Annotated in this window: 55 protein-coding genes and 1 tRNA gene (1 of these 56 cut by a window edge); 20 read left to right on the top strand and 36 right to left on the bottom strand. The window is 62.5% G+C overall.

Annotated elements, in window-relative coordinates:
• Positions 1-42: the 3' portion of a hypothetical protein gene (locus tag ACH196_RS25295; protein ID WP_396649694.1), read on the top strand. It extends 309 nt beyond the left edge of the window; the window shows 42 of its 351 coding nt (coding positions 310-351); the start codon falls outside the window, past its left edge; its stop codon occupies positions 40-42.
• An 80-nt stretch (positions 43-122) separates the two neighbouring features.
• Here the strand turns inward: ACH196_RS25295 and ACH196_RS25290 are convergent, their stop codons facing one another.
• The 8 genes from ACH196_RS25290 to ACH196_RS25255 form a co-directional block, all read right to left on the bottom strand.
• Complete coding sequence (locus ACH196_RS25290; RefSeq protein ID WP_396649693.1) at positions 123-3,467, bottom strand: metallophosphoesterase; 3,345 nt, start codon at positions 3,465-3,467, stop codon at positions 123-125.
• Positions 3,468-3,713: 246 nt separating this feature from the next.
• Positions 3,714-4,052 carry a hypothetical protein gene (locus tag ACH196_RS25285; protein ID WP_396649692.1) on the bottom strand — a complete coding sequence of 113 codons (339 nt, stop codon included), beginning with the start codon at positions 4,050-4,052 and terminating at the stop codon, positions 3,714-3,716.
• Positions 4,053-4,255: 203 nt separating this feature from the next.
• A complete protein-coding gene (locus ACH196_RS25280; RefSeq protein ID WP_396649691.1) occupies positions 4,256-4,480 on the bottom strand; it encodes a hypothetical protein in 225 nt (74 codons plus the stop codon).
• Positions 4,455-4,628, bottom strand: a complete 174-nt coding sequence (locus ACH196_RS25275) for a hypothetical protein (protein WP_396649690.1) — start codon at positions 4,626-4,628, stop codon at positions 4,455-4,457. Before ACH196_RS25275 ends, ACH196_RS25280 begins: the two co-directional genes overlap by 26 nt.
• Complete coding sequence (locus ACH196_RS25270) at positions 4,625-4,813, bottom strand: hypothetical protein (RefSeq protein ID WP_396649689.1); 189 nt, start codon at positions 4,811-4,813, stop codon at positions 4,625-4,627. The genes ACH196_RS25275 and ACH196_RS25270 overlap by 4 nt, the downstream gene beginning before the upstream one ends.
• Positions 4,810-5,850 carry a phage major capsid protein gene (locus ACH196_RS25265; RefSeq protein ID WP_396649688.1) on the bottom strand — a complete coding sequence of 347 codons (1,041 nt, stop codon included), beginning with the start codon at positions 5,848-5,850 and terminating at the stop codon, positions 4,810-4,812. The genes ACH196_RS25270 and ACH196_RS25265 overlap by 4 nt, the downstream gene beginning before the upstream one ends.
• A 158-nt stretch (positions 5,851-6,008) precedes the next feature.
• A complete protein-coding gene (locus tag ACH196_RS25260; protein ID WP_396649687.1) occupies positions 6,009-6,503 on the bottom strand; it encodes a hypothetical protein in 495 nt (164 codons plus the stop codon).
• A gap of 197 nt (positions 6,504-6,700) precedes the next feature.
• Positions 6,701-6,777: transfer RNA gene (locus tag ACH196_RS25255), tRNA-Met, on the bottom strand.
• A 499-nt stretch (positions 6,778-7,276) separates the two neighbouring features.
• On the opposite strand from ACH196_RS25255, the gene ACH196_RS25250 reads away from it, so the two are divergent.
• The gene (locus tag ACH196_RS25250) at positions 7,277-8,230 is read left to right on the top strand and encodes a Gfo/Idh/MocA family protein (protein WP_396649686.1); all 954 of its coding nucleotides are present in this window, start codon (positions 7,277-7,279) and stop codon (positions 8,228-8,230) included.
• Between the two features lie 47 nt (positions 8,231-8,277).
• On the opposite strand, the gene mnmA is transcribed toward ACH196_RS25250, so the two are convergent.
• The gene (mnmA, locus tag ACH196_RS25245) at positions 8,278-9,465 is read right to left on the bottom strand and encodes a tRNA 2-thiouridine(34) synthase MnmA (RefSeq protein WP_396649685.1); all 1,188 of its coding nucleotides are present in this window, start codon (positions 9,463-9,465) and stop codon (positions 8,278-8,280) included.
• Positions 9,466-10,060: 595 nt separating this feature from the next.
• On the opposite strand from mnmA, the gene ACH196_RS25240 reads away from it, so the two are divergent.
• The gene (locus ACH196_RS25240; protein WP_396649684.1) at positions 10,061-10,483 is read left to right on the top strand and encodes a hypothetical protein; all 423 of its coding nucleotides are present in this window, start codon (positions 10,061-10,063) and stop codon (positions 10,481-10,483) included.
• Between the two features lie 271 nt (positions 10,484-10,754).
• Positions 10,755-11,030 (top strand): DUF1153 domain-containing protein, encoded by a 276-nt coding sequence (locus ACH196_RS25235; RefSeq protein WP_026227425.1) that lies wholly within the window; start codon positions 10,755-10,757, stop codon positions 11,028-11,030.
• Positions 11,031-11,059: 29 nt separating this feature from the next.
• Here ACH196_RS25235 and epmA read toward each other — a convergent pair whose 3' ends face one another.
• A complete protein-coding gene (gene epmA, locus ACH196_RS25230) occupies positions 11,060-12,103 on the bottom strand; it encodes an EF-P lysine aminoacylase EpmA (RefSeq protein WP_396649683.1) in 1,044 nt (347 codons plus the stop codon).
• A gap of 116 nt (positions 12,104-12,219) precedes the next feature.
• On the opposite strand from epmA, the gene efp reads away from it, so the two are divergent.
• Complete coding sequence (gene efp / locus ACH196_RS25225) at positions 12,220-12,786, top strand: elongation factor P (protein WP_396649682.1); 567 nt, start codon at positions 12,220-12,222, stop codon at positions 12,784-12,786.
• A gap of 78 nt (positions 12,787-12,864) precedes the next feature.
• Here efp and ACH196_RS25220 read toward each other — a convergent pair whose 3' ends face one another.
• Positions 12,865-13,791 (bottom strand): NADP-dependent oxidoreductase, encoded by a 927-nt coding sequence (locus tag ACH196_RS25220; protein ID WP_396649681.1) that lies wholly within the window; start codon positions 13,789-13,791, stop codon positions 12,865-12,867.
• Positions 13,792-13,880: 89 nt separating this feature from the next.
• On the opposite strand from ACH196_RS25220, the gene ACH196_RS25215 reads away from it, so the two are divergent.
• Entirely contained in the window at positions 13,881-14,270 is a 390-nt protein-coding gene (locus tag ACH196_RS25215) for a winged helix-turn-helix transcriptional regulator (RefSeq protein ID WP_396649680.1), read from the top strand.
• Between the two features lie 46 nt (positions 14,271-14,316).
• Here ACH196_RS25215 and ACH196_RS25210 read toward each other — a convergent pair whose 3' ends face one another.
• Positions 14,317-14,766, bottom strand: a complete 450-nt coding sequence (locus ACH196_RS25210) for a paraquat-inducible protein A (RefSeq protein WP_396649679.1) — start codon at positions 14,764-14,766, stop codon at positions 14,317-14,319.
• A 102-nt stretch (positions 14,767-14,868) separates the two neighbouring features.
• Positions 14,869-15,249, bottom strand: coding sequence for a flagellar export protein FliJ (locus ACH196_RS25205; protein WP_396649678.1), 381 nt, complete (start codon positions 15,247-15,249; stop codon positions 14,869-14,871).
• A 447-nt stretch (positions 15,250-15,696) separates the two neighbouring features.
• Between ACH196_RS25205 and ctrA the strand changes: the two genes are divergently transcribed.
• Complete coding sequence (ctrA, locus tag ACH196_RS25200) at positions 15,697-16,392, top strand: response regulator transcription factor CtrA (RefSeq protein ID WP_349003330.1); 696 nt, start codon at positions 15,697-15,699, stop codon at positions 16,390-16,392.
• 114 nt (positions 16,393-16,506) lie between these two features.
• Here the strand turns inward: ctrA and ACH196_RS25195 are convergent, their stop codons facing one another.
• A complete protein-coding gene (locus ACH196_RS25195; RefSeq protein WP_396649677.1) occupies positions 16,507-16,896 on the bottom strand; it encodes a PleD family two-component system response regulator in 390 nt (129 codons plus the stop codon).
• Positions 16,897-17,042: 146 nt separating this feature from the next.
• Positions 17,043-17,681, bottom strand: coding sequence for a histidine phosphotransferase ChpT (gene chpT, locus ACH196_RS25190; RefSeq protein WP_396649676.1), 639 nt, complete (start codon positions 17,679-17,681; stop codon positions 17,043-17,045).
• A gap of 383 nt (positions 17,682-18,064) precedes the next feature.
• Between chpT and ACH196_RS25185 the strand changes: the two genes are divergently transcribed.
• Both ACH196_RS25185 and ACH196_RS25180 read left to right on the top strand, forming a co-directional pair.
• Positions 18,065-18,604, top strand: coding sequence for a DUF1134 domain-containing protein (locus ACH196_RS25185; RefSeq protein ID WP_396649721.1), 540 nt, complete (start codon positions 18,065-18,067; stop codon positions 18,602-18,604).
• A 177-nt stretch (positions 18,605-18,781) separates the two neighbouring features.
• On the top strand, positions 18,782-20,038 hold the full coding sequence (locus ACH196_RS25180; RefSeq protein ID WP_396649675.1) for a hypothetical protein: 1,257 nt from the start codon (positions 18,782-18,784) through the stop codon (positions 20,036-20,038).
• On the opposite strand, the gene ACH196_RS25175 is transcribed toward ACH196_RS25180, so the two are convergent.
• From ACH196_RS25175 to ACH196_RS25155, 5 genes are all read right to left on the bottom strand, one after another.
• Positions 19,998-20,840: a TrmH family RNA methyltransferase gene (locus tag ACH196_RS25175; protein WP_396649674.1), complete on the bottom strand. Its 843-nt coding sequence runs from the start codon at positions 20,838-20,840 to the stop codon at positions 19,998-20,000. The genes ACH196_RS25180 and ACH196_RS25175 overlap by 41 nt on opposite strands.
• Positions 20,841-20,887: 47 nt before the next feature.
• Positions 20,888-21,184 carry an ArsR/SmtB family transcription factor gene (locus ACH196_RS25170; protein ID WP_396649673.1) on the bottom strand — a complete coding sequence of 99 codons (297 nt, stop codon included), beginning with the start codon at positions 21,182-21,184 and terminating at the stop codon, positions 20,888-20,890.
• 173 nt (positions 21,185-21,357) lie between these two features.
• Complete coding sequence (locus ACH196_RS25165; protein WP_396649672.1) at positions 21,358-22,119, bottom strand: HugZ family protein; 762 nt, start codon at positions 22,117-22,119, stop codon at positions 21,358-21,360.
• Positions 22,120-22,191: 72 nt separating this feature from the next.
• Positions 22,192-22,953 carry a 3-hydroxyacyl-CoA dehydrogenase gene (locus ACH196_RS25160; protein ID WP_396649671.1) on the bottom strand — a complete coding sequence of 254 codons (762 nt, stop codon included), beginning with the start codon at positions 22,951-22,953 and terminating at the stop codon, positions 22,192-22,194.
• A gap of 89 nt (positions 22,954-23,042) precedes the next feature.
• Positions 23,043-23,597, bottom strand: a complete 555-nt coding sequence (locus tag ACH196_RS25155; RefSeq protein ID WP_396649670.1) for a GNAT family N-acetyltransferase — start codon at positions 23,595-23,597, stop codon at positions 23,043-23,045.
• Between the two features lie 303 nt (positions 23,598-23,900).
• On the opposite strand from ACH196_RS25155, the gene ACH196_RS25150 reads away from it, so the two are divergent.
• Positions 23,901-24,881: a glutathione S-transferase family protein gene (locus tag ACH196_RS25150; protein WP_396649669.1), complete on the top strand. Its 981-nt coding sequence runs from the start codon at positions 23,901-23,903 to the stop codon at positions 24,879-24,881.
• Positions 24,882-25,112: 231 nt separating this feature from the next.
• Here ACH196_RS25150 and ACH196_RS25145 read toward each other — a convergent pair whose 3' ends face one another.
• The gene (locus ACH196_RS25145) at positions 25,113-25,970 is read right to left on the bottom strand and encodes a sigma-70 family RNA polymerase sigma factor (RefSeq protein ID WP_396649668.1); all 858 of its coding nucleotides are present in this window, start codon (positions 25,968-25,970) and stop codon (positions 25,113-25,115) included.
• On the bottom strand, positions 25,970-26,443 hold the full coding sequence (locus ACH196_RS25140; RefSeq protein WP_396649667.1) for a carboxymuconolactone decarboxylase family protein: 474 nt from the start codon (positions 26,441-26,443) through the stop codon (positions 25,970-25,972). Before ACH196_RS25140 ends, ACH196_RS25145 begins: the two co-directional genes overlap by 1 nt.
• Before the next feature lie 278 nt (positions 26,444-26,721).
• Between ACH196_RS25140 and ACH196_RS25135 the strand changes: the two genes are divergently transcribed.
• Together ACH196_RS25135 and ACH196_RS25130 are read left to right on the top strand one after the other, a co-directional pair.
• A complete protein-coding gene (locus tag ACH196_RS25135; protein ID WP_396649666.1) occupies positions 26,722-27,639 on the top strand; it encodes an MBL fold metallo-hydrolase in 918 nt (305 codons plus the stop codon).
• 121 nt (positions 27,640-27,760) lie between these two features.
• Positions 27,761-28,675: an MBL fold metallo-hydrolase gene (locus ACH196_RS25130; protein ID WP_396649665.1), complete on the top strand. Its 915-nt coding sequence runs from the start codon at positions 27,761-27,763 to the stop codon at positions 28,673-28,675.
• A gap of 231 nt (positions 28,676-28,906) precedes the next feature.
• Here the strand turns inward: ACH196_RS25130 and ACH196_RS25125 are convergent, their stop codons facing one another.
• Together ACH196_RS25125 and ACH196_RS25120 are read right to left on the bottom strand one after the other, a co-directional pair.
• Positions 28,907-31,492: an ATP-binding protein gene (locus tag ACH196_RS25125; RefSeq protein ID WP_396649664.1), complete on the bottom strand. Its 2,586-nt coding sequence runs from the start codon at positions 31,490-31,492 to the stop codon at positions 28,907-28,909.
• Between the two features lie 127 nt (positions 31,493-31,619).
• Positions 31,620-32,117: an NUDIX domain-containing protein gene (locus ACH196_RS25120; RefSeq protein WP_396649663.1), complete on the bottom strand. Its 498-nt coding sequence runs from the start codon at positions 32,115-32,117 to the stop codon at positions 31,620-31,622.
• A 50-nt stretch (positions 32,118-32,167) separates the two neighbouring features.
• Here ACH196_RS25120 and ACH196_RS25115 point away from each other — a divergent pair, with 50 nt between their 5' ends.
• A complete protein-coding gene (locus tag ACH196_RS25115; protein ID WP_396649662.1) occupies positions 32,168-33,127 on the top strand; it encodes a metallophosphoesterase family protein in 960 nt (319 codons plus the stop codon).
• On the opposite strand, the gene ACH196_RS25110 is transcribed toward ACH196_RS25115, so the two are convergent.
• The 4 genes from ACH196_RS25110 to ACH196_RS25095 form a co-directional block, all read right to left on the bottom strand.
• The gene (locus ACH196_RS25110; RefSeq protein ID WP_396649661.1) at positions 33,111-33,851 is read right to left on the bottom strand and encodes a hypothetical protein; all 741 of its coding nucleotides are present in this window, start codon (positions 33,849-33,851) and stop codon (positions 33,111-33,113) included. The two genes, ACH196_RS25115 and ACH196_RS25110, sit on opposite strands and share 17 nt — an antisense overlap.
• A 135-nt stretch (positions 33,852-33,986) precedes the next feature.
• Positions 33,987-35,693, bottom strand: a complete 1,707-nt coding sequence (leuA, locus tag ACH196_RS25105; protein WP_396649660.1) for a 2-isopropylmalate synthase — start codon at positions 35,691-35,693, stop codon at positions 33,987-33,989.
• Between the two features lie 318 nt (positions 35,694-36,011).
• Positions 36,012-36,326 (bottom strand): type II toxin-antitoxin system RelE/ParE family toxin, encoded by a 315-nt coding sequence (locus tag ACH196_RS25100; RefSeq protein ID WP_396649659.1) that lies wholly within the window; start codon positions 36,324-36,326, stop codon positions 36,012-36,014.
• A complete protein-coding gene (locus tag ACH196_RS25095; protein WP_396649658.1) occupies positions 36,326-36,589 on the bottom strand; it encodes a CopG family ribbon-helix-helix protein in 264 nt (87 codons plus the stop codon). The genes ACH196_RS25100 and ACH196_RS25095 overlap by 1 nt, the downstream gene beginning before the upstream one ends.
• Positions 36,590-36,736: 147 nt before the next feature.
• Between ACH196_RS25095 and ACH196_RS25090 the strand changes: the two genes are divergently transcribed.
• Entirely contained in the window at positions 36,737-37,777 is a 1,041-nt protein-coding gene (locus ACH196_RS25090) for a phosphatidylglycerol lysyltransferase domain-containing protein (RefSeq protein WP_396649657.1), read from the top strand.
• On the opposite strand, the gene ACH196_RS25085 is transcribed toward ACH196_RS25090, so the two are convergent.
• From ACH196_RS25085 to ACH196_RS25065, 5 genes are all read right to left on the bottom strand, one after another.
• Positions 37,774-38,859, bottom strand: a complete 1,086-nt coding sequence (locus tag ACH196_RS25085) for an AbrB family transcriptional regulator (RefSeq protein ID WP_396649656.1) — start codon at positions 38,857-38,859, stop codon at positions 37,774-37,776. The genes ACH196_RS25090 and ACH196_RS25085 overlap by 4 nt on opposite strands.
• Before the next feature lie 64 nt (positions 38,860-38,923).
• The gene (locus tag ACH196_RS25080; protein WP_396649655.1) at positions 38,924-39,211 is read right to left on the bottom strand and encodes a MoaD/ThiS family protein; all 288 of its coding nucleotides are present in this window, start codon (positions 39,209-39,211) and stop codon (positions 38,924-38,926) included.
• A gap of 18 nt (positions 39,212-39,229) precedes the next feature.
• On the bottom strand, positions 39,230-40,312 hold the full coding sequence (locus tag ACH196_RS25075) for a WD40/YVTN/BNR-like repeat-containing protein (RefSeq protein ID WP_396649654.1): 1,083 nt from the start codon (positions 40,310-40,312) through the stop codon (positions 39,230-39,232).
• Between the two features lie 170 nt (positions 40,313-40,482).
• Positions 40,483-41,391, bottom strand: a complete 909-nt coding sequence (locus tag ACH196_RS25070) for a cation diffusion facilitator family transporter (protein WP_396649653.1) — start codon at positions 41,389-41,391, stop codon at positions 40,483-40,485.
• Positions 41,392-43,581 (bottom strand): anthranilate synthase, encoded by a 2,190-nt coding sequence (locus ACH196_RS25065; RefSeq protein WP_396649652.1) that lies wholly within the window; start codon positions 43,579-43,581, stop codon positions 41,392-41,394. It abuts the gene before it with no gap.
• Between the two features lie 371 nt (positions 43,582-43,952).
• Here ACH196_RS25065 and ACH196_RS25060 point away from each other — a divergent pair, with 371 nt between their 5' ends.
• Positions 43,953-45,122, top strand: coding sequence for a diguanylate cyclase domain-containing protein (locus ACH196_RS25060; RefSeq protein ID WP_396649651.1), 1,170 nt, complete (start codon positions 43,953-43,955; stop codon positions 45,120-45,122).
• A 21-nt stretch (positions 45,123-45,143) separates the two neighbouring features.
• Here the strand turns inward: ACH196_RS25060 and ACH196_RS25055 are convergent, their stop codons facing one another.
• The gene (locus tag ACH196_RS25055; protein WP_396649650.1) at positions 45,144-46,196 is read right to left on the bottom strand and encodes a succinylglutamate desuccinylase/aspartoacylase family protein; all 1,053 of its coding nucleotides are present in this window, start codon (positions 46,194-46,196) and stop codon (positions 45,144-45,146) included.
• A gap of 136 nt (positions 46,197-46,332) precedes the next feature.
• Positions 46,333-48,531 (bottom strand): esterase-like activity of phytase family protein, encoded by a 2,199-nt coding sequence (locus tag ACH196_RS25050; RefSeq protein ID WP_396649649.1) that lies wholly within the window; start codon positions 48,529-48,531, stop codon positions 46,333-46,335.
• Positions 48,532-48,758: 227 nt separating this feature from the next.
• Here ACH196_RS25050 and ACH196_RS25045 point away from each other — a divergent pair, with 227 nt between their 5' ends.
• From ACH196_RS25045 to ACH196_RS25030, 4 genes are all read left to right on the top strand, one after another.
• Positions 48,759-49,529 (top strand): isocitrate lyase/phosphoenolpyruvate mutase family protein, encoded by a 771-nt coding sequence (locus tag ACH196_RS25045; protein WP_396649648.1) that lies wholly within the window; start codon positions 48,759-48,761, stop codon positions 49,527-49,529.
• Positions 49,530-49,619: 90 nt separating this feature from the next.
• Positions 49,620-50,468 (top strand): alpha/beta fold hydrolase, encoded by an 849-nt coding sequence (locus ACH196_RS25040; RefSeq protein ID WP_396649647.1) that lies wholly within the window; start codon positions 49,620-49,622, stop codon positions 50,466-50,468.
• Between the two features lie 61 nt (positions 50,469-50,529).
• Positions 50,530-51,315 (top strand): SDR family NAD(P)-dependent oxidoreductase, encoded by a 786-nt coding sequence (locus ACH196_RS25035; protein WP_396649646.1) that lies wholly within the window; start codon positions 50,530-50,532, stop codon positions 51,313-51,315.
• Positions 51,316-51,344: 29 nt separating this feature from the next.
• Positions 51,345-51,899 (top strand): sugar O-acetyltransferase, encoded by a 555-nt coding sequence (locus ACH196_RS25030; protein ID WP_396649645.1) that lies wholly within the window; start codon positions 51,345-51,347, stop codon positions 51,897-51,899.
• A gap of 70 nt (positions 51,900-51,969) precedes the next feature.
• Here ACH196_RS25030 and ACH196_RS25025 read toward each other — a convergent pair whose 3' ends face one another.
• Positions 51,970-53,316 (bottom strand): glucoamylase family protein, encoded by a 1,347-nt coding sequence (locus ACH196_RS25025; protein WP_396649644.1) that lies wholly within the window; start codon positions 53,314-53,316, stop codon positions 51,970-51,972.
• 387 nt (positions 53,317-53,703) lie between these two features.
• Between ACH196_RS25025 and ACH196_RS25020 the strand changes: the two genes are divergently transcribed.
• On the top strand, positions 53,704-54,355 hold a 652-nt coding region (locus tag ACH196_RS25020), incomplete at its 3' end, for a hypothetical protein (protein WP_396649643.1).

Raw genomic sequence — 54,355 nt, 5'->3', positions numbered from 1 at the left:
CTGAGCAGGCCCCGCATGGATCTCGTAATGGGGGGACGCTAGGCGCCGATCTGATAACGGTTATCAGTTCGATGAACAGATACTGGGCATGCGCCCATAACACCTGTGAACCATCAACCATTCTATTTTGCTACCGAACTTGATTTATCCAGTAGCAAATCGTTGAGCGCAGTGCCAGTCACAACCGTAACCCTGACGATAAAATATGCTCCATCACGATTGGCCTGTGTAATTCCTGCTGCGATTAGATCGCGCACCACTTTCCGCAACGACGCAAGATACTTCATTTCTTTGTGCTCGCGGCCATTCAGCCGCCAGATAAATGAACTTCGTCGGAACAGATTAAGGAGATTGGCGCGGTCTCCAGCCCTCTCAAATACACGCCATAGGGCCTCGTGACATTTGTCGAAGAGATCAAACAGGCGTTCATTGTACAGAAAGTGGTAAGCCTCGATGAGGCGCGTCTTTTCCTCCCCGGTCAGAGTGGACTCGGCGCCAGAAAGATTCGCCAGATCGATAATTGCACGAGCAGAGTTGTAGTAATCTCCACTCGTTCGTGCATCTTTAGTGATTTCCTTCAATGCCTCATAAGTGTTCTCTCCCCGCAGGGCTCCATTCCGAGCCAATTCCAAACGAATGTTATTCGTCAGTGTGTGAGCTTTCTTTTGCACAGACTGCCGCAATAGCTTCCTCAATTCAGATTCTCGTTCCGCCTCGTCTTCGATTTGCTCAGCAATAATAACCTTTCCATGCAGGGCTGCATTGCTATGCCGATTTATGGAGATTGTGTGCTTTGCTGCGTCGACGGCATTCTTCTCGTCTCCTAGGCTGTCGTAACACATTGCCAGAGAAAGAGCGGCTTGTTGTCTATCAGATCTATCCAGTTTAGTCTCGTCCAACTTCAAAAGGACATCGCGCGCTTCTTGAGCGCTGCCTGTCATTCTAAGGCTACGTGCATACTCGTAGTTAAACTTCGTAAGCTCCTTATCATACTTACTGTGGTCGGAGATCAGGTGAACCATATCTTCGCAGAGGCTTACGACTGCTCTAAAATGATCGCCGTCTGCCAAGGCGTCGACGAATGCGAGCGCTAATCGGATCGCGCTTTCGATGTCGGCGGTAATCCCGGAATCCAAACTTCGTCTCGTAACGCGAAGGATGAGAGTGCAAGAATTTTGGATTTCGTAACCGGGGCAGAACGCCTCTCGAACTCTCTTCCCAGTCGGAGAGTTTCGTATCGATCCAGAAGTCCAATCCTCGCCAAAATATAGATTGATCGCCTTGCGGTCCGTCGACGACGCTACCTCGTCGCTCATGGTCTCGCGTACGAAGTCGCGAACGGGACGCGGCACTACGAGGGCCTTATCAGTGGAATCAGTATTAACATCGAGGGCGGTAAGCCCGACTGTATCAATCAACGATTTTTCGAGGAGCGCCCGTGCATGAATCGGACCGAGGGGATGGACACCAAGGAAGCGCTTAAGCCGGGTCAGCTGTTCACCTTGGGGAAGTGCGGCGAGTGCCAATAACAATTCGTAGGCTCGCTGTTCGGCTCTATCCTGTGACTGCTGCAACTCCCGGACGCTTGTGACAAGGGCCTGTGGGGCTCCAGCCAGAGCATTCCCGGTGGCGCCAAAGTCAGGGTTGGAGGCTATGAGATCCTCCAGCGACACGATTTCAAGGTCTCTGAGCGCGTCGTCAATCCGGGTTGGTACACCATCTGTATGGCGGAACAGCTTCGACGCTGCGTCTGGCTTTCCGTATCGACTTCCGCCGATTTCGCTTTCGCTGGCGTATGTGGCCACATCCGGTTCTTCGAGGGCCCTCAGCTCGACAATTTGGTATGCGGTCACGCGAGGTCGCCGCCTGCTACGAATTATCACGCGCGTTTGGCTTGCGAAGTCGGCAATGGTGGAAGCTAGAGCCTCTATATCCGGCTGCAATTCCGGGTGAGCGGCGAGATCGATGTCATCGAGGATTAAGATCGTGGGTCCAACATTGGCGATAGCCTCACAGATCTGCTGAAAACTGGCATTCAAACGTGTTTGGAGCGCATCGAAGAATGACTTTCGTTCCCTAAATTCGCTGAAGTCTAAGCTAAAAACACATTCGGCCTGAACGCCAATTTTATCTCGGATCGAACTAACGAAGCCGTCTAAACCCATGCCCCAATCCGCGGAAATCCAAACAATTCGCGCTTTGGATAGAGCATGGAGACATGTTTCTTGTTCCACTCGCCTAACATTACGATGTGCGCGAGCCTCTCCGGTTGCGAAAAGAGTCGCGGTAAGATCAAAAGGTGGAAGCTGGCCGAGTTCGAGATCTGTCGAAGTTGAAGTGGTATAAGACTCGACTGTAACCCCCAAGGTGGCAGTTTTCTCGATCTCATACGTTACACTGAAGGAGCCGCTTTCCTCGTCGAGGTCTTGTTCGGCATCTCTATCTAATTTATCCCGGCCACTGGTAGTGGTAATCCTTCGTCGCGGCCAACTAATCAACGTCCGCTTACACAATTTCATCCTAATTTCATTTACCGAGTATCCTTGAATGCGCTCAAACTCTCCATCACCTGTTCTTTCAAGGCCAAACAGAGAGGCAGCTTGCATACTCAGCCGGTTTGGACTGCCCGCATGCTTCAAGGTAAGGGTGTCTGGTTGATGCATGTGTCCGAAAAGGTGAGCATCGAACCGCCCCGGCGGATTAACGTCATTTTCCCATGTCGACGGCCGATTCGAATGAAGCCAATTTGCGGGTTGGTGCGTGACGAGCAGATTTACTTGATTTGCCCCCACCCATTCGTCAGGCCGGTCCTCGGTCACATTCAGAATTTGACGCGCGTCCACATGAAGCTCTCCCTGGTAGTTGCCCTGCGTTAGCTGTAGCCACGTCGAGTTGAGGCCGACAACGCCGATCTTACCGGACTTGGTCGTAACTAGGTAAGAGCTATCACCGGGGAGTAGTCCATTTCTCGTCGGAGGGACATGAATCTTCTTTTCAATCGCTCGGTCGCGCCATTCGGAATAGTTTGCGAATACGCCAGACAGAAAAGATCGGTAACTGTCTCCTTCATTGTCCCAAAAGCCAGCCCGCAGTTCGGGGTTGCTCCAGAACTGTTTGAGAGCTACAGATTCAGGTTTTAAGTTTGAGGGCCGCACTAGGTCATGATTGCCGGGCACCGTAATGACCATCGGTGCATCTTGCGATCTCGAAATTCGATCCAAAATTTCGTCTAAAACTTCATCAAATTGGGAGAATTCTTCCTTTTTTCCCTGTTGAGCAAGATCACCTGAAAAAATTAGTAAATCGATCTTGCCTGTCCTACGCAGCAGGTCGTCGAGATCCTTTAGGAAAATCGTTTTAAAGCGAGGCCATAGTTGGTTCTGATAGCGCACGCCAACATGAAGGTCACTCAGATGTAGCCAGCGCACGAGCGAGTCTTCGCTGCTAGTTGTATCGTCAGTCGCCATTCTGCCTCGATTTCCGGTGTGGTTGCCCAGCATTCAGTGAGTCGGCCCCCCACGTAGGACGCATATATCACCATCAATTCGAGTGAGTGTCGCGATTTTTTATATAGATGTTAACGAGCGAAGCCGGGGCGATAGTGGTGCCGAAGCAAGTGCGGATCAACACCTTGAACACGTCCGAGATATGAGTAGTGCTCCAATTGCGCTTGAAGTTTGCACCCGCTCGCCCGAAACGAACTGTCCCGCACGTCAGGCGCGTGACTCCGCACTTACACCGAGGCGATCTGCCAGAGAAATCGAAAGTTTCGTGGCCGCGCCGATCTCGCGCGAGAGCGACAAGATAAAACCTTTCGAGGCTGCGAAATCGCTGTTCTTGCGCAGTTCCGCGCGAAGCATTTTACGCAGAACAACAATCCTCCCGCGTGTGAAAATATAATCGCACAGCATATCGACATCCGGCGCTTTTACCGGACGCCCGCTTGCATTCTGTGCCTCTAGAAGCCTTATGAAATGGTTTTTCTCGGCCCGCGTCATGCCTGTCGGCGGGGTCAAGACATCGATGTTCTGGGGTGCTTCCGGTGTCGTCATGGGATTGGTCGCTTAAAGATTCTGGGAAATTTCCGTCCCGGTTTAAAATAAATCGGAATGGCCCGCCGTGTGGTCAAAGTTCTCTTGCCGCCATTGGATGGCACCCACCCCCCTAGGGTGATCACGGCGACCACGGCGGTCGTCCACACCGCAGCCGCCGCGACCCAGTCGGCATCAAGGACGCTCACGCATGCCGGCTGATCTCAGTTCCCTTCGCGTCTGATCGTCCCGTGCTGCGCTTCAACGAGGCGAGTAACCACACGGTGCAGTTCAAGCAGCCGTTGTTGGTTACGCTCCGCCTGTTCGCGGGAGCGGGCAACGGCGCCGGCCAACGGCCCGACGCTTTCGGCGACGATTTTTGTGACGGCTTCTCCAATGACCGAGTGGACAAGTTGCAATTCTTCAGGCGTCATTTCCTTGCCTTTCATGGATATCCCGCAACGCGCGCATCTGATCTTCCAACCGCTCCAAGCGGAGGCGCAAAGGCTCCACGACACGCAGGACGTAACGGCTCACCAAATCCGCGACGTCCGCCGACAGATCCCGCTCAAACTCTTCCTGCTGCTCCGGTGTCACGGTGCTGCCTCCTGCTTGCCGGCAGGGACGCGGAGCCGTGGCTTGGGCTGGGCCGCTGCCAGCGCCTCCAGCGCATTGAGGCGCGCAGCAAGCGCAGCGATGGAGCGCTGCTGCTCTGCGGCCTGCTCACGCATGGTGTCGGCCACGACTTCCAAAATCGTTTCTACCACGCGCTGATCGATCATGACGACGCCTCTTGCCCCCACTCGATATCGGTGAGGATGCCAAGGGCATCGGGCGCACCTACGGCGGCGCCATAGATCCCGGTGACCGCGATCCCCACGCTATTCGTCTGCCACAATGAAACCTGCTGAGCGCCGGTCCCGGTGACGGCATTGTTGGTAGGTGTGTCCGACATCTCGACGGTGCCGTGACGGCTGACATCAAGCACGATGGACTCGATATCGGCTGCGATCTTGTCGCCGTTCAACAGCACGAGAGTGCCGGCAGGAAGCCCGGACGACACCGCAAATGGCAGGCCGAAGAATTCGCTGAGACCTTCCGGCGAAGTCCCGCCATGGTGATCGTCAACCATGACGGCGGCATTGGCGACGTCGACACTGGCAACGAAGGCAAGTCGGCCCTGCCCATCGTTGATCGCATTGAGCAAGGCTTGGACGTCGGCGCGGATATCGTCGGGGCCCGGCCCTGACGAAGGGAACTGGGTGGTGCCACTGGTCACCAGCGCCTCGTAGAAGCCGACATCAATCGCCTGAGCGATGCTGCGGCGGAGGACGCGGCTCAAAAACGCCTGACTGGCCGCGCTCTGAGATTCAACGATATCGCGACTAACCACGACAAGCGCGCCAACCTTGCGCGGGGTGAGCGAATCGCCATTGAGCGTGATCTTCCCCACAGGGCGAGCGTGTCCTTCCTCAATGGCGCCGGCTACGATCCCGGTTGCTGTGGCGCCTACACGGCTACGCAGGGGCGCCCGTGTGAGCACGCCCGCATCGACAAGAGCGGCGAATGCAGAGCGCCCCCCAAGCTGTTGCAGAAACGTCGTGGTGGCGCCGGGCAGATCTGCGAGACCACCAGCCCATGCCGCATCGCCAATCGTTCCGGCAGGAACGGCGGCTTTCAGCAGTTCAACGACGGGCGTCGGGGCGTGGTTCTGTTCGGCCAAGATGGCGGCAACGGATGGGCTTCCGTTTGCCTTGGCGAGATAGTGGGCCAGGGCGACGTGCACCCCGGCATGGCTGGATTGATAGTGAAGGTTCATGCGACACCCCATCTTCTGTAGGGTATCGTTTTCGAGATCCGGGACTCTTGGTGCTAGTGGCTCAATCGCGCGTAACGCCAGTGCGCGGCACAAAAAATATCTGAAAAAGAAAAAGCCGGGGCGCGCCCCGGCTCATAAGGCCATAGAGATCGATAGGGCTATCTCGCGATTCGAAGTGCGGCACGCATATCCTGATCATCCATATCAGTGCTTGGTCGCCAGTTCCGATATTGTCGGTCCACGAGCTTGGCTTCGTGCGGGTATAAAATGCTGCCGTAATCGAGACCGCGGATTGTCGCAGCGAACACTGGGACCAGATCGGGGCGGCTATCCTGTAATTCCTTACCCACGATCTCAACGGCGCCGTCGAGTTCCGCCTTCCAGTGCATTGGGTTCGTCGCGACGGCATCCGAGGCTACCCGGCGAAGCTTCGCGAGGGAGGTGCGCACCTCCAGTTCATCCATGCTCTCGCGATAATTCAATCCGCGATTACGAGCGTCATCCATGAACCGATTGTAGTCCCGCATGTATCCGGCATCGCTGCCGAACTGAATCTCCTCGCAAATGTATTGGAGCACATGCACCAAGCCGAGGAGCAGGACGAACCATACCGGCCAGAGCCAGAGGATTTGAAACCACGATAGACCGAGCATTTCTTAGGTTCCTTTTCCGTTGTGAGCAAAGGGAATCCGGACCGAATCCATGTCGCGTTCATGTCGCACGGAGTCGCCGGGAATTTCGGGGAATCGTTGAAAACACAGGGAAATTAGTCGCAACATGATGCGACATGAAATGGCCGCTACGGCAGCCATCACTGGATGGTAAGATATTGAATCTACTAGGAAATTTTTGGTAGCGGAGGAGGGACTCGAACCCCCGACCCCAGGATTATGATTCCCGTGCTCTAACCAACTGAGCTACTCCGCCAAAGCCGCAGCGGGCGCAAACTGCGCCGCAAGCAAAGGCAGCGGCGGTATAGGGGCGGCGGGCAGCGCCTGTCAAGCGCGCGGCGGCATCGAAGATGCGAGCCGGGCAGGATGCGAGTCGCGGAGGCGGGATCTCGCGGGACGGGGCCGTGATGAAGACGCTGCTTCCCCCAGCAAGTCACGCGAAAATTCCGCTGCTTGCTTCCGCCGGATACCGCCATCGACTTTGGACGCCATCCCAAGCGGAGTCTGTTCGGGGCAACGGACTTCGAGTTCCCGGCTTCAACGGATGGCGGAGGTAGTTGCCCGGCATCAGGCGATTGTGCGGGCAGTCGGTCCCGGCTTTCCCTTGCCGGTGAGCGTCGCTGCCGTTGGTGAAGCGACGTTTTCGGCTGAAATCAATCGTGCATGGCATGGACTTGAGTTCAAATGCGCGCGTGGCTATGTCTGCCCGGCCAGATTGTCCGCCAGCAGATGCCCGCCCCAGAGTTTTCGATTTGATGAAGCCAAGCATCGCCGTCCTGGGTTGCGGATACTGGGGGGCGAACCATGTCCGTACGCTGAAGGGTCTGGGCGTCCTCACCGCCGTCTCCGACGTCAACGCCGCGCGCGCCGAAGGTTTCGCCGTCGAGCACGATTGCCTGGCGATTGCACCGTCGGAACTGTTTTCGCGTGACGATGTCGACGCCGTGGTGATGGCGCTGCCGCCGCAGTTCCATGCCGAGCAGGCGGTGCGCGCCGTCGAGGCTGGGAAGGACGTGCTGGTCGAAAAACCGATCGCGCTCACCGTTCCCGACGCCGAGCGCGCGGTGGCGGCAGCCGAACGGAACGACCGCATCTTCATGACCGGCCATGTGCTGCGTTTCCATCCGGCCTTCGAAAAGCTGAAGGCGCTGATCGACGACGGCGAGCTGGGTGTCGTAAAATACATCCATTCGCACCGGCTCGGCCTCGGCAAATTCCATACGGAAAACGATGCGCTGTGGGATCTGGCGCCGCACGATCTGTCGATGATTCTCGCCATTACCGGCCAGGCGCCGACGGATGTGCGCGGCGAGGGCGCAGCACTTCTCGATCGGCTCAGCGACTTCGCCCATCTGCACATGCATTTTCCGGGCGGCCTGCGCGGCCACCTTTTCACCTCGCGGCTCAACCCATACCGCGAGCGTCGGCTGACGGTGGTCGGCACCAAGGCGATGGCGGTGTTCGACGATGTCGAGCCATGGGAGCGAAAACTCGCCGTTTATCGCCACGAGGTCTGGCAGGACAGCGGGCAATGGCTCGCCACCACCAACGAGCCCACCTATGTGCCGGTCGAGGACGGCATGCCGCTGACGCGCGAGCTGGAGCATTTCATCCACTGCATCCAGACCCGTGAGCCGCCGCGCACCAGCGGCGAGGAAGGCATCGAGGTGCTGCGCATCCTGACCGCCGGGACGATCGCGCATACCTGACGCAACGATCGGCAGACCGTCGAGGCTGGCTTCAGCGGCAGGGCGGCCTACTCCGCGGCGATATGCGCGGGAGCGGCGAGCTTCGCCAGCATGGCCTCGGCCTGGGCGCCGCGCTCGGAGCGCTCGATAAAACCGCCGCCGAGCACGCGGGCCTCGTTGGAATCGTCGCCATAAAGCACGCAGGCCTGGCCGGGCGCGATGCCGGACTCGCCTTCGGCAAGTTCAACCCAGGTGACGCCGTTGCGGCGGTAGAGCATCGCCGGGCGGGGCGGCCGGGTCGAGCGGACCTTTGCGAAGAGTTCGATGCCCCGGGCGCCGGCCGCGTCGAGGTCCTCGTCTCCCAGCCAGTTCATGGCGCGCAGATAGACTTTTCTGGTCTCCAGCGCCTCGCGCGGGCCGACGATGACGCGGGCGCGCTCGGCGTCGAGATGCACGACATAGAGCGGCTCGCCGGATGCGATGCCGATGCCGCGGCGCTGGCCGATCGTGTAGCGCAATATGCCTTCGTGGCGGCCGAGCACGCGGCCGTCGATGTGGACGATCTCGCCGGGATTGGCGGCGGCGGGCTTCAGCTTCGAGATGATGTCGGAATATTTTCCCTGCGGCACGAAGCAGATGTCCTGGCTGTCCTGCTTGTCGGCGACAGTCAGGCCGAGGCCGGCGGCGATGGCGCGCACCTCCGGCTTGGACAGGCCGCCGAGCGGAAAGCGCAGATAGTCGATCTGCTCCTGCGTGGTGGCGAACAGGAAATAGCTCTGGTCGCGGTCGGCGTCGACCGGACGAAAAAGCGCCCGGTGCGCGCCGTTCGCACGGCTGCGGATATAGTGGCCGGTGGCGAGAGCGGCGGCGCCGAGGTCGCGCGCGGTCTCGAGAAGGTCGGCAAACTTGACCGTCTGGTTGCACGACACGCAGGGGATCGGCGTCTCGCCGGCGACGTAGCTTTCGGCGAAGGGGTCGATGACCGCCTTGCGGAATCGCTCCTCATAGTCGAGCACGTAATGCGGGATTTGAAGCGTCTCGGAGACGCGGCGTGCGTCGTCGATGTCGCGGCCGGCGCAGCAGGAGCCGGCGCGGTGTGTGGCGGCGCCGTGATCGTAAAGCTGCAGCGTCACGCCGACGACGTCGTAGCCTTCGCGCTTCAGGATGCCGGCGACCACCGACGAGTCGACGCCACCCGACATCGCCACGACGATGCGGGTGTCCTCGGGCCTTCCCGGCAGATCGAGGCTGTTCATGAGGCGTTTTCCAAGGTTTTGGACCGGCGTTTCATGCCAAGGACGCGAATATAGGTCAAGCAAAGCTTCGCCGCCACTCCTGTGCAACCATCGGGCGACCTGCCTTTTCCGCTGGAGCGCCCTGCGTGCAACCTCCTGCCCTCCGCTATCGCTTCCTGCCCTTTGGGCATTCAAAGCCTTTGAAAGGTCCACTGGATCCTTTCAATTCGCCCGATGGGCGAACCGGCATTTCACCGTTCGTCGTTAGAAGAGCGTTCGCAAGCTCGCCATTGGCTTTTCCTGGCCTTCGGCCAACACTTTTCACTGCCACGCTGCCCTTCGGCCCTGGCCATTTTCAAAGAACGCTCCTGCCGCGGAGGGAGAAGTCGGGAAGCGGGCGCAAAAAGCCTTGCCTCACTAGAATTGGATACGGCGCAGCTTCCTGCGCCCGCCGGCGATTTTTGGCCTCGTCCCGTTCCGCTTCGCCTTGCTCCGGCTCCGGCATTTTCGCCTCGGCTGGCCCGGTCTTAAGCACTCGTCCAGTGCGCCCCGACCGTAGTGTCGGGGGAGGAACCTTCGGACAAAACCTCCCCGGCCATGCCGCTTCGTCGGCAACATGACGGAGGCGCCGGTCTCTCCCCGCTTTCGAACGACTCCGGAAGCGTTCCCGGCGGGAGAAACTGCGGAGGATTATGCGGCAGGTTTTGGGGGCGGGGATGAGATCTGCGTAAATTTTTCAGAAGGCGCCCGCACCGAAGAATCGCCTTTGAGCGATTTCAATGGGTTGGCGAGGTTAAAAATCGCCTCGATAAAAAATTTCTTTCTGGCGGCGCATTTTTCATCCCCGTTTTGGCGGTTCATGGCCCCTTTCGGCGCCGCCGGAACATATTGTCAGCGGTATGGCGTGCATCCCAGGGTCTCCGCGACGGCCTTCGGCCTGCTTCGCCTTGAGATGACGGAAGTGCGGCGGGGCGACAATTCCGATCTCCTCCTCAGCCGTTTCACGCGGGGCGACTTCTTTGAAGATGACACCTTTTGACGGCTAAATGCAAAAGCAGTGGTGCAGGGCTAGGACCCCAGGTTGCTGCAAGCGACCTTCGCAACCCAAAAAGATCGAGGCGCAATCTTTCGCAAGTCATTGAACCTGCTTGCATGTTTGCGCGCCCGACGAAATCGTTAAAATTTTCTCACCGAGTGAAAGGAACTGTTGAGGCAGGTGTCCCTACGCTTGTCTGAGGTGCTTAGGCAATTTTTAAAGCTGTGGCGCTAGTCTGGGCACGATTAGGTCTGTGAATATTGTAGAGAGTACGATGACCGATCTGGTAAGGCCGCGTGTTAAGTATGTCATTGGGCCGGACGGCAGCCCTCTGACAATTGCCGATTTGCCGCCATCGAATACGCGCCGGTGGGTCATTCGCCGCAAGGCCGAGGTTGTTGCCGCCGTTCGGGGCGGGCTGCTCAGCCTCGAGGAGGCCTGCCAGCGCTACAAGCTGACCACCGAGGAATTTTTGTCCTGGCAGGCGTCGATCGACGAATACGGCTTGGCCGGCCTGCGCACCACGCGGATCCAGCAATACCGGCATTGATCGGCCGGCACCGCTTGCCTGCTCCTTAACTAATCAGCCACCGGCGTCCAGATCACGTCCTCGATGCGGCGCGCGCCGGTCGCCAGCATGACCAGCCGGTCGAAACCCAGCGCGATGCCGCTGGATTCCGGCATGAACGTCAGTGCGTTCAGAAAATCCTCGTCGATCGGATAGCGCTCGCCGTAGATTTTTTCCTTCTCGTCCATGTCGGCCGAAAACCGCCGGCGCTGCTCGTCGGGGTCGGTGAGCTCGCCGAAGGCATTGGCGAGTTCGACGCCGCAGCAATAGAGCTCGAAGCGTTCGGCGACACGCGGATCGCGGGGACTTGGGCGGGCAAGTGCGGCTTCCGGGATCGGGTATTCGTAGAGGATGGTGGCGCGGCCCTGGCCCAGCGCGGGCTCGACGCTTTCGACCATCACGCGGCTGACCAGGTCGGACCAGGTATCGTCGGGCGCGGTGCGCATGCCGGCTTGCGCGACGGCGGCATGCAGAGCATCGCGGTCGGTTTTGCCATCGGACGCTACCGTGGCCAGGAGGTCGATGCCCGCGTGACGCAGAAAAGCGTCGTTCACCGTCAGCCGTTCCGGCTCGGCGAAGGGATCGGCCTCGCGGTCGCGGAAGGCGAAATGTTTCGCTCCGGCCCGCTCGGCGGCGAGCGCCAGCAGCGCCGCGCAATCGTCCATCAATGTCTCATAGGTCTCGCCAACCCTGTACCACTCGATCATCGTGAATTCGGGATGGTGCAGGGGGCCGCGCTCGCGGTTGCGCCAGACCGGGCCAAAACTGAAGATGCGTTTCTCGCCGGCGGCGAGCAGCTTCTTGCAGGCGAACTCCGGCGAGGTGTGCAGATAGAGCGGCTGGCGCGTCGTGTCGGGGCGGACCGCCTCGGTGGCGAAGGCCGACAGATGCGTCTCGTTGCCGGGCGAGATCTGTAGCGACGTGGTCTCGACCTCGACGAAGTCGCGGCGCGCGAACCAGTCGCGCATGGCGGCGGCAATGGCGTTGCGCGCAAGCAGCCTTGGACGGCGATCGGCATGGACGTGCGGCGTCCACCAGGGCGAGGCTTCGGTCATGGAAGGGCGGTCTCCGTCGCTAAGGTGACTGGCGGCGGCCATAAAGATGTTGTAGGCCGCACGCAAACGCTTCTTCGGTCGGTTCGCTCCGACCTGTCTTGATTAGGATTGAGCCCGTGAAGGTGATCGCCAGTTCCCTGCGTAAAGGCAATGTCGTCGACAAGGACGGCAAGCTTTATGTCATCCTGTTCGCCGAGAACATTCACCCCGGCAAGGGCACCCCTGTGACCCAGCTCGACATGCGCCGCATTTCCGACGGGGTGAAAGTCTCCGAGCGCTACCGCACCACCGAGCAGGTGGAGCGCGCCCATGTGGAGGACCGTGAGCACACTTTCCTCTATGGCGACGGCGAGGGGTATCATTTCATGAACCCCGAGACCTATGAGCAGGTGGCGGTGCCGGCCGACGATATCGCCGACCAGGCGCCCTATCTGTCGGAGGGCATGGCGGTGCAGCTTTCGCTGCACAATGGCGTGGCGATCGCAATGGTGCTGCCGCAGCGCGCGACCTTCGAGGTCGTCGAGACGGAGCCGGTCACCAAGGGTCAGACGGCGTCGTCGTCCTACAAACCGGCGGTGCTGTCCAACGGCGTGCGCACCGCCGTGCCGCCGCATATCGGCGTCGGCACGCGTATCGTGGTGATGACCGCCGACGGGGCGTATGTGGAGCGCGCCAAGAACTGAGCGCCTGACCGGGCGATCCGGACCAATAAGCCGCCGACCTACTGTTCCGTTCTGCGAAGCCTGACGCCAGTGTAGCGCTCAGGCGGTCAGCACCACCTTGCCGATCGGCTTCGTGCCGAGGAAGGTGTGGGCTGCGCCGGCCTGTTCCAGCGGAAAAGCTTTTGCCACGTGCACCTTGAGCTTGCCGGCGTTGGCAAGTTTCGCGAGTTCCCCGAGCGCTGTTCCATCGGGACGCACGCCGACCCGCGCGAACCGTGCTCCGCTCCGGTCGATCTCCGCCTTGGCGGCGTCGCTCGGTGTCAGCAGCGCTGCGATGATGCCGCCAGGCCGTAGCGTCTTCAGCGACAGCGCCGCATGGTCGCCGCCAATTGGCTCAAGCACGATGTCGATGTCGCGAACGGCCGTCGTAAAATCGGTGGTGGTGTAGTCGATCACCTCGTCGGCGCCGAGCGAGCGGACGAAATCCAGTTTTTCCGTGCTTGCGGTGGCGATCACGTAGGCACTTTGCGCCTTGGCGATCTGCACGGCCAGATGGCCAACGCCGCCGGCGGCGGCATGGATCAGCACCCGGTGGCCCGCCTTGATATCGGCGGCGTCGACCAGCGCCTGCCAGGCGGTCAGGCCGGCAAGCGGCAGGCCGCCGGCCTGGTCGAAGTCGAGTGCCTTCGGCTTGGTCGCAAGCTGGTCGGCGGGTGCGACGGCATATTCGGCATAGGCGGCGGCCTGTTTTGGAAAATACGGCATGCCGAAAACGTCGTCGCCCGCCTTGAAGGCCGTGACGCCGTCGCCGACCGCCTCGACCGTGCCGGCGACATCCCAGCCGATGGTGAACGGCGGCTCGCCGAGCAGCGGATAGTAGCCGGCGCGCACCGCGACATCGACCGGGTTGACGCCAGCGGCCTTCACCTTGACCAGCACCTGGCCGGCGACAGGCCGAGGCGTAGGGACTTCCGATACAGTAAGGACTTCCGGTCCGCCGACGGTGGTCTGGACAATGGCACGCATCATGATCTCCTTGGGCTGATGATGACACTATCAATTGGAAAGTAATATCGGCTTGTCCAGTATGCACTATTTCGATATATATGCACCTTATGGATAGTGAAGATTGCGACAGGCCGTTCGGCTACGACGCCTACCGGCGTGACTGCATGTCCCACACCGTGCTGGAAATGCTGGCCAGCAAATGGGTCTATCTGGTGGTCGGCTCGCTCAGGCCCGGCCGGCGGCGCTATGGCGAGATCGCCCGCAAGGTGGAGGGCATCACGCCAAAAATGCTGACGCAGACGCTGCGCGTTCTGGAGCGCGACGGGCTGGTGCGGCGGGAAGTGTTCCCGGTGATACCGCCGCATGTCGAATACGAACTGACCGAGCTCGGGCAGAACCTTGCCGCGCTGCTTAACCAGATCCGGGCATGGGCGGAGCTTTATGCCCCCGAGATCCGGGAAGCGCGGGCGCGCGAAGGTATTTTGGAAGAAGTATAAAACCTCACCTTCAACGCTTGGAACATGCGCCGGCTGCCATGCGGCCTCAGTGTCCCGCAGCCCCGCGCTTCGCCAGTGTCGAGGCCGTTGCGGTCAGCACCGCCGAGGCGGCGAAGAACCAAAGTCCGGGCTTGCTGAATGCCGTGGCGACGCCGCTGGTCTTGGCCGCGAACACCACCAGCGCCACCAGCACCACATCCAGCATCGACCAGTTGGCGAGCGCTTTGAACCAGGCGGGAATGCGCGGCGAGTGCTTTTCCGCATAGGCGGCGCAGTGCAGGAGTACCAGCTTGAAGGCCGGGAAGACCAGCGAGAAGAGCCCGATGACGGCGGCGAGCAGGATATCGCCCTCGTTCCACAGGCCGCTGACGATGCCGATCAGCGACGGCTCGTCGGTGAAGACGAACAGCCTGTCGACCTGGATGAGCGGAAGGATGATGCCGAGCGCGAAGCAGAAAGTCGCGGCGAACAGGATGAGCGGAAGAAGCAGCGGCATATGAGCCGCTTTAGCCGATAGGCTGGCACCGGGGAAGCGTCGTCGGCAAGGTCATTTGCTTTGGACCGGAGTTCGTCGCTCCGGCGGGAGAGTCTGCGCCGTTCAGCCGATCATGGCGCTGCGGCCGTGATGGCTCTCCGCCTCGCGCATCTTGCCGTCGCGCGATTCCAGCATCTGCGCCTTGGAAAGCTCCGCTTCGGCCTCGCGCAGCAGGGCAAGCGCGGTGGTCCGCTGGTCGGCGAGGTCGCCTTGCGAGTTTTTCAGGTTGTCGCGGCGCTGCCGCGCGGCCTTGGCGAAGGTCGGATAGGCGAAATGATTGACGTCGGTGATGCCCGCCTTCTTCTCCTCGCTGCCGATCTGCACCTCGAGATCGTTCGCCATGCGCTCGAACTCGGCGATCATCATGTCCAGTTGCGCAAGCTGCCGGCGCTTTTCGTTCACCTGAAACTGCTTCAGCCGAACGAGGTTCTCACGTGACTTCATGTCCACACTCCGGAAACGCAACACAGACCCTAAACGCTTCGTCAGAAAACCGCTCGTTTCGCTCCGCCGGGATGCTCCTTAACGAAATGAAACGAAACCCTAAGAAATCTCGCGCGTGGTAACCATTCATTTACGCGCATTGTTAATCATACGCGTCAGGGCTTAAGGCGCGGTAAAAAAAATCCGGTTGTTTCCGGTTGAAGCCGAGTTGATGAGTCGAATGAGTCACTTGGGTCGGTTTGTTAACGTTCGGCGAAAGCCATTTCGAGGAATGATTCACGAATTGAATCAATGGTGTATACCCCAAGGCTGATAGGCGAACTTGCGACTTGCCAACCGGAATCAGGTTTTGTTAACCATTCGGTGGCAGCTTTGGGCCAGGCAATCACTGCTTCGGCACCGCATGGCTGGGCGAAAGCCGGTGCGGCAGCAGAAAAGGGGAATCAGATGCGCGTTCTGCTGATTGAAGACGACAGTGCGACGGCCCAGAGCATCGAATTGATGCTGAAGTCGGAGAGCTTCAACGTCTACACGACGGACCTCGGAGAGGAGGGCGTCGATCTCGGCAAGCTCTACGACTACGATATCATTCTTCTCGATCTTAACCTGCCCGACATGTCCGGCTACGAAGTGCTGCGGACGCTGCGGCTCTCTAAGGTGAAGACGCCGATCTTGATCCTTTCCGGCATGGCCGGCATCGAAGACAAGGTGCGCGGCCTGGGCTTCGGCGCCGACGACTACATGACCAAACCCTTCCACAAGGACGAACTCGTGGCACGCATCCACGCCATCGTCCGCCGTTCGAAGGGCCACGCCCAGTCGGTCATCGCCACCGGCGACTTGATCGTCAACCTCGACGCCAAGACGGTGGAAGTCGGCGGCCAGCGGGTGCATCTGACCGGCAAGGAATACCAGATGCTGGAGCTGCTCTCGCTGCGCAAGGGGACCACGCTCACCAAGGAAATGTTCCTCAACCACCTCTATGGCGGCATGGACGAGCCGGAACTGAAGATCATCGACGTCTTCATCTGCAAGCTGCGCAAGAAGCTCGACGCGGCCTCCGGCGGCCAGAATTTCATTGAGACCGTGTGGGGCCGCGGCTACGTGCTGCGCGAGCCGGAAGACATCCGCGAAAGCGCCTGAACGGAAAAGGCGGCCGGCCCGAAGATCGCCCCGCCTGAGCCTGCCAATTCCAACGAACCCGTCGAATAGCGTCGCCCGCCTTGCGGGCGAGCGGCCGTTTTCAGGCGGTCCTAGTCAAGCCGCCGATGCCGCCGCCGATTTCGCTTCGCTCATCGCGCGGAACCGCTCCAGCAACTGGGCGCGGTTGAAGGGCTTCAGAATATAGCTCTGCGCGCCGGCGCGCTTCGCCCGCATGATGGCGGCCACGTCCATCTCGGTCAGGCAGATGGCGATATGCGGGACGATGGCGCTGGGGATGGCGCGGATGCGGCGGATGACATCGACCGTCGGCAGATCCGGCAGCGCCGAATCGACGATCACGATATCCGGCATGTCGGCCTGGCACATCTCGATTGCTTCCAGCCCGCTGCCGGCCTCGACCATCACCATGTCCGGACCGTTGAGGATGCGCTTGGCGACCTTGCGGATGACGCTCGAGTCGTCGACGAACATACAGCGCTTCATCCTCAGCCCTCATATCCGCGGCCCAGCGACAAGCCGTGGCGTGGTCTCGCTGACGTTAGGACAGAGCCGGTAAAAATCGAGAGAACGTCTTAGGTAAAGTTTCCGCTAAATTTGCGGAATCTCAACCGCCGCGCGATCCTTTCGCGTCATTCGGGCCGCGACGCGGAGAAGACGATCTCGTCGGCCGTGGCATGGATCGAAATCGGCATGCCGGATTCCCGCGACAGAAGCAGCGTGTAGTAGGGCTGCACGGCGTGCGCGTCGATCGCTTCCTCGGGCCGGTTGCCGGAGTGCAGTTCCAGAAATTTCGGCGGCACGCGCAGCATCGGCCCGCGCGCCGAGACGGTGAATTTCGGATTGCCGTCGGTGCCGTCCAGCTTCACGGAAATCCTGCCGCCGCGCGGGATCGCCGCATTGGCGATGAGCACGAGGTTGAGCAGCAGCTTGACGACGTTCTTGGGCAAGAGCCAGCGCGGGCCGTTCCATTCGAATTCGGGTTTTTCGTTGCGCAGGAAGGCGGTGGCGACCGATTCCGCGTCGCCGGTGTCGATGACCATTCCCGCCGATCCGGCGGCGCCGAAAGCGATGCGGGCGAATTGCAGCCTGGCCGAGGCGTTGCGCGCGCTGGCGCGGATCAGGTTCATGGCGTCTTCGTCGGCGCCGCCCTCATCCAGCAGTTCGAGCCCGTTGTTGATCGCGCCGACCGGCGAGATGATGTCGTGGCAAACCCTGCTGCAGAGAAGTGCTGCGAGATCGGCTGCGGAAAGCGTCAGAATGTCGGCCATCGATTGTTCATTCCCCGGCGATCCCCTCATGTCGGAGCAGGCCACGCTCGCCGTGCCGGCCTGCCCGAATCATGCCTGTTTCGCGGCTGTCTGGCTATAAGGCATCCTGACCCATCGGCAAATCCGGCCGGCCGGCAGATCGGGATGCGGCCGTCCGGAAACACGATGCTTGCAGGCAAAAGGCGGTTCCAGCAGGTCTTCGAACCGCCATCTTCATGTGAGAGCTTAATGGTTGAAAAAGGATTACGGCATAGGGTGCCATGGTGAACTTCTCGAGCGGCCATCAAGAGCCGCCGAAGGCAGGGACGTCGGCGAAGCGCTCGCGGACGGAGATCAGAAGCATGAATTCCCGAATTTTTGGCCGGTTCGCGTTCCGGCTTGTGATGATCGTTGCGACGCTGATCGGCGCGATGAGCCTGGCGGCGACGCCGCTCAAGGCACAGGAATATACGGCGCGGGAAATCGTCGATTCGGGACACCGCTTCTTCGGCGCGACCTCCGGCGGGCTGGCGACGGCCATCGAGACCATCTTCTCTTCCTACGGACTGCCGAACGGCTACGTGCTCGGCGAGGAGGGTTCCGGCGCCTTCGTCGGCGGCCTCACCTATGGCGAAGGCAAGCTGTTCACCAAGAATGCCGGCGATCACAAAGTGTTCTGGCAAGGCCCGTCGGTGGGCTTCGATTTCGGCGGCGAAGGCTCGCGCATCATGATGCTGGTCTACAACCTCGATCAGGTCGACGCGCTCTACGACCGCTTCGTCGGCGTCGCCGGTTCGGCCTATGTCGTGGCCGGTGTCGGCTTCAATGTGCTGAAGCAGGGTGATGTGCTGCTGGTGCCCGTGCGCACCGGCGTCGGCGCGCGGCTCGGCGTCAACGTCGGCTACCTGAAGCTGACACGGAAGGCGACCTGGAACCCGTTCTAGGGTCTGTCGATATTCAGGCCATGGCGGCCTGCAAATGGCATTTTCGGCGCGCCCTGGCCTGAACCTCAACAGACCCCAGGTCTTCACCACGGCTGGCGTCCTTGCGCTTCCGCTGAAATCCGGCATTAGTGATACGCGAAAGTCAGCGACTTTCGCGTATCGCTTGTAAGGCCTGCCGTGATCCAGTCCGTGCTCTTCTTCGCCCTCGGTTTCCTGTGCGCGGGCTTCCTCGCGCTGATGGTCGCGCCGGCGATCTGGCGGCGGGCGGTAAGGCTGACACGCAAGCGCATCGAGGCATCGGTGCCGCTGTCGCTGGACGAAATCCAGGCCGACAAGGACCGGTTGCGGGCGGAGTTCGCGATGTCCACCCGCCGCCTCGAAATAAGCGTGAAGGAATTCCGCGAGAGGGCATCCGCCCAGATCGTCGAAATCGGCCGGGGGCGGGAGGAACTGCGGCAGCTTGCCGCCGAGCGCGATGACCAGAACCGCGTGCTTTCCGACCTCGAGGCCAAGGGCGCCGCGCTTCGCGCCGAGCTTCGCCAGCGCGAGGAGGAATTGCGGCAGTATTCCAACAATCTGGAAGAGGCGGACCGCGCGCTGGAGCAGCGGGCGGCGGAACTGGAGAAGCTGAATGGGCTGTACGAGAGCGCCAGCCTGTCGTCGACCAATCGCCAGGTCGAACTGCTTGCCAGGGAAAGCGAGGTCGAGAGACTGACAGACGATCTCGGGACGCTGAAAGGCGAGCGGCGCGAGGTCGACCGTCGGCTTCAGGATATTTCGGTTGAATTGCGTGCGGCGCAGGAGACGGCCCGTGTCGAGAAGCGGAAGGCCACGGAGCTGGAAAAGAAGCTTGAGCGCATGGTCGCCACCGTCGCCGATCGCGAGGAGACGATCGAGCGGCGCGAGAAGGATCTTTCGCAGTTCCGCGAACGCCTGAAGACGGCAACGGCGACGGAAAACGACCTCAACGGCAAGCTCGCCAAGACCCTGGAAGAGAAGCTCAGGCTGGAAGCGCAGGCCGCCGACCAGACTTTGCAGATGTCCAGCCTGCTCTCCAGCGCCGGCGGGGGCGACATGCAGGCGGCCGTCGCCAAACTCACCGCTGAACGTCGCCGCCTCGACGAGCGCCTGGTGGTGATGACGCGCGAGAACCAGAAGCTACGGGCGGACCTCGCGGGCCGTGAACGCGCCAAGGCGGAGGAATGGGAGGTCGAGCGCCGCGAAAGCGCGCTGCTGCGCGAGCAGATGAACGATCTCGCTGCCGAGGTGATTTCGCTCACCGCCATGCTCGACGGGCCGGACTCGCCGATCCGCAAGGCGCTGGAGATGCCGATCCCCGGCGCGGAGCAGGGCGGCCGCGCGGGGTCGGGCGTGATCAGCCTGGCCGACCGGGTCAAGGCGCTGAAGAAGATCGCGCCGCTGCCCTTGAGCTGAAATCCTCCCGTTCCGAGAGCCGGTGAAGCGCGATCGCCGAGGTCGCGGCGACGTTCAGGCTGTCGAAATCCGGCGCGATGACGATGCGCACCGTCTGCATCGCCGACAGCAGCGTTTCGGGCAGGCCGTCGCCCTCGGTGCCGAGGAACAGCGCCATGCGATCCTTGCTGGCGATGTCCCTGATGTCGGTTGTTCCGCGCGGCGACAGCGCGATGGGATGGAAGCCGTGGTCCAGCAGATTTTGCGCAAAGCCGGCCGTGCCGTCGAAGCGGGCAAAGGGAACGCGGAAAACGCCGCCAACCGAAACGCGAATCGATTTCCGGTAGAGCGGATCGCAGCAGGTCGGGTCGAGGAAGATCGCGGCCGCGCCGAAGGCGGCGGCGTTGCGGAAGATCGAGCCGATATTGTCATGGTTGGAGATGCCGACCAGGACCAGCGTCAGCGCGCGTCCGGGCGCGGCCTGGAGCAGTTCTGTGGCGGTGGGCGCCGCGCGCCGGTGGCCGATCGCCAGGATGCCGCGGTGGATGTGGAACCCGGCGATCGTATCCATCACCGCGGCGCCGGCCATGTAGACAGGAACGGTCGCCGGCGCCTTGCCAAGCACGGCTTCGAGGCCGGCCAGCCGGCTATCGAGGACAAGGACGGATAGCGCCTCATAGTCGGGTGACGACAACAATACGTCGAGCACCACCTTGCCTTCAGCAACAAACAGGCCTTGCCGGCCGACGAGGTCGCGCTCGCGGATGTCGCGAAAGGCCGCGACGCGCGGATCGTCCGCATCGACGATTCGGATGGGATTCATCAGGCAGGTCTATCCAAGCCGGCGTCGGCTGTGAAGGATTGCCGCCGTCAAGCGAATGCGTAGAGGTCCTGAAGAGCTTGCATGATGGCACGCACCTTTTCCGAGCGGCACGTGTAGAAGATGGTCTGGCGGTCCCGCCGGGTTTCGACCAGCCGCGCCTTGCGCAATTTCGCAAGATGCTGGGACAGAGCCGACTGGCTCAGTTCGACCTTGTCGGCCAAGGCCCCGACCGACATCTCATTGTCGAGGATACTGCAAAGGATTGCCAGGCGCTTTTCGTTCCCGAGCATTGTAAGCAGATTTGCCGCGTCGGCGGCCATCGCCTGGGCGTGCTCGGACTTCATCTTGACGCGTCGCCTCCTCGACGGGGCGGACGGGATGTTTCGATTGCTTTCCTGTCGTTTCTGCACTGTCCGCCCAGGGACACCGCAAGGCCTCCGCATATCTCCAATACAACCTAGCGCGCTTATTGGCGATCTCAAGGGGCTTTCTTGCAATTTGCGGTTGGTCCTACGAGTTATCCCGCACTGGCGCGGGCTGTCCGGGCCATTTCGACGAGAACGGCCCGAAGTTCAGAAGATGCCTGCAAAGGAGTCGGGAAAAACACGCGACGAATCTCGTCGCCCGAGGCGAGGTCGAATCCGTCCGGGTCGATGCCGGTCATCGTCCATCCCCCGCCAGCGGCGCGGGCAAAATGCGCAGCGTAGAGAGCGATGGCGTCGCCATGATCCGAATTCATATGATCGATGGCGCCTTGTTCAGATGCGGCGAGTGTCTCGAGCGCCGGGCTCGCGGTCAGGATATCTTCTCGCGTCAGGGCGTAAGCCTTGCCGAAACCGCCGTTGAGGCTGGCGCCTTCGATCTCCAGGCGAAACATGTGGAAATCGCCGAGGCTGACATAGAGCTTTGCCTTGGGATTCTTGTTGAGATAGCGGCGCTCGGCCCGCGCCTGCTCCGGCGAACCCCTTTCCAGCTTGGTGGCCCGGCAGATCAGCGTGACGCGCGGATGGGCAAGGGGATCGCCCTTGCCCGGTTCGCCGAGCAGCAGCGAGCAGCGCGGATCGACTGTTATCGCTTTTGTGTGGGCCGACAGCATCGACACGAGGATGAGCGGCGCGCCGTCCACATCGGTCGCGACGCCGACGCGGCTGGCGAGCGGCCCGCCGCTTGCCGGGTCGAGCACGGCGAACGCGCCGTAGCGCGCCGCGCGCAACAAGGTTTTCGCCAGCCTGACGGCCTCGTCGTCGGTCGGGCGGATGACGTCGCGTTTCTCGTCCATGGCAGCCTCAACCCTGAATTTTGTCATCCACTTATCGGCGCGCGAGGCCAGCGCTGCAAGTGGCCGCCGGGATTATCGGGGCGCCATTCGGATCGCGCCGTCGAGGCGGATGGTCTCGCCGTTCAGCATCTGGTTCTCGGCGATGTGGACGGCGAGCGCGGCATATTCCGAGGGTTCGCCGAGCCGCGATGGGAAGGGGACGGCGGCGCCCAGCGAATCCTGCACCTCCTGCGGCATGCCGGCCATCATCGGTGTCTTGAAGATGCCGGGCGCGATGGTCATCACGCGGATGCCGGAACGGGCGAGGTCGCGCGCCACCGGCAGGGTCATGCCGACCACGCCGCCCTTGGACGCGGAATAGGCGGCCTGGCCGATCTGGCCGTCGAAGGCGGCGACAGAAGCGGTGTTGACGATGACGCCGCGCTCGCCGCCGGCCAGCGGGTCGAGTTTAGCCGCGCGGTCGGCGAAGAGGCGGATCATGTTGAAGGTGCCGATGAGGTTGACCTCGATCACTTTCCGATAGAGGTCGAGCGGGTGCGGGCCGTCCTTGCCGATGGTCTTCATACCGGTGGCGATGCCGGCGCAATTGACGAGGATACGGGCAGGGCCAAGCGCCCGTGACGCGCCGGCGATGGCGGCCTCGGCGTGTTCGGCGCTCCTGACGTCGCAACTGACGGCGAAGCCGCCGATCTCATGGGCAACCGTATCGGCGCGCTCCAGATCGATGTCGAGTACAGCCACCCAGGCACCTTTGGCGGCCAGCGCGCGGGCAGTCGCCTCGCCCAGCCCGGAGCCGCCGCCTGTGACGAGCGCCGTCTGTCCGCTGATGTCCATGGTCGTCTCCTTGCGTTTGCAGCCAGCCTACGGAGGCCGGCCCGATGACGCAACGGCCGGCGACCCGGCAACGGTGTGCGGTGTCGCGCTCAGCCTGCCTTGCGGATGGGCTCTTGGGTTTCGCGCCAGGCCGGCATGCGTGACTGGTCCTCGTGGCAAACCTCGCCCTTGAGGCGCTCGGCCGCACCGGGCGACAGTTCGTGGACCAGGATGCGGTCGAGATCGACCGGGCGCGGCATGGAGAGCTGGCCGCGCGGAATACGCTTGAAACCTAGCGGGCCGTAATAGGGCTCGTCGCCGACCAGAAGCACGGCTTCGGCGCCGGCCTTGCGCGCAGCCTCGACCGAGATCGCCACCAGTTTTCTGCCGATGCCGAGATTCTTGTGGGCCGGCCGGACCGCCAGCGGCCCGAGCAGCAGCGCGCGGCCTTCGCCTGCCGCGATACGCGTCAGCCGGCAGGAAGCGATCACCTCGCCCTCATGCAGCGCGACGAAAGACAGAAGCCGCTCGTGCGGCCCGCCCTCGCGGATCTTGTAGGCGGCGCGCGCGAAGCGCCCCGGCCCGAAGGCTTCTTCGTTGATATGGTCGATTTCAGCGTCGTGCGCCGGGGTTTCCGGCATGAAGATTACGTCAGCGGGGATCATGGTGAGCAGCGTCCGGTCGGGTGCGAGGAAGAGTTGCTGCGCAGGGCAGCGTCGCCAGTCAGCGCTTCAAGCGCTGGCGCTCTTTCGTCGTCGGTCGAACCGGATATGCGTGCATCTGACCATAGGAAACGCCGCTATCATCAAATTGGCACGGCGTCCATCCGCCTATGGTGCATTTGCGGGCAAATGCCTGATATCGGCGACGCTGTGTTCAAGCCGTGGCGGTTTTGCTTTCGGCCGGACCGTCCTAAATGTCGGGGAGATCGTCGGGGGAAATCCCGATCATGCAGCCGGGAGAACCACATGGGACAACTCGTCGACGGCAAATGGCAGGACGTCTGGTATTCGACCAGGGAGACCGGCGGGCGTTTTGTGCGTTCGGAGGCACCCTGGCGCGACTGGGTCTCCGCCGACGGCAAGCCCGCGCCGGGCCGCACGCGCGGTTTCACGGCCGAGCCGGGGCGCTATCACCTCTATGTCTCCTACGCCTGCCCCTGGGCGCACCGGACGCTGATTTTTCGTGTGGTGAAGAAGCTTGAGGACGTGATTTCGGTTTCGGTCGTCCATCATTTCATGGGCAAGGATGGTTGGACCTTTTTGGCCGAGGACGGGGCGACGGGCGACGACCTCTACGGTCTCGATTTCCTGCACCAGATCTATACGAAAGCCGATCCGCGCTATTCCGGCCGGGTGACGGTTCCGGTTCTGTGGGACCGCAAGGAGCAGACCATCGTCTCCAACGAGTCGCCGGAAATTATCCGGATGCTGAACGCGGCCTTCGACGAATGGGGCGACAAGTCGGTCGATTTCTATCCGGAGGCGCTGCGCACCGAGATCGATGAAATCAATGCGCTGGTCTATCCAGCGATCAACAACGGCGTCTACCGCGCCGGTTTCGCCACTACGCAGGAAGCCTATGAGGAGGCATTCGGCGAACTCTTCTCGGCGCTGGATACGCTGGAGGAAAGACTGTCGCGGCAGTGCTACCTCGTGGGCGGAAAAATCACCGAGGCGGATTGGCGGCTGTTCACGACGCTGGCGCGCTTCGACCCGGTCTATGTCGGCCACTTCAAATGCAACCTGCGCCGCATCGCTGACTATCCCAATCTTTCCAACTATCTGCGCGACCTCTACCAGGTGCTGGGCGTGGCAGAAACGGTCAACATGCACCACATCAAGTCGCATTATTACGGCAGCCACACCACCATCAACCCGACGCGCATCGTGCCGGTCGGGCCGGCGATCGATTATACCGCGCCGCACGATCGGGGGCGGTTTGGATGAGGTAATGCGACCAGCTACGGCCGGCACTCCTTCGCACCCCCCCTGTGTCCTGTCGGACATTTCCCCCGCAAGGGGGGAGATTGCGCCGGCCGCTTGGCTTTCGCCAATCGCCGACGTTGCAGGAAGAGCGGCAGCGATGAAGCTGCCAATCTCCCCCTTGCGGGGGAGATGTCCGACAGGACAGAGGGGGGTGCGAAGGAGTGCCGGCCGTGCAACTGACCCGCGAAATCTTTAATGCAAATGCCGCAGCTTGTCCGGATTCCTCACCACATAGATCGCCGCGATTTTTCCGTCCTCGATCTCCAGCGCGGTGGTCTGCAATTCGCCGTCGGCCTCCAGCGTGACGAAGCCGGGCAAGCCGTTGACGAAGCCGGCGCGCACCAGCGTCGAACCCTTTTCCCGGAACAGCGTCGCCAGATATTCGTGGACCTTCATGACCGCGTCGAAACCGACGAACGGCTTTGTGGCTGCCGAGCGCTTGCCGCCGCCATCGGCGTGCATGCTGACATCGGCCGCCAGCATGGCGCCTAGCGCCTTCATGTCGCCGCTGCGCGAGGCGGCGAAAAACGCCTCGGCAAGCGCGATGCCGTGCTTCCTGTCGAGCTGGTAGCGCGGCCGCGCCTCGCGCACATGGGTGCGGGCCCGCGCCGCGAGCTGGCGGCAGGCGGCAGCGTCACGCCCGATGGTTTTCGCCACCTCCTCGAATTCCAGACCGAACACGTCGTGCAGCAGGAACGCCGCCCGTTCCAGCGGCGACAGGCGCTCCAGCGCCAGCATCAGCGGCAGGGTGACGTCCTCCTCCTCGTCCTCCTCGACGACCGGATCGGGCAACCAGGGGCCGACATAGGTCTCGCGCCGGCGCCGCGCCGATTTGAGCTGGTCGAGGCAGAGCCGCGTCACCGTGCGGCGCAAAAAAGCCTCGGGCTCGCGCACGCCCAAGCGGTCGGCCCCCATCCAGCGGATGAAGGCCTCCTGCACGATATCCTCGGCGTCGGCCACCGAGCCCAGCATGCGGTAGGCGACGCGCATGAGTTTTGGCCGCAGCGGATCGAAACTTGCCGCCGCGTCGATATGCGCCGCCTCTTCCATCAGGCGGCAACTTTCGCCTGGATGGCCTTGGCGGCCTGCGGGTCGACGAACAGGCCGAAGCCGATGGCGAGCCGGTTCCAGCCGTTGATGATGTTGATCATCAGCGTCAGCTTCACCTGTTCCTCCTCGGAAAACTCGGCCTTCAGCGCCGCGTAGGCGACTTCATGCGTGTGGCCTTCCGAGAGTTTTGTCAGCGCCTCGGTCCAGCCGAGCGCGGCGCGCTCGCGGTCGGTGTAGCACGGCGCATCGCGCCAGGCCGAGAGCAGGTAGATGCGCTGCTCGGTCTCGCCCTTCTCGCGGGCGGCGGCCGTGTGCATGTTGAGGCAGTTGGCGCAGCCGTTGATCTGCGAGGCGCGTATTTCCACCAAATGGATGAGGCCGGCTTCGAGGCTGGAATGGATGGTGAGCGAGGTGCCCATCCAGCTTTTCATCAGCGCGGGAGCGGCGGCGAAGGGGTCGAGTTTGGCAGTCATCGGTCGTTCCTTTCCTGGGTTACGACACCATGACGAGACGGCATGCGCCGATGTGACATGGGCGGCAGGAATTTTCCAAATACAGGCGCGCGTCGCCCGCATCGAGCCGGCGGTCGGCCAATCCGCGCTATCCCGAAGTGCAGGTTTATCTGCTCCCCGGATAGCGGAAGCTAGCAGGCCGCACGGTATCGGAGGCCGGGCCGGCGCGCGATCATAGCTCGGCACTAGCGGATCAACAGAAGCCACGCCGCCGCCAAGGCGGCCAGCAGGAGACAGACATGAACGTGGAAAACTTTTCACACGCCACTCGACCGGGGTTGGACGAGCTGGTTCCGTCGCGCTACGCGCTGAAGATCGGCGACATCGAGGTGCTGATCGTCAGCGACGGCGTGCTGCCGATACCGTCGCGGACCCTGGCGCACAATATCGACGCGGCCGTGCGGTCGGCCTGGCTGGAGGACATGTTCCTGTCGCCGGACATGCTCGACTGGCCGCTGAACGTGGTGGTGGTGCGCAGCGGCGGCAAGACCATCCTCGTCGACGCCGGGCTGGGCGCGGACCCGGACCTGAACCTGCCGCAGGCCGGGCGGGTGGTCTCGCGGCTGGAGGCCGCCGGCATCGATCTCGCATCCGTGACCGACGTGGTGCTGACCCATATGCATATGGACCATATCGGCGGGCTGATCGTCGACGGGGTGAAGGAGCGGCTGCGTCCGGACCTGCGCATCCATGTGGCCGCCGCCGAGCTGAAATTCTGGGAAGACCCCGATTTCTCCCATGCCGTCATGCCGCAGGGATTTCCGGATGCGCTGCGACGGGCAGCCAGGAAGTTCGTCAGCGACTACCGCGCCAATCTGCGGCTATTCGACGAGGAGCACGAGGTGGCGCCGGGCGTGCTCGTCCAGCGCACCGGCGGCCACACGCCCGGGCACAGCGTGGTGCGCCTGGCCTCCGGCGGCGACCGCCTGACCTTCGCCGGCGACGCCGTGTTCCAGGTCGGGTTCGAGCAGCCCGAATGGCACAACGGTTTCGAGCACGACCCCGAGGAGGCGGCCCGCGTCCGCGTCAATCTCCTGCGGGAACTCGCGGCAACCCGCGAGGCGCTGGTGGCCACCCACCTGCCGTTCCCGTCCATCTGCCACGTGGCGGTCGACGGTGATGTGTTTCGGTGCGTGCCGGCCGTCTGGGATTATTGACCGGTTAATGGGGCGGGGGCGTCCGCGACTTGATTCAAGACCACTCGATCGCATCAAGGAGGAACGCATCATGTCACAGGTAGGAACAAGACCCCGGCCGAATGGTCGGCGGCAGGCAGTCATGACCTTGGACAACGGCTCGCACCTCGGTCGACCGGGGGGCGACGAGTTGGTTCCGTCGCGCTACGCGGTACAGGTCGGCGACATCGAGGTGCTGGTGATCAGCGATGGCGTGCTGACGCCTCCGGCCGAGTCGATGGCCACCAACGCCGACCCCGCCGTCCGGGGAGCCTGGCTGGACGAAAGATTCCTGTCGCGGGACGCGTTCGATTGGGCGCTGAACGCGGTCGTGGTGCGCTCCGGCGACCAGACCATCCTCATCGACACCGGGATAGGGGGAGAGGTTCCGGACTTCCGGCGGGCCGGGCAGTTCGGCCATCGGCTGGCGGCCGCCGGCGTCGATCTCGCGACCGTGACCGACGTGGTGCTGACCCACATGCACTTTGATCACGTCGGCGGGCTGCTCGTCGACGGGGTGAAGGCACAACTCCGCCCGGACCTGCGGGTCCATGCGTCGGCCGCGGAGGCAAAATTCTGGGAAGCGCCCGATTTCTCCCGCACAGGCATGCCGCCGGCGCTGGCGGAGGTAGCCCGCAGTGCCTCCAAGCGGTTCCTGCAGGAATACCGTGACCAACTGCGCACCTTCGAGGAGGAGCAGCAGGTCGCGCCGGGAGTGGTCGTCACCCGCACCGGCGGGCACACCCCCGGGCACAGCGTGGTCCGCATCACGTCCGGCGGCGACCGGCTGATGTTCGGCGGTGACGCAATTTTTCCGGTCTCGTTCGACCACCCCGAATGGCACAACGGTTTCGAACACGACCCCGAGGAGGCGACTCGCGTGCGGCTCCGCCTGATGCGGGAGCTGGCGGACACCGGCTCGTGGCTGCTGTCCACGCACATGCCTTTCCCGTCCGTCGGCCGAGTGGCAGCCGCAGGCGACCTCTATCGCTGGGTGCCAGCCTGGTGGGATTATTGAGCGCTTGGCGGGTCAGGGCCGAGCGAGGCCGCCGCCGGGGTGTTTCGCACCAAGATTGCTTGTTCGTGCAACGTGTCGAGTGACCAAAATGTTCGCTCCGCCGTTGAGGCGGGGCGGTCGGCAGTGTGCGTGCGGCACATCCTGCGACGGCTGCACGGTCCCCACAGTCCTGACCGGCGGCTAGCAGGCTGGCGACCGCCGCAATTTGGACTAGGTAGCTAACTGTGTCAGTCACTCAATCGTTAATACCAGGGCCTCCAGCTTACCTAATATACCGAACCCAGCATCAGAAATGAGTTCAAATCTCAGCTTTCGTCCGACTTGTTCAGATTCCCGATGCATGCAACCGATTAACGAAATTCCGCTTTCCGGAATGCCATCCGTACGTTTGAGCGAGAGAAAAGCGCTGTTTCGCACAGGTATAATTGTCGGATAATCACGAAAGGAAGTATGTTTATGGTATGTTTCAATATGATCCATAAAAGGAGACTTGTACATAGCTATTCCGTGTTTGGAGGCTAGTGAAACGAGTTGCGAAATGGTCAAAACATGCAATTGATTGTCAGAAGAAATAACTACACGAGCAATCGCCAATGGGTCAACATCCAAATCGCACAGGCTATTCGTGACGTAACACCACTCCATGTCAGTTATTGAAGCTTCCTGCAAAAGGGCAATTTGCTCATCCGCCCACTTCTTCATTGCGGTATTTGAAGCCAATCTCTTTCCAGCATCACGTTTAGCTGTCTGTGGATGGTGGTCCAAATATCCAATGAAACGTGTAGAATCGCGACCGTGTACCGAAGTTGCTAGACCGCCAATACAATTAACGCTTAAAAAATTTGGTGCCTCAGAGCGAAAATTTGATAGTGCTGCCAATCCAACCTTCTCGCCCGAGTCGTTTTCAATGAAGCGAAGCCTATGGGCGCTTTGATCAATAAGATTCTTAACGGTGGAATCAGCCTGATACGTCGAAAAGGATATTTTTTCTAACCAATTTCGCTGGGCAATCGGACTTGTTAGATGATCTATGGGGTCATGAATTATCTCAAAATGATTTTGCTCACCAGCGCGACATTCGACTGTTACGTCGAGGCCGGCAACCAACGCGGCGACAAAATCATTAAATGTTACGCTAAAGTCTTGCCCATCTATTCGATGGCGTTTGATACGGATCGTATTGATGTCAGTGAAGGCATCTTTCAGTGATACCTGAACGCGCGTGGAAATTGATCCGAACGAGGCTGGTCTAGTTGAAGATAAAGTTGGGCGAAGAGTAAGCCCGTTCGGAAAATCAAGGGTGCGGACGTCGTTTAGCCCAGCATCCCATCGTCGGGTGGATACACGCACTGCTTTGGCAACCATAAAGGTGGCATAGAAGCCAATACCGAAACGTCCGACTGATCGGAAGCCCGAGGAGCGCAATCCCGGAAACTCCTCTTGAACCAAGTCGGATAGCCAAAATGAAGTCCCAAAGTCTAAGAACGGACCTGTAAGCACCCGCTCAGACATTCCAATGCCGTCGTCCTCGACAACAATAGTATTTATACCGTATGGCTCGATCTTAAGTTGAACTCGAATGCGCCCTGCGTATTCTGACTCCATAGCTTGTCTGGCCTGGACTGCATCTCTGGCATTCTGGATTAACTCACGAAGAGCTATTTCTAGCTGATTGCTTTCTCCATATAGCTTTGTTCCTCCCAGGCCTTCGACCAAACGTTCGACATTTCCAACGTGTAGTTTAGCGGAGCATGGTTTCCAACCAGAAGCGCGAATATACTCACCTAAACTTTCTGGAGATGTTGCTCCGGCAATTCTTCTTATCCTGAACGCTGGGCTTATTTCCTTTTGCGGTCGAGACGCAAGCAGTTGGTTGACCGATTGTATCTCTCGATCAACCAAGGTAATGGCATCAAAGGCAACCCACCAAGCTTCTACCGACTCGGAGTTAAAATCTCGATTTGATGTGAAAACTGCTGAAGATCCTGTTGGGTCGGATGCATCTTTGTCAATTCTTGCCAGCCAATTCTGCGCTTTCCAATGGTTCAGAGATATCCCATATCGTCTGGTCAACGCCATAAGAAAGTCTGGCGCACGTCGATTGTCTATATGCGCAGCGTCGGCGCATCTGAGAAGGCAAGCAATCTTCACTGGGTCAATTCGCCATTCAAGTGGGAAGGTTCCAGGAGCGTTTACTTGTCCTGACAGCTTCGACACAACATCTTCGATGGGCCAATGATGACTCGCGGCGATCAATCCAATAATATTGCCGTAACGTGAACGAAGTTCTGCATTGTCGATCAGGTAGAATTCACTACCATCTTGTCCAGACCATTTCCGCATCGCTAATTGGGATGCTTGTCGAGCATGAAGCGCTCTTAGAGCGGTGAAGTCAGCATTTGCTTCAATGCTTGAAAGGGGAATGGATTCCTCAGCCCTATCTTTTTCCGTTGCAAATGCGTCGCGCCATTCCAGCGTTTCGCGGAGACCCTCTAGGCCTTTTTCGAACGCCTCGAAGCAAAGGGCGGCGTCATGTAAAAGAATCGCGCCCCCTAAAACAAAGCCCTCCATAGGATTCAGCGGATAGCTTTCTCCAGCAATTAGGTCGGCAGTTTCCCACAATGCGTCTAAATGTGTTATATCGTGAACGGTCAGGTTTGGAAGGGAATGGGCGATTCGCGCAGTGAGAATTGCAGCTCGGTCGCGAAAGCTCTGGTAGTTTACTAACAATAGAGGCAGTTGATCTGAACGGTCGTTCGGCGAGTGCTGGCCGAGGGATCTAAGCCATAGCCCCGTATCCCGAAAACTATAATTCATCTAATCCCCCAATAGGTTCCCGCGAACATACAAATTTCTAGCTACTCGAACCATCGTGCAGTAGCTTGAGATCGAACTTTTCACCAATAAAACGTTTTGCACCGACATCGGATGCGCCTCGATCTGCCTACCAATACCCCGACGCCACCTCCCCTCCAAACACCTCGCCAATCCGCCTTTTCGTCGCCGGCGTGGTCGCCTCCGGCAGGGCGTCGAGCGCGAAGAAGCCGGCCTCGGCGATCTCGCGGTCGGGTTGTTTCGGGCGATCCTGCGCAAAATTCTCGATCAGGTAGAAGGCGACGTGGTCGCGGCGGGTGTTGACGCGGTTCAGGTGGATGGATTTCAGCAGCGGCGGGGCGGTGAAAACGATATTGCCTTCCTCGGAAAATTCCCGCCCCAGCGCCTGCTCGCAGGTCTCGCCGAGTTCGACGCCGCCGCCCGGAAGCTGCCAGCCGGGCACATAGGTGTGGCGGATGAGGAAGATGGCGTTGGCCTCGCGGTCGAAGACCATGCCGCGCACGCCCACCGTCATCGCCCGGCGCAGCAGGAAATATTTGTGGAAGAGGATGGCGCGAAAACCCGGCCAGCCGGTCTGGCGGAACCTTTTGTCGCGGTCGGGCGTCATCGGCATTCCCGAGGCTGGAAAGCGCGGTGGCCGTACCGTAAGTAGGATCGATGCTCAGGCTCGCGCATATTTCCGATGTCCATCTGGGGCCGCTGCCCGCTGTATCCTACCGGGAACTCGCTTCCAAGCGGGTGCTGGGCTATGTCAACTGGCGGCGCAACCGGCGAAAGCTGCTGATCCAGGGCGCGCTGGGCGCGATCGTCGAGGCTATTCGTGCGGAAAAGGCCGATCACCTCGCCGTCACCGGCGACCTCGTCAATCTGGCACTCGACGCCGAACTGGAGCTGGCGCGGCTGTGGCTGGAGACGCTGGGCAGGCCGGAGGATGTCTCGGTCGTGCCCGGCAACCACGACGCCTATGTGCCGGGCGCTTTCAACAAGGTCTGCGCGCTGTGGGCGCCATGGATGCGCGGCGACAATTTTCACGGGCCGCTCGGCCGGCTCAGCTTTCCCTATCTCAGGGTGCGCGGCAACGTGGCGCTAATCGGCGTTTCCACCGCGCGGGCGACGGCGCCGTTCATGGCCAACGGGTTTTTCCGCGAGGAGCAGGCGGCGCGGCTGGCAAAGATCCTGGACGAGACCGGGCGGCGCAACCTGTTCCGGCTGATCATGATCCATCATCCACCGGTGCGCGCCGCCGTGCCGCAGCACAAGCGCCTGTTCGGCATCGCCAATTTCCACCAGACGGTGATCCGGCACGGCGCGGACCTCGTGCTGCACGGCCATTCGCACCTGCCGACGCTTTTCTGGATCGGCGAGCGCAAAAAGCCGGTGCCGGTGGTCGGCGTGGCGGCGGCGGGGCAGGGGCTGGGCGGCCACCATCCGGCGGCGCAGTACAATCTGTTCGAGATTTCCGGCGAGCCCGGCCATTGGCATATCGGCCTGATCAGGCGCGGCCTGACGGCGCCGGGCATGATTTCCGACATCGAGACCCTCGATCTCGGCTCGCCGCGCAAGGCGCCGGCGCCTTTCGAGAAGGCGATGCCGCCGGAAACTACTGCATCGGGTTGACCAGCCGGTCCCAGAACAGCACGACCGCGGCGACCAGCCCGAACAGCAGCCCGGCGAACACGATCCACAGCTCGGACAGCAGGCGCCGCCAGATGCTTATTCGCGGGGGAGCGATCTTTCCCGGAGCCGGAGCGTCCAGCAGGGAGGCCGGAAGTCTTGGTGCTGGCCTGGGCGCGGGTTTGGCCGCCGGCCTGGGTGCAGGCCCTGCAATGGGCCTGGCGACCGGTTGACGCGCAGGCTCGGTAACTGGCCGGGCAGCCGGTTCGGGCGCGGGCGTTCTGGCGGTTTCGACGGCCGGCGCGACATCGCCTTCCATCAAATGCTCGCGCTCGACGATCCGCTCGGCGACATAGCGCGTCACCCGGTCGGCGACCTCGGCCGGCTTTGCCGATTCGGCCAGCACGACGCGGCCGTTGCGCGTGTCCTTGACGAAGCGGTAGGTGCGGCGGTCGCGCCCCATCGCGACGTGGCTGACCGCGTCGATCCACAGGCGCGGCTGCAGGCCGGACGAGATGGCGAAATCAAAAATGTCGATGTCGGCCGGCACTTCGTCGAACACAGGGGCAAGCTCGGCCGCAAGCAGTTGCAGCCGGGTGAGGGTGGCCTCGCGCAGTTCGACCACCACGTCCTCGCGGTCCGCCGCCGCGTTCTTGGCCGCGCTGATCGCCTCCGCCAGCTTGCGCTGCTGGGCGAGCGAGGCCTGTTTCTCGGCCATTTCACTCATCGTTCGACTCCGGCCCGTTAACCCGTTGTTAACATAAACCATGGGCAAGGCCCAGCATTGAGGCGTGTCATGCCGGCAAATGAACGGTGAACAATTTTTTCCGGGTGGGCGGCGTTTGCCGCCCGCCGCGGGGCGCTATTTCCCGCCGACGATACGGTTGACCGCCGATACCACCGCTTCGAGCGAAGCGGCAACGATGTTGGTGTTGATGCCCGCGCCGAAAATGACGCCGCCCGGATATTCCATCTCGACGTAGCTGATCGCCGCAGCGTTCGAGCCGTGCTGGATCGAATGCTCGGAATAGTCGCGCACCGAGACCTCCACGCCGACATGGCGCGACAGCGCGTCGACAAAACCGTCGACCGGCCCGTTGCCGCTGCCCTTGATCGTGATTTCCTTGCCGTGGTCGAGGATAGTCGCCTCGACGATGCGCCGGCCTTTTGCCGCCGTATCCGGAAAGGTCTGGTGGTCGAGGAATTTCAGGCGGCCCCTCGGCTGGTCGATATAGACCTCGCGAAAACGCTCGTAGATGCGTTTCGACGAAAGCTCCTTGCCCTCGGCGTCGGTGATCGCCTGGATGTCCTTCGAGAACTCGACCTGCAAGTTGCGCGGCAGGTTGAGGCCGTAGTCCGCCTGCAGCACATAGGCGATGCCGCCCTTGCCCGACTGCGAGTTGATGCGGATGATCGCCTCGTAGGTGCGGCCGACGTCCTGCGGGTCGATCGGCAGGTACGGCACCTCCCACAGCGGCTTGTTGGCGGTCTTCAGCGCCTTCATGCCCTTGTTGATGGCGTCCTGGTGCGAGCCGGAGAAGGCCGTGTAGACCAGTTCGCCGACATAGGGGTGGCGTTCTCCGATCTTCAATTGGTTGGAATATTCGTAGACGTCCCTCATCCGGGTGATGTCGGAACAGTCGAGCTCGGGATCCACGCCCTGCGTGTACATGTTGAGCGCCAGCGTGACGATGTCGACATTGCCGGTGCGCTCGCCATTGCCGAACAGCGTGCCCTCGACGCGGTCGGCTCCGGCCATCAGGCCGAGCTCGGTGGTGGCGATGCCGGTGCCGCGGTCGTTATGCGGATGCAGCGAGACGATGATATTTTCGCGGTTGTCGAGGTTGCGGCACATCCATTCGATGCGGTCGGCATAGATGTTGGGCGTCGACATCTCGACGGTCGACGGCAGGTTGTGGATCAGCTTGTTACCGGCCGTCGGCCTGACGATCTCAGTGACCTCGTTGCAGATCTCCAGCGCCACCTCGAGTTCCGTGCCCGTAAAACTCTCCGGCGAATACTGGAAGCGAAAACCGCCGCCGGCCTTGGCCGCCATGTCGGTGATCATCTTTGCCGCGTCGGTGGCGATCTGCTTGATGCCGGCGACGTCCTTCTGGAAGACGACGCGGCGCTGCAGCTCGCTGGTCGAATTGTAGAAGTGCACGATCGGGTTCTTTGCGCCCTGCAAGGCTTCGAAGGTGCGAGTGATCAGTTCCGGGCGGCACTGCACCAGCACCTGGAGCGACACGTCGTCCGGTACATTGCCTTCCTCGATGCACCAGCGGGCGAAGTCGAAATCGGTCTGCGAGGCGGAGGGGAAACCGATCTCGATCTCCTTGAAACCCATGTCGAGCAGGAGTTGGAACATGCGCGCCTTGCGCTCCTGGCCCATCGGGTCGATCAGCGCCTGGTTGCCGTCGCGGAGATCGACGGAGCACCAGATCGGCGCCTTGTCGATGCGTTTCGACGGCCAGGTGCGGTCGGGCATGTCGACCAGCGGATAGGGTTCGTATTTCACCGCCGATTGCGGCATGCCGTGCGCGGGGCGGATGCGGGTGGTCTGGTTCATCTTGCTTCTCTCTGCCGCTTCAGGCGCGGGCGCAATGCTCGGCGAAGCGTCTAAAACAGTTTGCTGACTGGAGTGCGACTGGCAAGGAGCAGGCGCCGCCTTCGGCGGTCGAACGACCGCCGGGCGCTCCTCTAGCGAGCCCGGCGGTCGCCGATAAGGCCGAGAAGCAGGATCGCGGAAGACAGCGCGCGCAAGGTCGCCGACGCAAAGGCGTCTCGGCGATTGGCTGCGCTGTTCACGGGCGAGTTCATCGGCGGGTTGATACAGGAGCGAGGCGGCGGAGGCAAGGGGATGAAGATTGCCGATTATGGCGTCGCATCACTCCTCCTCGAAATCAAAGTCCCGCTCAATCTCCAGATATGGATCTTTTTGGCGGCCGTGCCGCATGTTCAGGACATGCACCTCCGTGCCTCTGATCTCATAGTCGAGGACATAGTCGTCCACGACGAGGCGGCGAAGGTCTCTGATCGGTAGGAACCGCTCGGCGCCTGCCATCGGAAAATCAGCCAGCAGTCTTGCTGCATCCCGCATTCTGAGTATTAAGCGCTTTGCGGCCGAGTTGCTATGCCGCCGTAAATATGCCTTCTCGGTCACCAGAAAGTCTCTGACTCTCCGAGAGATGACGACTTTCATCAGGCCGCATTGCTTCTTGCTTCGGAATCCAATTCGTCGAGGACGTCGTTCAGATCGTAAGAATCGCCCTCGGCAATCTGTCGTTGTCCCTCGGCGGCGTGCAGGATGTCTCTGCCTTCCGATGCCATATAGGCTTTCATGGCGCGAACCATCACCCAACTGCGGCTGCGTTCGGTGATTTCTGCAATCGCCTCGATCTCCGCCAACAGGTCGCGCGGGAGACGAAGGGTTACAGGATCGGAAAGCTCTCTTTGATTTGACATCGTTTTTCCTTTCTTTTGTAATACAGGATAACTATGTTCCCACTGTGATACAAGCGCATCCGCCGACCGACGCTTGATGTCCGCCCGCTATCGGACTATCTGCGGCACGCGCGGCATGGCCGCCTCCGAAAAAGTTCGAGCCCAGCCTTGCCCTCTTTGCGAAGAAGTTTTGATGCCCTGGTGGAGCGCCGCACGGCGTCGATCCCGACCGTCGCGCTGGCGTTGGACGAGCGGCTGGCGCTGGCCGGCCGGCATGGCGATTTTTCGCTCGCCTACTCGACGGCGGTGCAGGACGACCTGTCCTATTTCGGCGATGCCTCCGGCTACATCGCCTTCGGCCGCAAGATGGGCAGCGCGGTGGCGCTCGCCGACCCGGTCGCGGCGCCCGCCGAGCGGACGGACCTCATCCGACGGTTCGTCGAACAGGCGCGCGATCCCTGTTTCGTGCAGATTGGCGAAGCCAGCGCCCGCGTGCTGTCTGGGCTCGGCTACAAGGTCAACCGCATGGGCATCGACACGCGGTTGACGCTGACGCCCAAAACTTTCGCCGGCAGCCGCAACGAGACGGTGCGCTATTCCGAGCGCTGGTTGCTCAAGAACGGTTTTTCGATCGTCGAGGACGACGGCAGCGGCGCCCATGCCGCCGAGATCAAGCAGCTTTCCGATGCATGGCGGGCGCAGCGCATCGTCAGCCACCGCGAGATGCGGTTTTTGAACCGGCCGTTCCGCTCGCAGCTCGGAAAGGGCATGCGCCGCTTCATGCTGCTCGACCCGCAAAAGCAGCCGGTCGCCATCCTGGATTTCGATCCGATCGTCGAAGACGGCGAACTCGCCGGCTACACCACCTCGTTCAAGCGCAAGCTGCCGGGCATTACCTCGCATGCCGAGATCGGCCTGACCAAATTCGCCGCCGACCGACTGCACGACGAGGGCCGCAAATTCGTCACGCTCGGCCTGTCGCCGCTCGCCGGCATGAAGGAGAGCGGTTTTCCGGAAAGCCGCCTCATGCTTTCATCCATGCAGCGTTTTTACCGCTCGCCCTGGATCAACCGCCGCATCTTCAACGTCGAGGGCCAGGCGGCGTTCAAGCGGCGTTTCCATGGCGACGAGGAGCCGGTCTATATCGCCTTTCGCCGCCTCTCGCCCTTCCAGATGCTGGCTATCCTCAGGCTCAGCAAGGCGTTCTAAGGTTTTATGCCGCGGGCGACGAAGCGCACCAGCGCCGGTCCGAACAGCAACACGAAGATCAGCCGCGCCGATTGCAGGGCCATTACCAGCGACAGGTTCACATTGCTTGCGGCGGTGGCGATGATGGCGACCGAATCCAGGCCACCCGGGCTGGTGGCGAGGTAGGCGGTCAGCGGGTCGATGCCGAGTTCATGGCTGAGCAGCCAGGCGATGGCCCCGCAAAAACCCATCAGCAAGAGGATGGACAGCATGACCTGCGGTAGCACGCGCAGCGCGTTCCATACGACGGCCCGCGTAAAATTCAGCCCGATGGAACAGCCCACCACGATGTAACTCGCGGCCTTCAGCCATTCGGGAATCTGGAAGGGAACATCTGCGCCGAGATGCAGCGCGAGCGCGATCAGCGCCGCGCCGATGAAATAGGGCGAGGGCAGGCGCAGCAGTTTTCCGATCCTGCCGGCGACTGCCGCCACCAGCAGGGTTGCGGCCAGCGCCGGCCAGTCCAGCGGCGGGAACCAGGCGCGTTCGGGCGCGACCATCGCCGACGGGTCGACCCAGAGCCGCGCCACGAAGGCGGCGGCCAGCGTCACCATCACCACCCTGAGATACTGCATGAAGGCGACGAGCCTTGCGTCGGCGCCGAAAGCTTCGGCCATCAGCACCATGGCCGTAGCGCCGCCAGGCGCCGAGCCCCAGACGGCGGTCGACCCCGGCAGGATGCGCAGCCGGCTGATCGACCAGCCGAGGAAGCTGGAGGCCAGCAATGTGGACAGCACCGAGATCAGGATGATCGGCCAGTCGCTGGCGAAGGAGGAAAAGACTTCGACCTGGATGGAAGAGGCGACCAGGCAGCCGACGACCGCCTGGCCAAGTCCGAAGACCGGGCGCGGCACGCGAATGGTCGCGCCCCCGGTGCCGGCCACAATGGCAATGAGCATTGGCCCGATCAGTAGCGCCGCCGGAAAGTCGATCGCATCCAGCGCGCCGCCGAGCGCCGCCGCAAAGATGATCAGCACCAGCCACTGCGCCAGTGATGGCAGTGTTGCTAAGGGTCCTGGAGACGGCGCGGGCGGGGAGGCCATGGCTTCCTTCTAGCGCCGCGCTTCCGTCGCTGTCAGCCCCGCAACGGAAGTTTGTTGCGGCTCTCTACCCCCCGCTGATCGCCGTCAGCACAAAAACTTCCGTGCCCGGTTCCAGCTTGGTCTCCAGCTTCACCCGCTCCCCATCGACAAAGACGTTGATGTGTTTTCGGATCGCCGGCGTGGTGTCGCACAGCCGGTCGCGCATGCCCGGCCAGCGCTCGTTCAGCGCGTCGATCATCTCGCGGACGGTGCGCGCCTCGACCTCGACGCGCCGCAGCGAGCCGGGAAACAGGTCGACCAGCGGCCCCGGCAGCCGCACCCTGACGCAGGCGCTTTCCCGTATGCGGTCCATCTCGCTACCCCAGGCCGCCTACCGGTCGACGACCAGCGTCTCGACCGAGAGCACCGTCGGCAGGTGCTCGGCGATCGGCATCCAGCTCTCGCCCTCGTCGGCGCTGGCATAGACCGAGCCCGAACTGGTGCCGAAATAGACGCCGGCCCGCTCGTGCCGGTCCGTCGCCATCGCCTGGCGCAGGACGCCGAAATAGGCATTGTGCTGCGGCAGGCCATCGCGCATGTCCTGCCAGCTCTTGCCGGCGTCGCGAGTGCGCCACACCGCCGCCTTGGCGTCCGGCACGTAGCGGCCGGCGGAATCGCCGTTGAGCGGCAGCAGGAACAGCGTGTCGGGATCGCGCGGATGGGCGGCTGCCGGGAAGCCGAAGGTCGAGGGAAGGCCGGCCTCGATGCTCTGCCATTCCTTGCCGCCGTCCTCGCTGACATACATGCCGCAATGGTTCTGCTGGTAAAAGCGCTCACCGCCGCCGGGAGCCATCACCACGCAGTGCACGCACTGGCCGAATTCAGGGTATCTCTGGTCATCGGGGTTGAAGTCGGCGCGGGTGCCGCGGTTGCGCGGTTCCCAGGTCTTGCCGCCGTCGGCGGTATGGAAGACGCCCGCCGCCGACACGCCGATCCAGATCTTGTCCTCGTCCTCCGGATGAACCACCAGCGAATGCAGGATCAGCCCTGCACCGCCCGGCTGCCAATGCTCGCGCGTCGGATGTTTTTGCAGCCCCTCGATATGCGACCATGTCTGACCGCCGTCTTCGCTGCGGAACAGGCCGGCCGGCTGCACGCCGGCATAGAGGCTGCCATTGTGGGCGGCGAGGCTCCACACCGCTTTTACCGGTTCCTTGCCTTCCTCATAGGCGAGCCCTTCGCTGGAATGCGTCCAGCTCTTGCCGAAATCGGTGGATTTCCACACGGCCGGGCCGAACCATTCATTGCCGCCGCCAGCATAGATCGTGCCGGTGCGCGGATCGGCGACGACATGGTTCATCGGCCAGGTCTCGCAGAACGGCCCGCTCAGCATCCAATCCTTCCGCGCCGCGTCGCTCTCGGCGATGAAGGCGCCTTTCTTGGTTCCCAACAGCACAAGGGTTTTCTGTGTCACGTCGACTTCCTCCGCGCGATGACAGCGGCCGTCGTCTCCAGTCGGGCCGCGAAAGCGATGGCCATTGCCTCGCTCGTACAGAGCGAGGACGAAGGACGGCGTTCAGAGCCGACATCGCCTTGTCAAAGTTTAGCGCTTTTTTCGATCCGGCGCATTGGCGCCGAAAGCCGTCAGGCGAACGGCACCGCGGCAGTGCCAAGCGGTAGTTTCGCCTCATCGTCCGGCTCGACATGGATCAGCACGCGCACCGACGGGATTTCTGCCTTCAGCGCTTCCTCGATGCGGTCGCAGATGACGTGGCTCTCGCGCACTGCCATTTCACCGTCGACGATCAGGTGGAACTCGATGAAGGTTGCGCGGCCGGCGGTACGTGTCTTGAGGTCATGGACCTCCAGCGCTCCCTTGGAATTCGCCGAGATGATGTCGCGGATGTGCATGTTGTCTTCCAGCGGCACCGCCTTGTCCATCAGGCCGCTCATCGAGCCGCTGATCACATGCCAGCCCTGGTAGAGGATGTTGAGAGCGACGAGGATCGCCAGCAGCGGGTCGAGGATGCTGTAGCCGGTCAGCACGACGCCGACGAGGCCGGCAATCACGCCGAGCGAGGTCACGACGTCGGTCATGATGTGCCGGCCGTCCGCGACGAGCGCCGGGCTCTTGTCCTGCCGGCCCGTGCGGATCAGAATCCATGCCCAGCCGGCGTTGATCAGCGCGGCAAAGCCGTTGATGGCAAGGCCCTCCCACGGCTGTTGCAGCGGCTGCGGACGCAGCAGCGCCTCCCAGGCGGCCGCAACAATCATCAGCGCGGCAAGCACGATCAGCACGCCTTCCAGCACCGCCGAAAAATACTCAGCCTTGTGGTGGCCGTGCTGGTGGTCGCTGTCGGCAGGCTTGTGGCTCACCTGGATCGCCCAATAGGCGGCGGCCGAGGCAATCACGTTGACGATCGATTCCAGCGCGTCCGAATAGAGCGCGACCGAGCCGGTGATCAAAAAGGCGAACGCCTTCAGGCCGAGCACGCCGAAAGCGACGATGATCGACCAGAAGGCGAGGGTGGCGACGCGCTGCTTGGAGGGCAATTAGGCCGCCTTTTCCTTTGCCTTGCGGGGCAGGTGCGCGACGACATTCTCGATCATGCGCATGCCGGCGTTCTGGCCGAGCGTCATGATCGATTCCGGATGGAACTGCACCGCGGCGATCGGTTCCTTGCGGTGTTCGAAGGCCATGATGACGCCGTCCTCGGTCTCGGCGGTGACGATGAAGTCATCAGGCAGCCGCACCGGATCGGCGAAGATCGAGTGGTAGCGGCCGACCGTCACTTCCTTGGGCAGTCCGGAGAAGATGACGCCCGGCTTCGACACGCGGATGCGCGACGGTTTTCCATGCATGGGGATGTGAAGCTGGCGAAGTTCGCCGCCATAGGCCTCGGCCAGCGCCTGCAACCCCAGGCAGACGCCGAAGATCGGCAGGTCGCGCTGGCGCGCCTTCTTGATGGTGGCGGCGCAGTCGAAATCCTTCGGCGTGCCGGGGCCGGGCGAAAGCACGACGAGGTCGGGCTTCAGCCGGTCGAACAGTTCTTCCACCACCGGTGTGCGCACGGTCGAGACATTGGCGCCGGTCTGCCGGAAATAATTCGCCAGCGTGTGCACGAAGGAATCCTCGTGGTCGACCAGCAATATGTTCACGCCGTCGCCGACGCGGGCGGCGCTACGGTCGCCGGCGGCGGCGTTGCCGGCCTTGGCGTCTCTGATGGCGGAAATCATGGCGGAGGCCTTCAGTTCGGTTTCGGCTTCTTCTTCCTCGGGAACGCTGTCGAACAGCAATGTGGCGCCGGCGCGCACCTCGGCGATGCCGTCCTTGATGCGGATGGTCCTGAGCGTCAGGCCGGTGTTCATGTCGCCGTTGAAATGCACCATGCCGATCGCCCCGCCATACCAGGCGCGCGGGCTTTTTTCGTGCTTCTCGATGAAACGCATCGCCCACAATTTCGGCGCGCCGGTGACGGTGACGGCCCAGGCGTGGCTCAAAAAGGCGTCGAAGGCGTCCATGCCTTCGCGCAGCCGGCCCTCGATGTGGTCGACCGTGTGGATGAGGCGCGAATACATCTCGATCTGGCGCCGGCCGATGACGCGCACCGAGCCCGGCTCGCAGACGCGGCTCTTGTCGTTGCGGTCGACGTCCGAGCACATGGTCAGCTCGGATTCGTCCTTCTTGGAATTGAGCAGTTTCAAAATCTGCTCGCTATCCGAGATGGCGTCCTCGCCGCGCTTGATCGTGCCGGAGATCGGGCAGGTCTCGACGCGCCGGCCGTTGACCCGCACGAACATTTCCGGCGAGGCGCCGATCAGAAACTCGTTCTCGCCGAGGTTGATGAAGAAGGAATAGGGCGAGGGGTTGATCAGCTTCAGCCGCCGCGAAATGTCGGATGGCAGGGATTCGCAGCGTTCGTAGAACATCTGGCCGGGCACGACCTCGAACAGGTCGCCACGCCTAAAACTCTCCATCGCTTTCTTCACCAACTCGGCATATTCGCCGGGCTCGTGATCGGCGCGGGGCGGGATACGGTCGGCCGTCCTGAACGGCTCGGCCTCGCTGTCGCGCGGCAGGCCGACGGTATCGAAACCGCTGCCGGAATAGTCATAGCGGTCGTGCCACGCCTTGGCCGAGTGATGGTCGACGACGAGGATTTCGTCGGGGAGATAGAGCACGAGGTCGCGCTGGCTCTCCGCTCTTTTCAGGGAGAGATCGACCGGGTCGAACTGGAAGGCAAGGTCGTAGCCGAAGGCGCCGTAGAGGCCGAGGTTGGAGTCCTGATCGGTGTGGAACAAAGCGGTGACGGCGCGCAGCACCGTGAACACCGAGGGCACGCGCGAACGCTCCTCCTCGGTGAAGACGCGTCCGGGCTCGGCGATCTTCAACGCCAGGCGGCGCTCCGTCGTCTGGGTCAGCGTCACGTCCTTCAGCGGCAGCAGCGTGCGCGCAATGATGGGCAGCAACACCTCGCCGCGGCTGTTCAGCGCCTCGATGCGCATCGAGCGGCCGCGCGCCGAGATAACCAGCGGCGGATCGATCACCGCCGTGTCCCAGCGCGTGTAGCGGCCCGGATATTCGTAGTTCGACGAGAACACCGCGCCGCGCCGGCTGTTCAGGCCGTCGACGTAAGCTTCTATCGCGCCCTTGTAGGGCGTATCATGGCGTTGCCGGACGATGGTTATCCCGCCCGACGTCACGAATTTCTCGGCACCGTTGTCGAGGATCTCGACCGACATTTTCTTCTCCATCCGTTCGCCGCGCCGAGGTCCGGATAGGCATCAAAAACAAATGGCCGCCCGGACTTCTCCTGCGGCCACTCCCTCTTTCACGCGCACGCGTCTCGGCAGGCCGCTGTCAGCTAGCCCACCACCAAATGGTCTTGATCGAAACCATGCACATGAGCGACTCCATAGCGGCGAATGGGGGACGGGGCAAGCGGATTCCGGTCGGCGGAAGCAGCCGCGCCCAAGCCGCCCGTTCGGGCCGTTCGACCCCAGTGTGACTGGCCAAATCGCCGGTTTGCATCGATATTTCGTGATGCAGCTAAAGCAAACTTAACGGTTCGGTCACACTAGGTGAGGCGGGGGCTTGGGGTCGGATACGGCCGATGAGCATTCGTGACTTCCAGCCGCGCGTGGCGCAACTCGTACCCGCGGCTTTCGACTGGCTGTCCTCTGCGCCGACGCGCGAAAGCGCGAAGGTGCGCGCGCGCCTGCTCGATACTCTCTGCGACCGCAAGGCCTTCATCCTGTTCGGCACGCTGAGCGTCGTGATGCTCACCGTGTCGGCAGCCGTGCTCACCGGCAAGATGTGGCCATGGTTCTGGCTTGTTGCCGATTTGTTGCTGCTGGTGTTCCGGCTACGCACCATCGACCTGTGTGAGAAGGCGAAGGCCGCCCGCCTGCCGCCGCCGGTTCGCGGTCTTATGCTGGGAGGTGCCGCCTGGTGTCTGCTGCTTGGAGCCGGCTGCGCCGCCTGTGTCATGAGCGGGCATGCCGGCCTGTTGCTGCTGGCCGGTGTCAATGTGGCGGCCGTTATCGGCGCTATTTCCTCGCGCAACGCGGCGACGCCGCGCTATGCGGTGCTGGCGATAGCCTTGGTCAGCTTGCCGTTTGCCGTCTCAACCATCTTCTCGCCGGTTCCCGGCGCCTTCCTGGCCGGCCTGCAGTTTCCGCTGCACATTGCCGGCATCGTCATCATCATCGTGCGCAACTACGAGAGCCATGTCCGCCTGGTGCGTGCCGAATTGCGCAATCGCCAGCTTGCCCGCACGGACCCGCTCACCGGCCTGCCAAACCGCGCGGCTCTGAACGAGGCCCTGGGCGCACATTGCGCGGCGCTTTCGGCGACGGGCCTGCACAGGCAGCAAAATTTCGCGGTGCTGAGCATCGACCTTGACGGGTTCAAGGCAGTCAACGACCAGCACGGGCATGCGATGGGGGATTCGCTGCTGACCATGGTCGCCGACCGGCTGCAGCGCGGCATCCGCCCGCGCGACCAGGTGTTCCGTCCGGGAGGCGACGAGTTTGTGGTGGTCATGCCCGAGGCCTCGTTCGAGGAGGCGGACTATGTTGCACGACGGCTGATCGAGAAACTGTCGCTGCCGTTCCAACTCAGATCCGGGGACCTGGCTGAGGTCGGCACCAGCGTCGGCAGCGCCTTTGCGCCGCAGGACGGCATGACGCCGGACGCCTTGCTGGCCCACTCCGACCACGCGCTTTACGTGGTCAAGCGCTCAGGCAAGGGCCGCCACATGCAATATGCGGCGGCGCTTTGAGCCCCCGTCGACCACGCATCCTCAATCCTCCAGCGCGCCTTGCCGGGCGCTAGCGCTTGGCGCGTCGCCGACAAGTTTCACCAGATCGTCGCCGGCATAGGTCGAGCGGCGAAAGACGCGGGTCAGGATATAGCCCGCCTGCGGGGCGAAAACGTCGGTCGAGCCGCCTTCCTCGCCTGCCGCATGTACGATGGTCGCCAGCCGGTCGCCTCTGTTGACGTGGTCACCAGGCTTGACGTCGAACAGAATCGCCCCTGCGCGCGGCGCGGAGACCATCTCGATGTTCTCGATCGGCGCGACGAGGCCGGCGAAAGAATCGACGCGCGGCAGTGCCTCGTCCTCGATCACGCCGCGCGCCACCAGCAGGCGGTAGAGCCCGTCGGCGTCGGAGTGCGCCAGGGAGCGGTCGACATCCAGCAGGCCACGATATTCGACTGTTGTCACCGCGCGCCGCGTCAATCCGGCTTCATCCGCCGGCATCTGGAGATAAGGATGCAGCGAGGCCTCGTCAAAGGACGCTCCGGACGATCCTTCCCACAGGATCACGGCGGCCACGCCCATCGCCGCCGCGCAATCTTCCATGCCCGGCCACAGCGCCTTCGGCAAGTAGAGATAGGCGACGCCCTCGTCGTCGCAGTGCAGGTCGAGCACGATCTCGTGGCCCATCGACAGGTTCAGCAGGCGATGTTTCAGGCGCTGGTCGACGGTCACGCCCTCGTCCCGCAGTGTCGAGGCATCCGGCCTTTCCAGCAGCGGAAAATCGCGGTTGAAATTGGTACGCGTGCCGAGGTGGAAGCGGCCCTGAACGGCGCCGAAGTGATATTGCGCCCGGCCGACCGGATTGGCGTGCGGCACGAGCGTGATCGGACCGCGGATGCGGCCCTCGGCTTCCGCCTGCCGCAGCTTCGGCATCAGCGCGTCGATGGCGACGGTTCCCGGCAGTTCGCCGGCATGCAGGGCGGCTTGCAGGTAGGCTTTCGGCGCATGAGGGTCCGTACCTTCGAAACGAAAGACGGGAAAGCTGTAGGTGGCGCCCTCGGTGTCACCGGCGATGGTTTCGATGGTCTTTTGCATGATGTCACCCGATGAAGTTGGGTGACAATGGCTGGTCCGGCGGAGGCTCGCAACGGCAGCGCCTCGCGATCGGCTGGGCCAGCCGGTAATAGTGAAGGGGAGGGCGGCGGCCAAAACCGCCGCCCTCCAAACGCGATCAGTTCACCGCGGCGATGTTGCCGAGGCGCAGGAACAGCGTCTCGCCTGAAGAATCGTCGACGCCGTCATTGTCGGTGACGACGAAGGCGTTGCCGGCCGCGTCGATGGTGAAACCCTCGACCTTGTCGACGACATAGCCGTTGGTCGCGACCTTCAGGTCGGGGATCAGGTCGCGCACCTTGGTCTTCTCGACCACCGGCAGCGTGCCGTCGAGCGCAACCGGCTTGAACGCGTCGAGCGAGACCGAATAGAGGTTCTTGGCCTTCGCCGCGCCGCCGATCAGATTGTCGCGCTCGATCAAGTAGAGTTTTCCGTCGTAGGCGGTGATCTCGGACAGGCCCATCCAGCCGGCTTCGGTGGCGTCGAGCGGATAACGCACGGCGGACCATTCCTTGGCCTTTGGCTTGTAGGCCAGCAGTTTTGTCTGGCCCTTCGGGTCGTCCTTCCACTCGCGCTGCACGGCCATGACCAGCGTCAGGTCGTCGCCGGAACCGATCGTAGTGATGCCTTCGAGGCCGAAGCGGGTCTCGCCGGCGAGAAGTGCTGCCGGGAAAGCGATCTCCTTGTCGATCGCGCCCTTTTCGTCGACATGCAGTACGGCATGCGGCGTCAGCTTGGCAGCGTCGCCCTCATTGGCCAGCCAGAAGCCGCCTGCACCGTCGGCGACGAGGCCTTCGAGGTCCAGCTTCTGGGCCGGATGGCCGGCGCGCGTCACGATGGTCTTGCCGGTGATCAGCGCCGGCGTCTGCGTGGTGTCGATGGTGAAGATGGTCGGCGCGCCGGTGTAGACCGAATCCGACACCGCGTAGAGTTTGCCGGCGGCGGTCGGATCGGCGGCAAGGCCGGAGAGCGCGCCCCAGCCGAGCGGCGTGCCGTCTTCCTTCGGTGCCGCGGCAATCATCGGATAGGCGGCGGGAGCCTCAGTGCGCTCGTAGATCATGACGTGCGATCGGGCCAGCCCATCCTCGCCGAGATCGGTTTCGTTGGCGGTGACCAGAAGGTTGCGCGCGGGGATGGCGACTAGGCCCTCCGGACCGATGCCGGACGGCAGCACCTGCACGAATTCCGGCACCGCGCCGGTGTCCTTGTAGACGCCGACCAGCGAGCCGCGCTCGGAGGCGACGAAGAACAGTTTTTCATTGCCGAAGCTTGCCGCCTCAAGACCTTCCGGCTCGTTGCCCTTCTTGTTGCGATGTTCGGGATAGTGGCCGACCCTGGCCACTTCGTATTCGAAAGCCGGGCCGGATTCGTAGACGACCTCGCCGCCCTTGTTGAAGATGGTGAAGCCGCGCGTGCCGCCCTTGTAGTCGCCCTCGTTGGCGACGACGAAGCGGTCGTTGTCCAGCCACTTCACCGCATCGGGCTCGCGCGGCGTCGACTTGACCTTGCCGTCGAAGGAGAAGGCGCCGTCCTTTTTGGTGTCGACCTTGTCGAGTTCGACCGAGCCGGCCGAGAAATGCTTGAGAATCTTGCCGGTCGCCGCGTCGACGATGGCGATGTGGTTGTTCTCCTGCAGCGTCACCGCGATCTCGCCGGCCTCGTTGAAGGCGACGAACTCCGGCTCCGGATCTTCCGGCGCGACTTCGGCGATGCCGGTCAGGTCGACCGTCTTCATACCAGCGCAATCCGGCACGCCGTCCTTCAGCGACAGGATCTTCAGATTGCCGGCGGGCATCTGCGGGATCGCGCCGTCGTTGACGTCCTCGTCGCGCTCATTCTCGATGGCGATGGCGAGCCAGGCCTTGTCCTTGCTGACGGCGACCGAATCCGGCTGGCCGCCGAGGTCGCAGGTAGCCTCGACCGTCTTGCCGGCGAGATCGATGACCGACAGGTTGCCGGAGGGATCCGCCTTCGACTTGGAGGTGTTGACCGCGGCCAGGATCTTGCCGTTTTCGATCAAGACGGAGGTCGGCTCGCCCTCGACCTTGACATACCCGCCGGCCTTCGGCGCCTTCGGGTCGGTGATGTCGATGATGCCAACGCCGCCATGCGGGCTGTCGGAATAGACCAGCGTGTTGCCGTCCTCGCTTGCCGAGATGATCTCGGACGACGTCGGCGAGGCGCGCTCCGCCTCCGGCAGGTTTTCGGCGACCGCGAAGGTGGCGACGCGGTTGAACATCATGTCGGCGTGAGCGGGCAGAGCGGCGGAAGCAAGCAGCGTTGCGGTCAGCGCAAGCAGGCGCGATTTTCTGGACATGGGACCCTCTCCTTCATCTGAAATCCATGCCTGCTTTGCGCAACGCGTGTTGCAGCGGGATGAAGGATCGATGACGGTTTGATGACGCTTCCCTGCACCTGTGATGTCTCGCTGATCTGGCCCAGTTCCGCGAGGCTTCCAGTGCGTTGACAAGGGAGCCGGAACGTCGATTGATCGTGTCCCTCGAAAATCTCGCGACGCTCCGTCCAATCAACCCGAGACCCGCCATGACCGATCAAACTCAGCACGCCCGCACCTTCCAATCCCTGCATGTCAAAGGCGACCCGGTCGTGCTCTACAACGCCTGGGACCCGGGCAGCGCGCAGGCGGTAGCCAAGGCCGGCGCGAAAGCCATTGCCACAGGAAGCTGGCCGGTGGCCGCCGCCTTCGGCTTTGCCGACGGCGAAAAAATTCCGCTGGATCTCGCGCTCGACAATATTCGGCGCATCGCTGCTGCCGTCGACCTGCCGGTCACCATGGATCTGGAAGGCGGCTACGGCGTCGAGCCCGCGGCCGTCGCGGCGACGGCGGTGCGGGCGCTGGAGGCCGGTGCGATCGGCTTCAACTTCGAGGACCAGATCGTCGGCGGCAGCGGCCTCCACGACATAGGCGTCCAGGTGAAGCGGATCGCCGCGATCAGGCAGGCGATCGAGGCGGCCGGCACTCCGGCTTTCATCAATGCCCGCACCGATATTTTCCTGAAGGCCAAGCCTGACGAGCATAGTACCGAACTGCTGGACCGGGCGATCGAGCGCGCCCGCGCCTATGAGCAGGCGGGCGCCAGCGGGTTCTTCGCACCCGGCCTTGGCGACGAGCGCCTGATCGAAAAATTGTGCAAGGAGGTCGCGCTGCCGGTGAACATCATCGCGCTCGCGCATGTGCCGCCGCGCCAGCGGCTGGCGGAACTCGGCGTGGCGCGTATCAGCCACGGGCCGGTGCCGTATCGCAAGATGGTGGCCTGGCTGGAGGAGCAGGCGCGGCAGGCGATCTCCGGCTAGGTCTGCATTCGAAGGACAGGGCGGCGGCGGTCTCGCGTTGACAAAGTTGCCGGAAAGTCGGTTGATCGGCTCCTGCCCAGGAGGACAGCAATGTACGCCGCTCTGAAAGCGCTCGCCCTTGCCATGATTTTGGTCTTTGCTGGTCCCGCGCTCGCCGAGGAGCGCTGGCAGACCCTGCCCGAACCCGCGCCCATGCCGAAGCCAGCGGAGAGCGGCTATGCTGACGTCAACGGCATTCAGATGTTTTACCAGGTGTTCGGCTCCGGCGAGCCGGTCCTGCTCATCCATGGCGGCCTGGGGCACGGCGACATCTGGTCGGCGCAGATCGTCGATCTCGCCAGAGACCACAAGGTGATCGTTCCGGACAGCCGCGGGCACGGCCGCTCGACGCGCAACGCCGAGCCGTTCGGCTACGACCTCATGATGTCCGATTATCTTGCGTTGCTCGACCATCTCAAGGTCGACAAGACCGCGCTGGTTGGCTGGAGCGATGGCGGCATCATCGGCATCGACATCGCCATCAACCATCCGGAACGGCTTACCAAACTGTTCGCGCATGCCGCCAATGTGACCACGGACGGGATCAGCCCGTGCGTCGACCAGAACCGGACCTTCGCCGCCTATATCGTGCGCAGCGGCGATGACTACAGACGGCTGTCGAAGACGCCTGACGAATACGAGGCTTTTGTCGAACAGATGGGTCACATGTGGGCAACGCAGCCATCATGGACCAGGCAACAACTCGCCAGAATCAAGGTGCCGACCACGAGTGTCATCGGCGACCATGACGAGGCAATCGTGCGCGGGCACTCGGAAGACATCGCGTCGATGATCCCCGGCGCCAAGCTGGTGATCCTCGAAAACGCCAGCCATTTCGCCATGCTCCAGGACCCGGAGGGTTACAACAAGGCCGTGCGCGATTTCATCGACGCGAAATAGACAGGTTTTCCGCACGGTCTTTCCGGCGAAACCGGCTCCTCACCAGCACAGGATTTTTCCAATGGCCGCTTCCCCCTCCCGCCTCATGATACCCGATCTCGCCGGCAAGGTCGTGCTCGTCACCGGCGGCTCGACCGGCATCGGCGCGGCGCTGGTCGAGGCCTATGTCGCGCAGGGCTGCCGCGTCGGCCTGCACTACAATGCCAGCCACGACGTCGCGCTGGCGCTCGCCGCGCGGTTCAACGATGGCGGCGGCAACGTCTTTCCGGTGCGGGGCGACTTTTCCGTCTCCGCCGACGTCATCCGGGTGGTCGAGGACACGGCGGCGCAGTTCGGCCAGCTCGACGGACTGGTCAACAATGCTGGCGGCATGCTCGGCCGCGTGCCTTTTTCCGAGATGACGGACGAGCAATACGATAAGGTCATGGACCTCAACGCCCGCTCGGTGGTCACCGCGACGCGCGCGGCGATCCCGTGGCTGAAGAAACGGGGTGGCTTCATCGTCAACACCTCGTCGGTCGCCGCCCGCAACGGCGCCGGCCCCGGCGCCGGCATCTACGGCTCGGCAAAGGCCTTCGTGTCGAACGTCACCCGCGGCATGGCCAAGGAGCTTATCGGCCACGACATCCGCGTCAACGCCGTGGCGCCCGGCCTGATCCTGACGCCGTTCCACGAGCGCTATTCGACGGCCGAACAGATCAAGGCCGGCATCGCCGGCATTCCGCAGGGTCGCGCCGGCACAGCGGAGGACTGCGTCGGCGCTTATCTCTTCCTGTCGTCAGCCCTGCTCAGCGGCTACGTCAGCGGCCAGGTGATCGAGGTCAATGGCGGGCAGTTGATGCCGTAAGCGCCGGCAATCGCCATCGGATGACGCGCATGGCGCCGAGCGAACGCGAAAAAATGGCGGCGGGCGCGTGGTATGTCTGCCTCGATCCCGAACTGGAGGCGTTGCGGGTGATCGCCCGCGACGCCGTGTTCGAGCACAATTGCCTGCCGCCGCGCGGTCGCGGCGACATCGGCCCGGCGCTGGCAAGGCTGCTGAAAGCAGGCGAGGGCGCCCGCATCGAGGCGCCGTTCCACTGCGCCTATGGCTTCAACATTACACTCGGCGACGGCGTCTTCCTCAATGCCGGCTGCGTCATCCTCGACACCGCGCCCGTCAGCATCGGCTCCGGCACGCTGATCGGCCCTTCGGTGCAGATCTACTGCGCCGAACACCACAAGGGCGCTGCCGAGCGGCGCGCCGGGCTGGAGATCGCCCGGCCGGTGGAGATCGGCGAGAATGCCTGGATCGGTGGCGGCGCGATCATCCTCGGCGGCGTGCGCATCGGCGCAAACGCCATCGTCGGCGCCGGCTCGGTCGTCACCCGCGACGTACCCGACGGCGCGACGGTCGCCGGCAATCCGTCGCGGCTGATCGGAGGCAAGTGACGGCGCGTTGCCGTGCGAAGGCGCTCGTCGCCGAATGCCAGCCATAGACCTGGCCCCGCGCCGGTCTCCTTCAGCTACCGCTCCCGTCATCCAGCCAGCCGCCAGAAAAACCGGCGATTCGAAGACCGTCGACGATCGGCTTGCAGCGCCGCATCAGCGTCCACAGGAAGTCGGAGCGATAATTCTCGATCATCAGCGCCATCGGCCCCTGGTTGATGGCGATGGTTTCCGGCGCGATCCATCCCGCCCGATGGCCGCAGCCGACGCCGAAGGTGGGATTGAAGCTGGAGGTGAAACCATAGGGGCATGCGGCGCGCAGGCCGATATCGTGGAAATGGCGCAGCGCCGGAAGCACGATCTCTGGCGCGAAGGGCAGCGAGGTGGCGGCCGCCCAGGGCGACAGCGTGCCGTCGTCGGGTCCGTCCGGAATGCCGCGCGCCAGATAATCGTAGAAGCGCCGCCGGACCCCGTGGATGCGCCTTTGCGCCGGTCCGGGACCGTCGCTCGCCGTTATGCCCCAGCAGTTCTCGCCGTAGCCGACAAAACCGTTGGGATTGCGGATGGCATAGGCGCGCTGCGCATAGGTGGCGCGGCGGCTGTTCTCGAAATAATCGATGCCGTGCCCGCGCATGAAATCGTCCTGGATGCCGCGAAAGTCGATCCAGATATGCGAGAGCTGATGGATGAACAGGGGATCGGCGTGCAGATACTGCTGGTCCTCGACCGTGCGCCAGCGAAAACTTCTGAGATAGGCATGGTAGGCGTGAAGCGACAGCGGATGCGTGGGCGAGGCCAGGCCCAGCACATGCATGATGATGGACTCGTCATAGCCGTGCCAGCGATATTTCAGGAAGCGGCTGCGCGGTTTCCAGCCGAGCGCGACGGTCTCGCCGCCATTTTCCGCCCAACGCCAGTCGACACGCCGGTAGAGCGCGTCGGCAAGCTCGCGTATCTCCGTCTCCTCCCCGTCGGGCTCGTCGAAATAGCAAGCGGCGGTCAGCGCGCCGGCGATCAGGATCGCCGTATCAATGGTCGACAACTCGCAGTTCCAGACCCGCCGGGCGGTATGCATGTCGAGGAAATGGTAGAAGAAACCGCGATGGCCGCTGCAATCCTCGCGCGTGCCTTGCGGCAGTTGCCAGAAGAAACGCAGCGTCGTCAGCGTGCGGGCGCGCGCTTCGGCGCGGCTGAGGTAGCCGCGGGCTACACCGACGGGATAGGCCGTCAGCGCCATGCCGACAGCAGCGATGCTGGCGGGCGCGCCTTCGTGGTCGCGGTCGGCGACGAGCCCGTTTTCCGGATTGGTCTCCTTGACGAAATAATCAAAAGTGTCGCGCTGCAACGAGGACAGCATTGCCTCGTCGCCCGGATGGAAGTGCGCGTCGGCGGAATCGATTGCTTCGGAATTCTTCAGCATAGGCAGGCGGTCTGCTCGGGACGGTGGCTTTCTGGAAGCGACGAGCATCCATGCTGACAGGTGCAAGTCAAGCAGGTGGCCGCTCGCCGTTTTGTCGACCTTGTCGCCCCTGTGGTCATGCTTGTTGCGCAGGAATCGACGAAGGTAGCGGCCAACTCTCTGTTTCCGCTCGGTTTTACAAGCATGACATTGTTTTCGAACGGCCTCGCGCCCGGCCCGGGAAGCGGGCTGCCACTTCTCGGAAATCAAACCTTTTCAATGTGTTGCGCTGAGAACGTGATGGCCGCTTCGCCTTTCCGCTGTTGTGAGGATTATTTTCTTAGGATACTTGCGTTTGTTCCCTATATGTTCCATATTGGATGCCGGCCTTGTCCGGAGGAGGCGGCATTGGAGTTTGGAGACGCGAGTACGACAATCGAGCGATACCGGCAGGCGCTGAAGCACATTCTGTTGATGCTTGTCGGCATGGCCGAGATGGGTTTCGGCAGGCCGCTGTCGCTGGTGCTTGGCGAAGCCGCTGTCGCTCCGAGATTGGGACGGGCCGGAAAGCCAGGGAGAAACAAGCCACCGGCGGCGCTCTGCCTGCCCCGCCACCTCTACCGCGCCATTCTTCTGCTGCTGCGCCCGGCCGAATCCGCCGCCCGGCGGCTGATCATCGCAACGGCGCAAGGCATCGTGGTGACGCTGCCGCCGTTTCGCCCGCGAAAGCTCAAGCCGAAGATTGCCGACACGGTGGCCGCCATGCGCCGCCTCGGCCTTGCCGTCAACCTGTCGAAGGCAGACTTTGCCCGCTATGAAGCCGAACGGAAAGTCGCCGAACGGCGCGCCGCCAGGCCGCGTGGACAAAACCTTTCGCTGCTCGATGCACTGAAATATCCGTTCCGCATCCGCCGCAAATATGTGCCGGCGCACGCCGTGCCGCGCATCCGGTCGCTCGACGACGACGCGCCACGCATCCCCCTGCCGCCGCCGCCGTCGCGCGACGATCCGATCAATGCGGCAAAACTGACGCTCAGGCTGGATGCGCTGGCCTCAGCGC

This window comes from Mesorhizobium sp. IMUNJ 23232 (assembly GCF_044326205.1).
Classification (GTDB): domain Bacteria; phylum Pseudomonadota; class Alphaproteobacteria; order Rhizobiales; family Rhizobiaceae; genus Kumtagia.
Note: the sequence above shows the minus strand (reverse complement) of the source record. Positions and strands in the feature narration are given on the sequence as shown.

What these genes read in the sequence shown, in the direction of transcription:
- ACH196_RS25290 (WP_396649693.1), bottom strand. Translation starts at nt 3,467, where the DNA reads ATGGCGACTGACGATACAACTAGCAGCGAAGACTCGCTCGTGCGCTGG.
- ACH196_RS25285 (WP_396649692.1), bottom strand. Translation starts at nt 4,052, where the DNA reads ATGACGACACCGGAAGCACCCCAGAACATCGATGTCTTGACCCCGCCG.
- ACH196_RS25280 (WP_396649691.1), bottom strand. Translation starts at nt 4,480, where the DNA reads ATGAAAGGCAAGGAAATGACGCCTGAAGAATTGCAACTTGTCCACTCG.
- ACH196_RS25270 (WP_396649689.1), bottom strand. Translation starts at nt 4,813, where the DNA reads ATGATCGATCAGCGCGTGGTAGAAACGATTTTGGAAGTCGTGGCCGAC.
- ACH196_RS25265 (WP_396649688.1), bottom strand. Translation starts at nt 5,850, where the DNA reads ATGAACCTTCACTATCAATCCAGCCATGCCGGGGTGCACGTCGCCCTG.
- ACH196_RS25260 (WP_396649687.1), bottom strand. Translation starts at nt 6,503, where the DNA reads ATGCTCGGTCTATCGTGGTTTCAAATCCTCTGGCTCTGGCCGGTATGG.
- ACH196_RS25250 (WP_396649686.1), top strand. Translation starts at nt 7,277, where the DNA reads ATGAAGCCAAGCATCGCCGTCCTGGGTTGCGGATACTGGGGGGCGAAC.
- mnmA (WP_396649685.1), bottom strand. Translation starts at nt 9,465, where the DNA reads ATGAACAGCCTCGATCTGCCGGGAAGGCCCGAGGACACCCGCATCGTC.
- ACH196_RS25240 (WP_396649684.1), top strand. Translation starts at nt 10,061, where the DNA reads ATGACGGAGGCGCCGGTCTCTCCCCGCTTTCGAACGACTCCGGAAGCG.
- ACH196_RS25235 (WP_026227425.1), top strand. Translation starts at nt 10,755, where the DNA reads ATGACCGATCTGGTAAGGCCGCGTGTTAAGTATGTCATTGGGCCGGAC.
- epmA (WP_396649683.1), bottom strand. Translation starts at nt 12,103, where the DNA reads ATGACCGAAGCCTCGCCCTGGTGGACGCCGCACGTCCATGCCGATCGC.
- ACH196_RS25220 (WP_396649681.1), bottom strand. Translation starts at nt 13,791, where the DNA reads ATGCGTGCCATTGTCCAGACCACCGTCGGCGGACCGGAAGTCCTTACT.
- ACH196_RS25215 (WP_396649680.1), top strand. Translation starts at nt 13,881, where the DNA reads ATGGATAGTGAAGATTGCGACAGGCCGTTCGGCTACGACGCCTACCGG.
- ACH196_RS25210 (WP_396649679.1), bottom strand. Translation starts at nt 14,766, where the DNA reads ATGCCGCTGCTTCTTCCGCTCATCCTGTTCGCCGCGACTTTCTGCTTC.
- ACH196_RS25205 (WP_396649678.1), bottom strand. Translation starts at nt 15,249, where the DNA reads ATGAAGTCACGTGAGAACCTCGTTCGGCTGAAGCAGTTTCAGGTGAAC.
- ctrA (WP_349003330.1), top strand. Translation starts at nt 15,697, where the DNA reads ATGCGCGTTCTGCTGATTGAAGACGACAGTGCGACGGCCCAGAGCATC.
- ACH196_RS25195 (WP_396649677.1), bottom strand. Translation starts at nt 16,896, where the DNA reads ATGAAGCGCTGTATGTTCGTCGACGACTCGAGCGTCATCCGCAAGGTC.
- chpT (WP_396649676.1), bottom strand. Translation starts at nt 17,681, where the DNA reads ATGGCCGACATTCTGACGCTTTCCGCAGCCGATCTCGCAGCACTTCTC.
- ACH196_RS25185 (WP_396649721.1), top strand. Translation starts at nt 18,065, where the DNA reads ATGATCGTTGCGACGCTGATCGGCGCGATGAGCCTGGCGGCGACGCCG.
- ACH196_RS25175 (WP_396649674.1), bottom strand. Translation starts at nt 20,840, where the DNA reads ATGAATCCCATCCGAATCGTCGATGCGGACGATCCGCGCGTCGCGGCC.
- ACH196_RS25170 (WP_396649673.1), bottom strand. Translation starts at nt 21,184, where the DNA reads ATGAAGTCCGAGCACGCCCAGGCGATGGCCGCCGACGCGGCAAATCTG.
- ACH196_RS25165 (WP_396649672.1), bottom strand. Translation starts at nt 22,119, where the DNA reads ATGGACGAGAAACGCGACGTCATCCGCCCGACCGACGACGAGGCCGTC.
- ACH196_RS25160 (WP_396649671.1), bottom strand. Translation starts at nt 22,953, where the DNA reads ATGGACATCAGCGGACAGACGGCGCTCGTCACAGGCGGCGGCTCCGGG.
- ACH196_RS25155 (WP_396649670.1), bottom strand. Translation starts at nt 23,597, where the DNA reads ATGATCCCCGCTGACGTAATCTTCATGCCGGAAACCCCGGCGCACGAC.
- ACH196_RS25150 (WP_396649669.1), top strand. Translation starts at nt 23,901, where the DNA reads ATGGGACAACTCGTCGACGGCAAATGGCAGGACGTCTGGTATTCGACC.
- ACH196_RS25145 (WP_396649668.1), bottom strand. Translation starts at nt 25,970, where the DNA reads ATGGAAGAGGCGGCGCATATCGACGCGGCGGCAAGTTTCGATCCGCTG.
- ACH196_RS25140 (WP_396649667.1), bottom strand. Translation starts at nt 26,443, where the DNA reads ATGACTGCCAAACTCGACCCCTTCGCCGCCGCTCCCGCGCTGATGAAA.
- ACH196_RS25135 (WP_396649666.1), top strand. Translation starts at nt 26,722, where the DNA reads ATGAACGTGGAAAACTTTTCACACGCCACTCGACCGGGGTTGGACGAG.
- ACH196_RS25130 (WP_396649665.1), top strand. Translation starts at nt 27,761, where the DNA reads ATGACCTTGGACAACGGCTCGCACCTCGGTCGACCGGGGGGCGACGAG.
- ACH196_RS25125 (WP_396649664.1), bottom strand. Translation starts at nt 31,492, where the DNA reads ATGAATTATAGTTTTCGGGATACGGGGCTATGGCTTAGATCCCTCGGC.
- ACH196_RS25120 (WP_396649663.1), bottom strand. Translation starts at nt 32,117, where the DNA reads ATGACGCCCGACCGCGACAAAAGGTTCCGCCAGACCGGCTGGCCGGGT.
- ACH196_RS25115 (WP_396649662.1), top strand. Translation starts at nt 32,168, where the DNA reads ATGCTCAGGCTCGCGCATATTTCCGATGTCCATCTGGGGCCGCTGCCC.
- ACH196_RS25110 (WP_396649661.1), bottom strand. Translation starts at nt 33,851, where the DNA reads ATGAGTGAAATGGCCGAGAAACAGGCCTCGCTCGCCCAGCAGCGCAAG.
- leuA (WP_396649660.1), bottom strand. Translation starts at nt 35,693, where the DNA reads ATGAACCAGACCACCCGCATCCGCCCCGCGCACGGCATGCCGCAATCG.
- ACH196_RS25100 (WP_396649659.1), bottom strand. Translation starts at nt 36,326, where the DNA reads ATGAAAGTCGTCATCTCTCGGAGAGTCAGAGACTTTCTGGTGACCGAG.
- ACH196_RS25095 (WP_396649658.1), bottom strand. Translation starts at nt 36,589, where the DNA reads ATGTCAAATCAAAGAGAGCTTTCCGATCCTGTAACCCTTCGTCTCCCG.
- ACH196_RS25085 (WP_396649656.1), bottom strand. Translation starts at nt 38,859, where the DNA reads ATGGCCTCCCCGCCCGCGCCGTCTCCAGGACCCTTAGCAACACTGCCA.
- ACH196_RS25080 (WP_396649655.1), bottom strand. Translation starts at nt 39,211, where the DNA reads ATGGACCGCATACGGGAAAGCGCCTGCGTCAGGGTGCGGCTGCCGGGG.
- ACH196_RS25065 (WP_396649652.1), bottom strand. Translation starts at nt 43,581, where the DNA reads ATGTCGGTCGAGATCCTCGACAACGGTGCCGAGAAATTCGTGACGTCG.
- ACH196_RS25060 (WP_396649651.1), top strand. Translation starts at nt 43,953, where the DNA reads ATGAGCATTCGTGACTTCCAGCCGCGCGTGGCGCAACTCGTACCCGCG.
- ACH196_RS25055 (WP_396649650.1), bottom strand. Translation starts at nt 46,196, where the DNA reads ATGCAAAAGACCATCGAAACCATCGCCGGTGACACCGAGGGCGCCACC.
- ACH196_RS25050 (WP_396649649.1), bottom strand. Translation starts at nt 48,531, where the DNA reads ATGTCCAGAAAATCGCGCCTGCTTGCGCTGACCGCAACGCTGCTTGCT.
- ACH196_RS25045 (WP_396649648.1), top strand. Translation starts at nt 48,759, where the DNA reads ATGACCGATCAAACTCAGCACGCCCGCACCTTCCAATCCCTGCATGTC.
- ACH196_RS25040 (WP_396649647.1), top strand. Translation starts at nt 49,620, where the DNA reads ATGTACGCCGCTCTGAAAGCGCTCGCCCTTGCCATGATTTTGGTCTTT.
- ACH196_RS25035 (WP_396649646.1), top strand. Translation starts at nt 50,530, where the DNA reads ATGGCCGCTTCCCCCTCCCGCCTCATGATACCCGATCTCGCCGGCAAG.
- ACH196_RS25030 (WP_396649645.1), top strand. Translation starts at nt 51,345, where the DNA reads ATGGCGCCGAGCGAACGCGAAAAAATGGCGGCGGGCGCGTGGTATGTC.
- ACH196_RS25025 (WP_396649644.1), bottom strand. Translation starts at nt 53,316, where the DNA reads ATGCTGAAGAATTCCGAAGCAATCGATTCCGCCGACGCGCACTTCCAT.